The organism is Afipia sp. MLSD5-FHT05B12 (assembly GCF_058793355.1).
The window spans coordinates 172278-229688 of sequence record NZ_JBXAFS010000006.1 but is presented as its reverse complement, the minus strand read 5'-3'; the positions used below and the strand labels follow the sequence as shown (position 1 = coordinate 229688).

At 62.1% G+C, this 57411-nt stretch carries 50 protein-coding genes (2 of these 50 running past the window's edge); 13 read left to right on the top strand and 37 right to left on the bottom strand.

Annotated features, from left to right (window positions below):
• From nagZ to AC1Q6J_RS11270, 4 genes are all read right to left on the bottom strand, one after another.
• Positions 1-200, bottom strand: the start of a protein-coding gene (gene nagZ / locus AC1Q6J_RS11285; RefSeq protein WP_492279407.1) for a beta-N-acetylhexosaminidase. Its footprint begins 829 nt before the window's first position; 200 of the gene's 1029 nt are visible here — the first part of the coding sequence; its start codon is at positions 198-200; the stop codon falls past the left edge of the window.
• A 134-nt stretch (positions 201-334) separates the two neighbouring features.
• Complete coding sequence (locus AC1Q6J_RS11280; RefSeq protein ID WP_492279406.1) at positions 335-1846, bottom strand: SPOR domain-containing protein; 1512 nt, start codon at positions 1844-1846, stop codon at positions 335-337.
• A gap of 157 nt (positions 1847-2003) precedes the next feature.
• The gene (argS, locus tag AC1Q6J_RS11275) at positions 2004-3797 is read right to left on the bottom strand and encodes an arginine--tRNA ligase (RefSeq protein WP_492279405.1); all 1794 of its coding nucleotides are present in this window, start codon (positions 3795-3797) and stop codon (positions 2004-2006) included.
• Positions 3798-3846: 49 nt separating this feature from the next.
• Positions 3847-5055 carry a deoxyguanosinetriphosphate triphosphohydrolase gene (locus AC1Q6J_RS11270; protein WP_492279404.1) on the bottom strand — a complete coding sequence of 403 codons (1209 nt, stop codon included), beginning with the start codon at positions 5053-5055 and terminating at the stop codon, positions 3847-3849.
• A gap of 97 nt (positions 5056-5152) precedes the next feature.
• Here AC1Q6J_RS11270 and erpA point away from each other — a divergent pair, with 97 nt between their 5' ends.
• Entirely contained in the window at positions 5153-5503 is a 351-nt protein-coding gene (gene erpA, locus AC1Q6J_RS11265) for an iron-sulfur cluster insertion protein ErpA (protein ID WP_492279403.1), read from the top strand.
• Between the two features lie 141 nt (positions 5504-5644).
• On the opposite strand, the gene AC1Q6J_RS11260 is transcribed toward erpA, so the two are convergent.
• From AC1Q6J_RS11260 to AC1Q6J_RS11250, 3 genes are read right to left on the bottom strand one after another with little or no spacing between them, the layout of a single operon-like run.
• Positions 5645-6490 (bottom strand): amidohydrolase family protein, encoded by an 846-nt coding sequence (locus AC1Q6J_RS11260; protein ID WP_492279402.1) that lies wholly within the window; start codon positions 6488-6490, stop codon positions 5645-5647.
• 7 nt (positions 6491-6497) lie between these two features.
• Positions 6498-9623, bottom strand: a complete 3126-nt coding sequence (locus tag AC1Q6J_RS11255; RefSeq protein ID WP_492279401.1) for an efflux RND transporter permease subunit — start codon at positions 9621-9623, stop codon at positions 6498-6500.
• 3 nt (positions 9624-9626) lie between these two features.
• Positions 9627-10766, bottom strand: coding sequence for an efflux RND transporter periplasmic adaptor subunit (locus AC1Q6J_RS11250; RefSeq protein WP_492279400.1), 1140 nt, complete (start codon positions 10764-10766; stop codon positions 9627-9629).
• 181 nt (positions 10767-10947) lie between these two features.
• Between AC1Q6J_RS11250 and xth the strand changes: the two genes are divergently transcribed.
• On the top strand, positions 10948-11733 hold the full coding sequence (gene xth / locus AC1Q6J_RS11245; RefSeq protein ID WP_492279399.1) for an exodeoxyribonuclease III: 786 nt from the start codon (positions 10948-10950) through the stop codon (positions 11731-11733).
• 102 nt (positions 11734-11835) lie between these two features.
• On the opposite strand, the gene AC1Q6J_RS11240 is transcribed toward xth, so the two are convergent.
• Positions 11836-12585, bottom strand: a complete 750-nt coding sequence (locus AC1Q6J_RS11240; RefSeq protein WP_492279398.1) for an enoyl-CoA hydratase-related protein — start codon at positions 12583-12585, stop codon at positions 11836-11838.
• Between the two features lie 92 nt (positions 12586-12677).
• Here AC1Q6J_RS11240 and AC1Q6J_RS11235 point away from each other — a divergent pair, with 92 nt between their 5' ends.
• Positions 12678-13535, top strand: a complete 858-nt coding sequence (locus AC1Q6J_RS11235) for a LysR family transcriptional regulator (protein WP_492279397.1) — start codon at positions 12678-12680, stop codon at positions 13533-13535.
• Positions 13536-13577: 42 nt separating this feature from the next.
• Here AC1Q6J_RS11235 and AC1Q6J_RS11230 read toward each other — a convergent pair whose 3' ends face one another.
• From AC1Q6J_RS11230 to AC1Q6J_RS11170, 13 genes are all read right to left on the bottom strand, one after another.
• Positions 13578-14411: a tetratricopeptide repeat protein gene (locus tag AC1Q6J_RS11230; RefSeq protein ID WP_492279396.1), complete on the bottom strand. Its 834-nt coding sequence runs from the start codon at positions 14409-14411 to the stop codon at positions 13578-13580.
• Positions 14398-16122 carry a dihydroxy-acid dehydratase gene (gene ilvD / locus AC1Q6J_RS11225; protein ID WP_492279395.1) on the bottom strand — a complete coding sequence of 575 codons (1725 nt, stop codon included), beginning with the start codon at positions 16120-16122 and terminating at the stop codon, positions 14398-14400. Before ilvD ends, AC1Q6J_RS11230 begins: the two co-directional genes overlap by 14 nt.
• A 263-nt stretch (positions 16123-16385) precedes the next feature.
• Positions 16386-16661 (bottom strand): GlsB/YeaQ/YmgE family stress response membrane protein, encoded by a 276-nt coding sequence (locus tag AC1Q6J_RS11220; protein ID WP_492279394.1) that lies wholly within the window; start codon positions 16659-16661, stop codon positions 16386-16388.
• An 828-nt stretch (positions 16662-17489) separates the two neighbouring features.
• The gene (gene lpdA / locus AC1Q6J_RS11215) at positions 17490-18908 is read right to left on the bottom strand and encodes a dihydrolipoyl dehydrogenase (protein WP_492279393.1); all 1419 of its coding nucleotides are present in this window, start codon (positions 18906-18908) and stop codon (positions 17490-17492) included.
• A gap of 1 nt (position 18909) precedes the next feature.
• A complete protein-coding gene (locus AC1Q6J_RS11210; protein ID WP_492279392.1) occupies positions 18910-19338 on the bottom strand; it encodes a hypothetical protein in 429 nt (142 codons plus the stop codon).
• A 13-nt stretch (positions 19339-19351) separates the two neighbouring features.
• The gene (locus AC1Q6J_RS11205; protein ID WP_492279391.1) at positions 19352-20764 is read right to left on the bottom strand and encodes a pyruvate dehydrogenase complex dihydrolipoamide acetyltransferase; all 1413 of its coding nucleotides are present in this window, start codon (positions 20762-20764) and stop codon (positions 19352-19354) included.
• A gap of 182 nt (positions 20765-20946) precedes the next feature.
• A complete protein-coding gene (locus AC1Q6J_RS11200; protein ID WP_492279390.1) occupies positions 20947-22359 on the bottom strand; it encodes a pyruvate dehydrogenase complex E1 component subunit beta in 1413 nt (470 codons plus the stop codon).
• A gap of 13 nt (positions 22360-22372) precedes the next feature.
• A complete protein-coding gene (pdhA, locus tag AC1Q6J_RS11195) occupies positions 22373-23395 on the bottom strand; it encodes a pyruvate dehydrogenase (acetyl-transferring) E1 component subunit alpha (RefSeq protein WP_492279444.1) in 1023 nt (340 codons plus the stop codon).
• 215 nt (positions 23396-23610) lie between these two features.
• Positions 23611-23928, bottom strand: coding sequence for an FtsB family cell division protein (locus tag AC1Q6J_RS11190; RefSeq protein ID WP_024921855.1), 318 nt, complete (start codon positions 23926-23928; stop codon positions 23611-23613).
• A gap of 66 nt (positions 23929-23994) precedes the next feature.
• The gene (locus tag AC1Q6J_RS11185; protein WP_492279389.1) at positions 23995-24546 is read right to left on the bottom strand and encodes an NADPH-dependent FMN reductase; all 552 of its coding nucleotides are present in this window, start codon (positions 24544-24546) and stop codon (positions 23995-23997) included.
• A gap of 281 nt (positions 24547-24827) precedes the next feature.
• The gene (locus tag AC1Q6J_RS11180) at positions 24828-25952 is read right to left on the bottom strand and encodes a CaiB/BaiF CoA transferase family protein (protein WP_492279388.1); all 1125 of its coding nucleotides are present in this window, start codon (positions 25950-25952) and stop codon (positions 24828-24830) included.
• Positions 25953-26082: 130 nt separating this feature from the next.
• Positions 26083-27366: a phosphopyruvate hydratase gene (gene eno / locus AC1Q6J_RS11175; RefSeq protein WP_492279387.1), complete on the bottom strand. Its 1284-nt coding sequence runs from the start codon at positions 27364-27366 to the stop codon at positions 26083-26085.
• Positions 27367-27456: 90 nt separating this feature from the next.
• Entirely contained in the window at positions 27457-28536 is a 1080-nt protein-coding gene (locus AC1Q6J_RS11170) for an NAD(P)H-dependent flavin oxidoreductase (protein ID WP_492279386.1), read from the bottom strand.
• A gap of 115 nt (positions 28537-28651) precedes the next feature.
• On the opposite strand from AC1Q6J_RS11170, the gene queF reads away from it, so the two are divergent.
• On the top strand, positions 28652-29131 hold the full coding sequence (queF, locus tag AC1Q6J_RS11165; protein ID WP_492279385.1) for a preQ(1) synthase: 480 nt from the start codon (positions 28652-28654) through the stop codon (positions 29129-29131).
• Here queF and AC1Q6J_RS11160 read toward each other — a convergent pair.
• From AC1Q6J_RS11160 to AC1Q6J_RS11145, 4 genes are all read right to left on the bottom strand, one after another.
• On the bottom strand, positions 29128-30303 hold the full coding sequence (locus AC1Q6J_RS11160) for an MFS transporter (RefSeq protein ID WP_492279384.1): 1176 nt from the start codon (positions 30301-30303) through the stop codon (positions 29128-29130). The two genes, queF and AC1Q6J_RS11160, sit on opposite strands and share 4 nt — an antisense overlap.
• A gap of 42 nt (positions 30304-30345) precedes the next feature.
• Positions 30346-31209: a 3-deoxy-8-phosphooctulonate synthase gene (gene kdsA / locus AC1Q6J_RS11155; protein ID WP_492279383.1), complete on the bottom strand. Its 864-nt coding sequence runs from the start codon at positions 31207-31209 to the stop codon at positions 30346-30348.
• Between the two features lie 160 nt (positions 31210-31369).
• Positions 31370-32233: a VOC family protein gene (locus AC1Q6J_RS11150; RefSeq protein WP_492279382.1), complete on the bottom strand. Its 864-nt coding sequence runs from the start codon at positions 32231-32233 to the stop codon at positions 31370-31372.
• A gap of 22 nt (positions 32234-32255) precedes the next feature.
• Positions 32256-32588, bottom strand: a complete 333-nt coding sequence (locus tag AC1Q6J_RS11145) for an NIPSNAP family protein (RefSeq protein ID WP_492279381.1) — start codon at positions 32586-32588, stop codon at positions 32256-32258.
• 137 nt (positions 32589-32725) lie between these two features.
• Between AC1Q6J_RS11145 and AC1Q6J_RS11140 the strand changes: the two genes are divergently transcribed.
• Complete coding sequence (locus AC1Q6J_RS11140) at positions 32726-33070, top strand: PAAR domain-containing protein (protein ID WP_492279380.1); 345 nt, start codon at positions 32726-32728, stop codon at positions 33068-33070.
• 14 nt (positions 33071-33084) lie between these two features.
• Here the strand turns inward: AC1Q6J_RS11140 and AC1Q6J_RS11135 are convergent, their stop codons facing one another.
• The 4 genes from AC1Q6J_RS11135 to tpiA all read right to left on the bottom strand — a co-directional run bounded on the left by AC1Q6J_RS11135 (position 33085) and on the right by tpiA (position 36969).
• Positions 33085-33867: a COG3904 family protein gene (locus AC1Q6J_RS11135; protein WP_492279379.1), complete on the bottom strand. Its 783-nt coding sequence runs from the start codon at positions 33865-33867 to the stop codon at positions 33085-33087.
• 34 nt (positions 33868-33901) lie between these two features.
• The gene (gene pyrG, locus AC1Q6J_RS11130) at positions 33902-35533 is read right to left on the bottom strand and encodes a CTP synthase (protein ID WP_492279378.1); all 1632 of its coding nucleotides are present in this window, start codon (positions 35531-35533) and stop codon (positions 33902-33904) included.
• 180 nt (positions 35534-35713) lie between these two features.
• A complete protein-coding gene (secG, locus tag AC1Q6J_RS11125) occupies positions 35714-36079 on the bottom strand; it encodes a preprotein translocase subunit SecG (protein ID WP_492279377.1) in 366 nt (121 codons plus the stop codon).
• Between the two features lie 134 nt (positions 36080-36213).
• Positions 36214-36969 (bottom strand): triose-phosphate isomerase, encoded by a 756-nt coding sequence (gene tpiA, locus AC1Q6J_RS11120; protein WP_492279376.1) that lies wholly within the window; start codon positions 36967-36969, stop codon positions 36214-36216.
• Positions 36970-37221: 252 nt separating this feature from the next.
• On the opposite strand from tpiA, the gene AC1Q6J_RS11115 reads away from it, so the two are divergent.
• From AC1Q6J_RS11115 to lexA, 6 genes are all read left to right on the top strand, one after another.
• The gene (locus tag AC1Q6J_RS11115; protein WP_492279375.1) at positions 37222-39117 is read left to right on the top strand and encodes a peptidylprolyl isomerase; all 1896 of its coding nucleotides are present in this window, start codon (positions 37222-37224) and stop codon (positions 39115-39117) included.
• A gap of 1 nt (position 39118) precedes the next feature.
• A complete protein-coding gene (gene trpD / locus AC1Q6J_RS11110) occupies positions 39119-40132 on the top strand; it encodes an anthranilate phosphoribosyltransferase (RefSeq protein ID WP_492279374.1) in 1014 nt (337 codons plus the stop codon).
• 13 nt (positions 40133-40145) lie between these two features.
• On the top strand, positions 40146-40997 hold the full coding sequence (trpC, locus tag AC1Q6J_RS11105) for an indole-3-glycerol phosphate synthase TrpC (protein WP_492279373.1): 852 nt from the start codon (positions 40146-40148) through the stop codon (positions 40995-40997).
• 81 nt (positions 40998-41078) lie between these two features.
• Positions 41079-41570, top strand: a complete 492-nt coding sequence (moaC, locus tag AC1Q6J_RS11100) for a cyclic pyranopterin monophosphate synthase MoaC (protein WP_492279372.1) — start codon at positions 41079-41081, stop codon at positions 41568-41570.
• A gap of 10 nt (positions 41571-41580) precedes the next feature.
• On the top strand, positions 41581-42789 hold the full coding sequence (locus tag AC1Q6J_RS11095) for a molybdopterin molybdotransferase MoeA (RefSeq protein ID WP_492279371.1): 1209 nt from the start codon (positions 41581-41583) through the stop codon (positions 42787-42789).
• 200 nt (positions 42790-42989) lie between these two features.
• Positions 42990-43697, top strand: coding sequence for a transcriptional repressor LexA (lexA, locus tag AC1Q6J_RS11090; protein WP_492279370.1), 708 nt, complete (start codon positions 42990-42992; stop codon positions 43695-43697).
• 13 nt (positions 43698-43710) lie between these two features.
• Here lexA and AC1Q6J_RS11085 read toward each other — a convergent pair whose 3' ends face one another.
• Positions 43711-46020 carry a ComEC/Rec2 family competence protein gene (locus tag AC1Q6J_RS11085; protein WP_492279369.1) on the bottom strand — a complete coding sequence of 770 codons (2310 nt, stop codon included), beginning with the start codon at positions 46018-46020 and terminating at the stop codon, positions 43711-43713.
• 89 nt (positions 46021-46109) lie between these two features.
• Positions 46110-47783, bottom strand: a complete 1674-nt coding sequence (locus AC1Q6J_RS11080) for a glutamine--tRNA ligase/YqeY domain fusion protein (RefSeq protein WP_492279368.1) — start codon at positions 47781-47783, stop codon at positions 46110-46112.
• A 371-nt stretch (positions 47784-48154) separates the two neighbouring features.
• Here AC1Q6J_RS11080 and gltX point away from each other — a divergent pair, with 371 nt between their 5' ends.
• Together gltX and gltA are read left to right on the top strand one after the other, a co-directional pair.
• Positions 48155-49585: a glutamate--tRNA ligase gene (gene gltX, locus AC1Q6J_RS11075; RefSeq protein ID WP_492279367.1), complete on the top strand. Its 1431-nt coding sequence runs from the start codon at positions 48155-48157 to the stop codon at positions 49583-49585.
• 162 nt (positions 49586-49747) lie between these two features.
• Positions 49748-51052 (top strand): citrate synthase, encoded by a 1305-nt coding sequence (gene gltA, locus AC1Q6J_RS11070; protein WP_492279366.1) that lies wholly within the window; start codon positions 49748-49750, stop codon positions 51050-51052.
• 71 nt (positions 51053-51123) lie between these two features.
• On the opposite strand, the gene lpxB is transcribed toward gltA, so the two are convergent.
• The 6 genes from lpxB to bamA form a co-directional block, all read right to left on the bottom strand.
• Complete coding sequence (gene lpxB / locus AC1Q6J_RS11065) at positions 51124-52299, bottom strand: lipid-A-disaccharide synthase (protein ID WP_492279365.1); 1176 nt, start codon at positions 52297-52299, stop codon at positions 51124-51126.
• Entirely contained in the window at positions 52296-53150 is an 855-nt protein-coding gene (locus tag AC1Q6J_RS11060) for an LpxI family protein (protein ID WP_492279364.1), read from the bottom strand. Before AC1Q6J_RS11060 ends, lpxB begins: the two co-directional genes overlap by 4 nt.
• Complete coding sequence (gene lpxA, locus AC1Q6J_RS11055; protein WP_492279363.1) at positions 53147-53977, bottom strand: acyl-ACP--UDP-N-acetylglucosamine O-acyltransferase; 831 nt, start codon at positions 53975-53977, stop codon at positions 53147-53149. The genes AC1Q6J_RS11060 and lpxA overlap by 4 nt, the downstream gene beginning before the upstream one ends.
• Before the next feature lie 149 nt (positions 53978-54126).
• On the bottom strand, positions 54127-54585 hold the full coding sequence (gene fabZ, locus AC1Q6J_RS11050; protein ID WP_006020730.1) for a 3-hydroxyacyl-ACP dehydratase FabZ: 459 nt from the start codon (positions 54583-54585) through the stop codon (positions 54127-54129).
• Positions 54585-55670: a UDP-3-O-(3-hydroxymyristoyl)glucosamine N-acyltransferase gene (gene lpxD / locus AC1Q6J_RS11045; protein ID WP_492279362.1), complete on the bottom strand. Its 1086-nt coding sequence runs from the start codon at positions 55668-55670 to the stop codon at positions 54585-54587. Before lpxD ends, fabZ begins: the two co-directional genes overlap by 1 nt.
• A 144-nt stretch (positions 55671-55814) precedes the next feature.
• Positions 55815-57411: the 3' portion of an outer membrane protein assembly factor BamA gene (gene bamA / locus AC1Q6J_RS11040; protein WP_492279361.1), read on the bottom strand. 914 nt of this gene lie beyond the right edge of the window; the window shows 1597 of its 2511 coding nt (coding positions 915-2511); its start codon lies off the right edge, out of view — the gene reads right to left on this strand; its stop codon occupies positions 55815-55817.

Below are 57411 nucleotides of genomic sequence, written 5' to 3'. Positions count from 1 at the left end.
TCCTGGTCGATCAGGACAGGCGCTCCGGGTTGATCAATGGCTGAGCGAATTTCCTCAACTAAGCGAATAACTTGGTCAGGTGTCTCGATATTGCGCTTGAAAAGGATAAAGCCCCACGGGCGCTGGTCGCGCAGAAATGCGCGCTCATCGTCGGTCAGAGCGGTTCCGGATACACCCGTGATGAATGCGCGCGCGGCCATAGACCGGCGATTAGCCCGCGCTTGGCTCCAGGGTCAAGGAAAGCGGGCGAATTCACACGGGATTGTGGACATCATCCACAATCCCAAACGCAATTGGTCTCAATGATTTGGCGCTTTTGCGCAGTCTGGAAGCCTTAGCGCCGCTGCACGACGCACTGCCCGCCGGCGGATTTCAGGTTCCCGCAGAACGTCGTGGCTTCCTCATTGGTTCCGAAGGGCCCGACCATGGCGCGATAGAACGTGCCCTTTCCGGCGATGTCGGCCTTGTGGATCGATGCCGTGCGTGAGCCGAGGATCGAGGCATATTTGCCCTGAAGGGATCTGAACGAGGCCTTCGCATCCGCCTCCGACTTCTGCGACGACACCTGCACATAGGCACCTCCACCCGTGACCGCGGCTGGACTGATCGCAGCAACCTTGGGGCGCTCAGCAGGAGCCGGCTGCGCCTGCGGCGAAAGCGAAACAGGCGCGTTGGCGGCCGGCGCTCCCGTCGAGGCGGTACTCGCCGGTGCGGTGGTCGAAGCCCGCTGCGCAGGAGGTTGCGAACGCGCGGGCGTCGCCGGTGGTGCAGCAGTAGCCGCCGAATCCGGCTGATCCGGCCGAATGCTCAGGGTGCGGATTTTTCGCGGCTCCTCGCCACCCGTCAGCGTACCATTGCCCACACCTGCGCCGGTCGGCCGGGCGTTAGGCGACGCACTGGCGACAGTTGGCGGGTTCGCATTCTGGGTCAGCGGCGGAAACACCACGCGCGGACCAGCCTTGGCATTGACATCAACAGGCTGTTCCTCGCGGGACACCACCCGCTCGGCGCTCTTGTCGCCAACACGATCGGTGATTTTGCCCGAACTATCGCCCGCGCCAGGCGGAATGACCTTGTTCGGCCCGGCGTCAGCCTTAATGACTGGCGGCTCACCACTGCGCGGAGAGCCGACGAAGGTCCTGTAAGCGAAGGCGGCGCCAGTGCCTATGACCGCAAGCAGCAGAACGACGACAACCGTCATCGTGCCGCCGCGCCGCGCCTTCGGAGAGTCCTGCTCGAAGTCTTCGCCGTAGGGCGGCCGGTCGTAGCCATCGTCATATTGGCCACCGTGAGCGCCAAAGTCGCCATCTTGGCCAGGATCGCGATCGGGCCGGCCGTAGAGAACGTCATCGTAACGGTCGCTGGCGGCGGCCTGCTGGCCGCGGCCCTGCCCGGTCAATACCGGATCGTAACCGCTGTGATCGAATTGCGGAGCATGCCTGCCGTAAATATCATCCTGGGTTGAGTACCGCTGTTCGTCAGCATGCGGCGGATCGTAACGATCCTCTGCGCGATAATGTTCTTCGCGATAAGGCTCTTCGCGATAAGCGGGCTCCTGCGGCGCGTGACGCGCGGAAGCCAAATTCTGCACCCAGGACGGCCGAACGGCGGGCACGTCCTCTTCCTCGGCGACGGGCTCATGGGCGGCGTACTGATCGCGCGGATCATGCCGGGCCGGCTGCGCCTGCTGTTCGCGTCCAAAATTCGAGAATGGATCGGCCTGCCCGATCAGTCGCGCCAGCTCGGCCAGCGGGTCGCTCTCGCCTTGCTGCGGGGCAATGCGGGATTGATCCCGGCTGTAGTCGTCGTCCGCCGGAAACGGTCTGTCGCGATATTGGTTCGCCATTGCGATGTTGCATCCCCTTCGGGAAAGCGCCCGCCCGTCGTTCAAACGGAGCGATCGCTGTTCTCACTGCCGCCACCCGTTCCCCGTGGCGGTTAAATCCCCCAACCATTCGCAAGGATGCCCGCTGAAACGGGATGCGAATGTTAAAATCGGACCACTAGCGCATCTCGTTTGGAGCATGGACGCCGAGCACGGCGAGGCCGGAAGCCAGAACCGAGACGACGCCCTGAACCAGGGCAAGTCGCGCGATTGTTACTTCTGCATCATTCTGGATAATGAAGCGTAAATGAGGCATATCGCGCCCCTTGGTCCAAAGCGCGTGAAATTCACTCGCGAGATCATACAGGTAAAACGCGATTCGGTGTGGCTCATGTGCGACCGCCGCCGCTTCCACGATTCGCGGGTACAGCGCGATCTGCCGGATCAGGCTGAGTTCAACCGGATCGCTCAGACGCTCGATGTTCGCGCCGCGCAGGAACGCGACGCGCTCCGCTGCATTCTCCGGCAATGACGGAACCGTTTCACGCGCATTCTTGAAAATCGAATGCCCGCGTGCGTGCCCGTACTGCACGTAGAATACCGCGTTATCTTTCGACTGCTCGATCACCTTGGCGAGATCGAAATCGAGCACCGCGTCGTTCTTGCGAAACAGCATCATGAAGCGGACGGCATCGGAGCCGACCTCATCCACGACTTCACGCAGCGTGACGAAATCGCCGGAGCGCTTCGACATCTTCACCGGCTCGCCGTTGCGCAGCAGCTTGACGAGCTGCACGATCTTCACGTCCAGCGCGGCCTTGTCGGCGGTGACGGCTTTGATCGCCGCCTGCACGCGCTTGATGTAGCCGCCGTGGTCCGCGCCCCACACATCGACCATGTTGAGGAAGCCGCGGTCGAATTTGGTCTTGTGATAGGCGATGTCGGACGCGAAGTAAGTGTACGACCCATCCGATTTCTTCAGCGGACGATCGACGTCGTCGCCGAACGCAGTGGCTCGGAACAATGTCTGTTCGCGATCTTCATAATCCTCGACCGGCGCGCCTTTCGGCGGCGGCAGACGGCCCTCATAGACATCGCCCTTCGCACGCAGCTCAGCGATGGTCGCACCGACGCGGTCGTTGCCATTCTCATTGAGTGAGCGCTCTGAAAAGAACACATCGTGCCGGATGTTGAGCGCGGCAAGATCGCCCTTGATCATCTCCATCATCATGGCGATGGCTTTTGCGCGCACCAGCGGCAACCACTCAGCCTCGGATTGCTTCAGCAGCTTGTTGCCATGCTCCGCCGCAAGAGCCTTCCCGACCGGCACAAGATAGTCGCCTGGATAAAGGCCCTCGGGAATCTCGCCGATGGTTTCGCCGAGCGCTTCGCGATAACGCAGGAACGCGGAGCGCGCGAGGACATCCACCTGCGCGCCGGCATCGTTGATGTAATATTCCTTGGTGACGTCGTAGCCTGCGAATGACAGCAGGCTCGCCAGCGCATCGCCAAACACCGCGCCCCGGCAATGGCCGACATGCATCGGCCCTGTCGGATTGGCGGAGACGTACTCGACGTTGACCTTCTCGCGCGCGCCAACGGCGCGGCGGCCATAGCTCACGCCCTGCTCCAGCACGGATCGCAATGCACCGAACCAGGCGGAGGTCTTCAGGGTCAGATTAATGAAACCGGGTCCGGCCACATCGACACTTTCGACAATCGGATCGGCGCGCAGCTTGTCAGCGATCTTGTCGGCTAACTCGCGCGGCTTCGCCTTGGCGTCTTTGGCCAGCACCATCGCCGCGTTGGTCGCCATGTCGCCATGCGCAGCGTCTTTCGGCGGTTCAACCACGACGCGCGACAGGTCGATGCCCGCGGGGAGCGCCCCCTCGCCGCCGAGTGCCGCGCACACGGCATGCACGCGCGAAAGCACGTCGGCGAACAGATGCGGGGATTGGGCGAGAGAATTCATCTCAAGGATCCTGTGGAGCGCGCGTAAGTCGGCTGTTTCAGGCCGCCGCCTAACGTAAATCCGGGGTCGAGTCAAAAAGCCTCTGATGCTCGATAATGGCGTATCGGTCGGTCATTCCGGCAATGAAATCGCCGATCCGGCGGGACCGGCCGGCCTGATCGTGCGCGCCCTCATCGGGCAGCCATTCGGCGGGCAGATCGCCCGGTTCGGCCTGATAGCGCGCGAACAGATCGCGGACCACGGCCTCAGCGTCCCGCATGACGCTCATCACACGCTCATGGCGATACATCCGGATCTTCAGGAAACTTTTGACGGCCGCCTCCGCCCGTTCGGCATCCGCCGAAAACGCGACGATCACGCCGTTATGATTGCGGACATCCGCGACGCTCTGCGGCTGGACCGCCATGAGCCGCTTGCGCGTCTCCGAAAACACATCCTCGATCAGATAGGAGATCAGTTCGCGCACCAGTTCCGCGCCACGCCGGGTCTCATCGAGAACGGGATAGCGCGCCGTGATCACGGCATTGATGTCCGCGATCAGCGGAATCGCGCCGAGGTCATCGACCGTGAACAGCCCTGCCCGCAGTCCGTCGTCGATGTCATGGGCGTCGTAGGCGATATCGTCGGCGACGGCGGCGACCTCCGCTTCCAGCGAGGCGTAGCTCCACAATTCGAGATCGTGATACGCGACATATTCCGAGATGCCGACCGGCACGCCATGTTCGCGATAACGCCCGACCGGCTCGCCATTGCGGTCGATCAGCGGACCATTGTGCTTGACGATGCCTTCGAGGGATTCCCATGTCAGATTGAGACCGTCGAACTGCGGATAGCGCCGCTCCAGCAGCGTCACCACGCGCAGGCTCTGCGCATTGTGGTCGAACCCGCCATGCGCCCGCAGGCATTCGTCCAAAGCCCGCTCCCCGGCATGGCCGAACGGCGGATGGCCGAGGTCATGGGCCAGCGCCAGTGTCTCCGTCAGGTCCTCGTCGAGGCCGAGCTGCCGCGCCAGCGCGCGGGCGATCTGCGCAACCTCCAGCGTATGGGTCAGGCGGGTGCGGTAATGATCGCCTTCATGGAACACGAAAACCTGGGTTTTGTGCTTCAGGCGGCGGAAGGCGTTGGAATGAATGACCCGGTCGCAATCCCGGCGAAACGCGCTGCGGCGCAGGCTCGGCGGCTCGTTATAGCGCCTGCCCCGGCTCTGACCGGGGTCCGAGCCATAGACCGCAGGAGGGGCAGCCATTCCGACCGACATATGAATTATTCCGCTTTCGGTGTTTGATTCTGGCGCTCAGCGCACTTAACTATGCCACACGGGTATGTTCAAATACCCGTGTTTTCGGAGACTTATTATGACTGCCGTAGCGACCGAAACCGCCGCCAACGTCACGATATCGGAACGGGCCGCGAAGCGAATCGGCGCCATCCTCAAGTCGGAAGGCGACGGTGCGATGCTGCGCATCAGCGTCGAGGGCGGCGGCTGCTCCGGCTTCCAGTACAAATTCGATGTCGAGCGCGCCAAGGCGGACGACGATCTTGTGATCGAACGTGACAATGCCGTGGTGCTGGTGGACCCCTCATCCGTGCCGTTCCTGGCCGGATCGGAAGTAGACTTTGTCGATGACCTGATCGGCGCGTCATTCCGCGTGGTCAATCCGAACGCGACCGCCTCCTGCGGCTGCGGGACAAGTTTCTCGATTTAATTCGCTCACCACGAAATGGGACGTCACCCTGGGGTGCGCGCTCTTGCGCGCCTCGAAGGATAGCTGCATGTGCTGAACTCTCATCCTCCGAGGCTCGCCGAAAACGGCTCGCGCCTCAGGATGACGGGTAGTGCGCGGCTACTATTTCGCGGCGAACAGCCGCCGCGCGTTGCCGTGTGCAATCTGCCTGGCAACCGCTGGCGGCAATTGCTTCAGCCAGCCGCGATACTCAGCCATGATCGCACCGTAGCTCGACCAGCGTTCGCTGATCCAGGTGTCGGATCCGAGCAGAAAGCGATCCGGATACTTCTCGAACATCACCCGCCATTCCGGCGTGAGTTCGCCGCCGACGGTGATGCCACCGCGATAGGACAGTTCGCCCCAAAGCTGCGGATAGGTTGCCAGCATCGCCGCGACACGGCTCGGCGCGAGGCTGAAGCCGGTATGCGCCCAGATAATCTTCGCGCGGCCGTTGTGACGCATCAGAATCTCGACAGCTTCATCGTCGGCGTGGGCATGAAGATAGAGGTCGTTGGCGACCGCGAAGTCCACGGCCTTCTTGACCCACTCGGTGGCCGCGACTTTCCCCGACAGATGAAACTCGCCGATGCCCCGGTAATAACCACGCTTGTACTCGTCCTGCACCAGATCGAAGATCGTCGGGTCGTTGAACCAAGTCTGGATATCAGGGCGGACACGGTAAGGGCGAATGAACGGAACGACCCACAATCCGTCCGCCTTTGCCTCCATCAACGCGTGCGTGCCGGTATTGGGCCGGCTGGTGGCGAGAATGCCGGTGACGCGGTGCTTCTTGAACAGCGCGAGCACTTCGTCGACGCGGTAGAATGGCGTCGGCTCCCAGTTGTAATGTAAGTGCGCGTCGAAAATCTCGATCGGCTCCTCCGCCGCGCGAACCGGCATCACAGCCAGCCATGCGATGACCGCGATTGCAACGCACCATGCTGTCCTTGCCCGTCTCACACTCATCGGGGTTCTACTCGGCCGCCGCAACGCGCGGTGGCTTTACGTCCGGCTCGAGCAACGTCGGATCGAGACGGCGCTTCAGGCGGCGATCGATACGATCGAGATAGATGTAGATCACCGGCGTGATGTAAAGCGTCAGCAACTGGGAGACCAGAAGACCGCCGACGACGGCCACACCCAGCGGCTGACGCAGTTCCGCGCCCGCGCCCGCGCCCAGCGCAATGGGCAGTGTGCCGAAGATCGCCGCGAATGTCGTCATCATGATGGGCCGGAAGCGCAGCAGCGCCGCCTCGCGGATGGCGTGTTCAGCGCTGAGACCGACGGCGCGGCGCTCGATGGCGAAGTCCACCATCATGATGGCGTTCTTCTTCACGATGCCGACCAGCATGACGATGCCGATCATGGCGATCACCGACAGTTCCATTTTGAACAGCATCAGGGTCAGGATCGCGCCGATACCGGCGGACGGCAAGCCCGAGATGATCGTGATCGGATGGATGAAGCTCTCGTAGAGAATTCCAAGGATGACGAAGGCGGCGAACACTGCCGCGAGAATGAGAACGCCCTGCCCGCGCAGCGAATCCTGGAATACCTGCGCGGTGCCCGAGAATCCGGTGGCGATTGTCGCCGGCAGGTTCGAATCCTGTTCGATCTGCGTAATCTTGTCCACCGCGTAGCCGAGAGACGTCCCTGGCTGGAGATTGAACGAAATCGTCACCGCGGGTTGCTGGCCCTGATGATTGATCTGCAACGGCCCGACGGTGGGCACCATTTTCGCGACCGTCTCCAGCGGAATCGTTTGATTGTTCGCTGTCTTGACGTACAGCTTGGACAGATCCGTCGGATCGACCCGGAACTTCGGCTGCGCCTCCAGAATGATCTGGTAGTCGTTCGAGGGCATGTAGATCGTGCCCACCTGCCGCGCACCGTAGGCATTGAACAACTGGTTGCGGATCTGGTCGGCGGTCACGCCATAAACCGCGGCCTTTTCGCGATCGATCTCGACGGTCAACTGCGGGTTCTTGATGTAGAGATCGGTGGTGACGTCCAGCAGCCCCGGCACCTTGGCGATCCGGTCGCGCATCTCCGGCGCGGCGCGGTAGAGCGATTCCGTATCGCCGCTTTGCAGCGTGTACTGATACTGGCTCTTCGACGGACGCCCGCCGATATTGAGGTTCTGGATGCTCTGGAAGAAAGCCTGCAGCCCTGGCACCTGCAACGCCGTTTGTCTGAAGCGCGCAACGACCACCTGAACCGGCGCGCGTTCGTCTTTGTGTTTCAACCCGATGAACAACCGGCCGTAGTTCGTAGTGGCATTGGGACCACCCGAACCGACCGTGCTGTTGACGAACTCCACAGCGGGATCGGATCGCAAGGCATCGGCCAAAACCTTCTGCCGTTCGCTCATGGCAGCAAATGAGGTGTCGGTCGCAGCCTCCGTGATGCCGACGAGAAAGCCGGTGTCTTCCTGCGGGAAGAAGCCCTTCGGAACGATGATGTAAAGCCAGACGGTTGCGCCGAGCGTTGCCAGCGTGACCGCCAGCATCAAGGACTTGTAGGCAAGTACGCGATCAAGCGACCATTCGTAGGCTCGCAACCACGAACTGAACATCGCTTCGAACCACCGCAGTACGAAGTTTGGTTTGTGATGCGGATCATGAGCCTTCAGCACACGGGCGCAGAGCATCGGTGTCAGCGTCAGCGATACGAAGCCTGAGACAATAATAGCGACCGAAATCGTCACGGCGAATTCGCGGAATACGCGGCCGACGATGCCGCCCATCAGCAGGACCGGAATGAAAACCGCGATCAGCGAAAACGTAATCGACAGAATCGTGAAGCCGATCTCGCGCGCGCCTTTCAGGGCGGCCTCGTAAGGCTTCATCCCCTCCTCGATATGGCGCACGATGTTTTCAAGCATGACAATGGCGTCGTCGACAACGAATCCGACCGACAAGGTCAGCGCCAGCAGCGTCATGTTGTTGATGGAATAATCCAGCACATACATCACCGCGCAGGTGCCGAACAACGAGATCGGAACCGCAAGCGCAGGGATGAACGTCGCGGAGGCGGAACGCAGAAACAGGAAGATCACGACGATCACGAGACCGATTGCGATCAGCAGGGTCTCCTCGACGTCGGCCACCGACTCCCGAACCGATACGGAGCGATCGAGCATGACGTCCATCGTCACCGACGGCGGTATCTGCGCACGCAGCGAGGGCAGTTTCGCCCTGACGGCATCGACGACGGCAACGGTGTTGGCATCGGGCTGTTTCTGGATCGCGAGCACAATCGCGCGGCGGCCATTGAACCAGGTCGCGATCTTGTCGTTTTCGACGCTGTCGTAAATCTTCGCGACTTCGTCGAGTTTCACCGGAGAGCCGTTGCGCCATGCCACCACGACCTGCCGGTAATCGATGGCCTTGTTCAGTTGCGACGACGCTTGCAGGGCGATGTCCTGCTTGGGACCGTTGAGTGTACCGACCGGGGTCGAGGAGTTGGCGCGCGAGACGGCCGCCCGAATGTCTTCGAGCGAAAGCCCGCGTGCGGCGGCGACTTCCGGGTCAGCCTGTACGCGGATGGCGAATTTCTGCGCGCCGTAGATCAGCACCTGAGCGACGCCCGGAATCTGCGACAACGTCTGGCCGACGGTGATGTCGCCGTATTCATTGACCGTCGAGAGCGGAAGCGTCTCGGAGTTCATCGACAGGAACAGGATCGGAAACTCGGCCGGATTCACCTTCCGGAACGTCGGCGGAATAATCATTTCGACCGGGAGACGGCGCTGCGCCACCGTCAGCGCGGTCTGCACATCGAGTGCCGCGCCATCAATGCTGCGGTTCAGATCGAACTGAATCGTGATGGTCGTCGTTCCCTGCGACGAGCTTGACGACATCGAGGAAATGCCTGCGACGGTCGAGAGCTGACGCTCGATCGGGCCGGCGACGGAGGCAGCCATCGTGTCCGCGCTGGCGCCAGGCAAGGTCGCCGTGACGGCAATGGTCGGGAAGTCGACCTTGGGCAATGCCGAGACGGGCAACAGCCGGAAGCCAAACACGCCGAACGCGATGATCGACGCCGTCATCAGCGTCGTCATCACCGGCCTGCGGATGCAAAGCTCCGACAGATTCATGGATCAAGCTCCAGCCTTGCGGCTACGCGGCTCGACGGCCGTGCCGTTGGACAACAGCAATTGTCCGTCCACGACGATACTTTCCCCGCCTTCGAGGCCGCTGCCGATCACAGAGGTTCCTTCAAATGTGCGGCTAACCGTAACAGGCTGCACCTGCGCCTTGCCATCCTTGACGACGAACACGAAATTTCCGGTCTGGCTGCGCTGGACGCCGACAGACGGCACCACAACGGCTTCCTCGGTCCGAACAGTCAGCTTCGTGTTGACCAGAATGCCCGGCCACAGAAGCTCGCTCTCGTTGCCCATCTTGCCGCGCACGATCGCCATTCCCGTGGTCGGGTCGACGGTGTTCTCGACCATCGCGATGGTGCCGGTTTCCGATTTCTCGCTGCCGGGAAGCGAAGCCGTGACGGAGGATTGCCCGGTCTTCATCGCGTCGCGCAAATCGCTCAGCACACGCTGCGGAATTGCGAAGGTCACATACACCGGCGCCATCTGATTGATGGTCGCAAGCGGTGACGTATCCGCCGGCCGGACGAAGTTTCCAACCTTGACGGTAGCGGCACTGATCCGGCCGCTGATGGGCGCCGTGATCTTCGTATAACTTTTCTGGACCTTCAGATTATCCAGAATGGCCTGATCGGCCCGAATGATCGCGGTCGCGGTGTCCGCGGCGGTCTTCGCATTGTCGACATTGACCTGCGTGGTTGCGCCCTTGCCGATCAGTTCGTTGAAACGTCTCACATCGCGCTCGGCGGCGACGAGTTGCGATTGGGACCGTGCGAGATTGCCTTCCGCCTGCGCGATCTGCGCATCGATTTGACGCGAGTCCAGCGTGAACAGCAGATCGCCCTCCTTCACGCGCGCGCCGTCCTCGAAATGAACCCCGACGATGGTGGTCTCGACGCGGGATTTCAGCGCAACGCTCGAAATCGGCGTCACCGCACCGATCGCATCCACATCGAGTGGGACCGGCTTCTTCTCAGCCTTGGCGATTTCGACCGACACAGCACGGGGCCGCGGCGGGGCCTGCGCCGTGGTCGCGCCGCTCGTCCACATCGAGCGGATCGCATAGAGCGCGACGGCCGCAATGACGACGCCCGCAATGAGTAAAATACGCCGTTTGGAAATATCTTTAATCATGCCGACTCTCAGGCTCAGGATTCAGGCTGCGCAAACACGCCGAGCAGCCACCGTTTCCCCAACCCCATGGTGCTGGTTTTCCAGCGTTATTTGTATTCGGCTTATCACAGCCGCATCGCTCGTGGTACGGCATGCAGGCGGATTCTTTGGAATAATGGCCACGTAACTAACGGAAATGACCATGCGGATCGCCACCTGGAATGTTAACTCCGTGCGACAGCGGCTCGATCACCTGCTGACTTGGCTCAAGGAACGGTCTCCCGACATCGTCTGCCTGCAAGAGATCAAGTGCGTGGATGAGGCGTTTCCGCGAGAGCCGATCGAAGCGCTCGGCTACCACGTGGTGACCCACGGCCAGAAGACATTCAATGGCGTGGCGCTCCTCTCAAAGTATCGATTCGACGAAACCACACCGCGCCTGGGCGGCGACGCCGATGATCTGCATGCCCGCTTTCTTGAGGGGGTGGTGTCGCATGCAAACGGCTCGCTGCGGATCGCGTGCCTCTATCTGCCCAACGGAAATCCTCCCAATACAGATAAATATCCGTATAAAATCAAATGGATGGATAGGCTTCTTCAATATTCAAAAGAGCAATTGAAAGGCGAGCAACCGCTGGTGCTGGCGGGTGATTTCAATGTCATTCCCGCCAACGGCGACGTCTACAATCCGGCCGCCTGGGCCAATGATGCGCTGTTCCTGCCGGAGACGCGCGAGCGCTTCCGCGCCCTGCTCAACCTCGGTCTGACTGACGCGATACGCGCGGTTTCGGACCAGCCCGGTCAGTATACGTTCTGGGACTATCAGGCCGGCGCATGGCCAAAGAACAACGGCATCCGGATCGACCACCTGCTGCTGTCGCCGCAGGCCAGCGACCTGCTTATCGATGCCGGGATCGATCGCCACGTCAGGGGATGGGAAAAAGCATCAGATCACGTTCCGGTGTGGATCGATCTGGATCTGAATTGAGCAGCGCCGCAGGGCGATGCCCGCGGGTTGGTTCCGAGCAACTGACACATTTAGCGAATGTGGCGTGTGGGGATGCATGCGATTCGCTTGCACCGCGCCCCGTCATGATGGCTTGCCCCGTCCGGCCAGAAAGCTCCGCATACCGTCGTGCAGTTCGCCGGTGGCAAAGCTGAGATGGAATAAGCGACGCTCCAGCCTGATGCCCTCTTCCAATCCTATGGACACGGCCCGATCAACCGCCTCCTTGGCGAAACGCGTGGCGAAAAGTGATCTCGCCGCGATATGCTGGGCGATCTCCGTGCCAACCGCCAAAGCCTGCCCCGGAGTAACCACCCGGCTGATGAGCCCGATCCTCTCGGCTTCAGGTGCCTCGATCAGCCGTCCGGTCAAAACGAGATCCATCGCCTTGGCGCGGCCGACCGCACGGGCGAGCCGTTGCGTGCCTCCGGCACCGGAGAGCGTGCCGAGCATGATCTCCGGATGTCCAAAGCGCGCATTCTCGGCGGCAACGACAATGTCGCACATCTCGATCAATTCGCAGCCACCGCCGAGTGCATAGCCTTCAACAGCGGCAACGACCGGCTTGGCGCAGTTCGCCAGGCGATCGCAGCAGCCGGAGAAATTGTCTGCCAGAGCTTTGGCCAAGGTCATGTCCGTCATCTCTGTGATGTCTGCCCCGGCGCAAAATGGCGGGCCGCCGGTCAGGAGAATAACGCGCACCTCCGGATCGGCCTCCAGATTCTCGAGACTCGTTGCGAGTGCGCGGATCAGAGCGAGCGACAATGCGTTGCGTGCAGTTGGCCTGTTCAGCGCGATTTGCGCAACGCCTTCAGCGGTCGTGATGTCGAGCATCCGGATCGTCTCCACGAAACATGTAACAACACTAGCAGAATCGCGTGATTCAGGTAAAATCGATTGATATTTTTAAATCATAGAGAAAACCTATGAATGTCCAGCAGCTGCGCTATTTCCTGACGATGATGGAAACCGGTTCGGTATCCCGAGCCGCGGCGCTTTCCGCGGTTACGCAGCCGACGCTGTCGGCTTCGCTCAAGCGCCTCGAAGAGCATTTCGGCACGAAGCTGTTTGCCCCTGACGGCAGGGGTCTGAGGCCGCTACCCGCCGCGAGACAATTGGAGACGCATGTTCGCGCTGCGCTGAAAGCCATCTCCGACGCGCGTCATGCAATGACCGCCCCTGCACCGCGCCCTTTGCGGATCGGACTGCTGCCGAGCCTTGCACCGGTGTGGCTCGCGTCGCTGACCAAGGCATGCGACGGTGAGGCGTATATCTACGAAGCCTCTGCCGAGGAGTTGAGTGCGCAGCTTTCAAGCGGGCGTCTCGATCTCGCGCTGACGACGCTGCCGGGCGGTTCAAAACTGCGGCGTCGCGCGATCATGCGTGAGGCGTATCAGCTCTTCGTCGGACCGGCCCACGAATTCGCGGGCCGCCGCCGTGTCTCGGTGGCCGATCTGCGCGGACAACCCTATGTGCTTCGGGAGTGCTGTGAACTGCTCGGCAACGGCAAACGCCTCCTGCATGCTGCCGGCGTTCAGCTCAGGATCGTCGCAAAGGTGCGACAGGAAGCAAGCGCGGCCGCGCTGGTGCGGGCTGGCGTCGGCGTTACTCTCGCCGCGCGGAGCTGGGCCGAGCCGGGCATCGTGGGTGTCGAGGTGAGCGATCTGTCTCTGGAGCGCGACGTTTTCGTTGCGTGGAAAGCGAAGGAAGTCGCCAAGGCCGCTACTGCAATTGCCACGCGACTGGGAGCGCAAGCGCCGCGGACAGGTCCATTGGTGCAGTAATTGGAAAACTACACGCAGTCGAAGAGGACGTTCTCTGTCCGATCAGTCCCGGCGGCCCTGCACCCAGCGCTCGAGCATCTGCAAGGCCATCGCCCGGTCATCTTCGGATGCCTTGGCGAGCGCGGTCTTATAGCTGTCCCTGATCCACGTTTCGTCCGGCGTAGCGCCGTCCTGCGCCAGGGTCAGCCACATCAGGCCGCGCGCCGCCTGACGCTGCAAACGGTCGCCGTTGAACAACATCTGCCCGAGCAGCGCCTGTGCCTGATGCTGCCCCTTGCGCGCTGCCAACCCGAGCCAGCGAATGCCATACTTGGCATCGCGCGGCATGCCGACACCGTCGAGGTACATGCGCGCCAGATTGTACTGGGCTTCGGCATTGCCGAAATACGACGCGGCGTAGGAGAACATTTCCCGCGCCCGCTCCGGATCGGCCTTTACGCGGGAGTTCGGAATTCCGGACACGTAGTAGCGGCCAAGCGCCACAAACGCGTTGGCAACGATCGTCGCCTGCGGCGCCGACGGGCTGTCTTCCGCGTGCGCGTTCGCGATCTTGCTAAAATAATCGTAAGCGCGCAGATCGTCCTGCGCGACGCCGTCGCCCTTGGCGTACATGCGACCGAGTTTCCACTGCGCAATCGGATGCCCGCCTTCGGCGGCATACTGAAGGGCCGTTAGCGAGGCAGCAGGAGCAGCCTGCGGAATATCGGCTGGCGGAACAGGCTTCTTGATGAGACCGATGCCGCCGGGAGCGGCAACCATCGGCAACACGGCTTCCTGCCCGCCCGGCTGCGTGCCCTCAAAGGCAAAGGCCGGACCTGCCGCGAAAAGCGCGACAGCCAGAGCACCAGCAATACCGATGCGCTCAGATGTCCGCATAACACACCTTCTCGGCTGCCCCGCCGGGATGAGTCACCGCGCCCTTGATCGCCGGTCCCACCTGCTGGGCATATTTCCAAAGCACGCCGGAACCGACCGAGGTTTCACGCGGCTTCCACGCCTTCCTGCGTTCGGCCAACTCTGCATCTGTCAGCTTGACGTGGAGTGTGCCGTTGACCGCATCAAGTTCGATGATATCGCCATCCCGGATCAGTCCGATCGGGCCGCCGACGGCAGCCTCCGGTCCGACATGGCCAACGCAGAAACCGCGGGTGGCGCCGGAAAAGCGGCCGTCCGTAATCAGGGCGACCTTGCCGCCCATGCCCTGGCCGGTGAGAGCCGCCGTTGTCTGGAGCATTTCCCGCATGCCGGGGCCGCCCTTGGGGCCCTCGTAGCGGATCACGATGACGTCGCCTTCCTTGTAGGTTTTCCTGTTCACGGATTCGAACGCGTCTTCTTCGCAATCGAAGCAACGCGCGGGCCCTGTGAACTTCAACACCGACATTCCAGCGACTTTCACGATCGCGCCATCCGGCGCGAGATTGCCTTTCATGCCGACAACGCCACCGGTCACGGTGATCGGCTTATCGGCTGAATGCACCACGTCCTGGTGAGGATTCCATTTCACGCTCTTGAGGTTGTCGGCGATTGTCCGTCCGGTGACCGTCATGCAGTCGCCGTGCAAGTAACCGTTGTCCAAGAGCGTCTTCATCAGAAGCGGTATTCCACCAGCCTCGAACATATCTTTGGCGACATAACGACCGCCCGGCTTCAAATCCGCGATATACGGTGTCTTTTTGAAGATTTCGGCAACGTCGAACAGATCGAATTCGATTCCGCATTCGTGCGCCATGGCCGGTAGATGCAGCGCAGCATTAGTCGAGCCGCCCGACGCCGCCACGACTGCCGCCGCGTTTTCCAAGGACTTACGGGTAACGATGTCGCGCGGACGGATGTTCAGCGCGATCAATTCCATGATCTTCTCGCCCGCGGCCATGCAAAAGGCGTCGCGGATTTCGTAAGGTGCCGGTGCGCCAGCCGAATACGGTAAGGCAAGGCCGATCGCTTCGGAGACCGTCGCCATGGTGTTGGCGGTAAACTGGGCGCCGCAGGCACCGGCGGACGGGCATGCCACCCGCTCGATTTCGTCCAGGTCCTCGTCGGACATTTCGCCGACCGAGTGCTTCCCGACCGCCTCGAACATGTCCTGGACGGTGACCTGCTGGCCCCGAAAATTGCCGGGCAGGATCGAGCCGCCGTAGATGAAGATCGACGGCACGTTGAGGCGCAGCATCGCCATCATCATGCCGGGCAAGGATTTGTCGCAACCCGCGAGCCCGATCAGGGCGTCATAAGCATGGCCACGGACGGTCAATTCCACTGAGTCCGCAATGGTTTCGCGCGACGGGAGTGACGACCGCATCCCCTCATGCCCCATGGCGATGCCGTCGGTGACGGTAATGGTGCAGAACTCGCGGGGGGTGCCGTTTGCGGAAGCAACGCCCTTTTTGGCGGCCTGCGCCTGACGCATCAGGGAAATGTTGCAGGGAGCCGCCTCATTCCAGCAGGACGCCACGCCGACGAACGGCTGGTGGATCTGCTCGGTGGTGAGGCCCATGGCATAGAGGTAGGAGCGATGGGGAGCGCGCGCGGGACCTTCCGTGACATAACGGCTTGGAAGTCGCGCCTTGATGTTACTCTTCGCGTCCATCGTGAACCTTGTCCCGCAGCCGCCCCGAGGACCAGAAAACCCCTAAAAATGGGAGGTTCTTCCAATGCCTTCGCGAATGCCGTGGCGTTTAGCCTACGGAATAATGATCTCATGGAGGCGTGTGGCTAAATAGCGGCGCGCGCAAGCGCTTGCTGGTGCGACGGTTAAATGTTCACGAAGTGTTGTAGGCGCGCAACATTCGTTGCGCCGCGGCAACGATACCGCGACGGCCCCCAATCGAAGATTGAGAGCCGCGCGAGCGGTTAGCGCTGACCGCGTATCATGCGCCAGGCAAACAGCAGGATCACCGCGCCAATCGCAGCGGAAATGAGCGTCCGCCAGAAGCCGAACACCGGCACTTCCCCGATTTCCGCGAGCTTTGCGCCCACGAACGATCCCGCGATGCCGACCAGAATGTTGGTGAAAATACCATGGTTGGATGAGGTCACCCGCTCCGCGATCCAGCCGGCGATGGCGCCGATCAGGAGCATGGTGAAGAAACCAACTCCCGGCTGGCTGAAAAATGCCTGTGCGTCCATCGGTACCCCCACCCACGAATTCCACCCGGAATCGTCCGACCGTGCCGGAGCTTAACGCACTTCAGTGACGTTTCGAAAGCCCACGAGGCTGGAAGCCCTCCAGCCTGAGATGTTCAGCTATCTGCGCTGGCCGGTAGTCACAAGCGCCCGTGCATGCACTACTGTTGCCATTGTATCGAAACGCTACCTTCAAGAACTTCGATTGCTTTCAACCAAGCCCCGTGAACAGAGCGGGATGTATGCCAGCCGGCCTTCTGAAAGTACTTTTTCGTACCTGCAATGGAATCCAAATCGACCATCGACCATCCGCGTGCAGAGGCCCGAGTACGTATCGTGTCAACTATTCGAATTCCGGTAACTTTCAGTTTGGGCTTGCGACCGCGAAGCCCAATATGTCGAGCTTTACCGGCGATCTGGCCCCACGACATTCCTGGAAAGGCAGCGATTAGTTCGGGCGTGGTGGCTGAAAGATACAAGCTTCGCAGCCGCCTGACTTCGTTGGCTGTCCAGACATGCCGACGTTTTACAATACCCAGATGACGGACTCGGTTTCTTAACGCGTAATACGTTCGCCGTCGCAAAGCTCTGCGAAGAGCTCCATAGTCTGGATAAAGAGCAGCAACGACTGCATCTTCTTTTGCCGTCCAGAGAAAATGCCCGCGAGGCGTCCTTCCAGCCCGGCGTATCCGACGTCGCGCCGCTTCTGCCATAGCCGCATACCTTGCTGCGTATCGCAAATCCATGCGCAGATACTGCGGAAAAACGGCCAAGACTGTGTGACGGCAAACGCTTGATCTCTAATGGCCCCCACAATCCACAGGATAGCCCTCACATGTTCAGCACACGCCCATAGGCATCGAGCACAGCTTCCTTCATCGTTTCCGAGATCGTCGGATGCGGGAAGATGGTGTGGAAGAGTTCTTCCTCGGTGGTCTCGAGATTCATTGCGACCACGAAGCCCTGAATGAGTTCGGTGACCTCCGAACCGACCATGTGCGCGCCGAGCAACTGGCCGGTCTTCTTGTCGAAGATCACCTTTACCATGCCCTGGTCTTCGCCCTGAGCGATGGCCTTGCCGTTGCCGACGAACGGGAAGCGGCCGACGCGGATGTCCTTGCCCGCCTCTTTCGCCTTCGCCTCGGTCAGGCCGACCGATGCGATTTGTGGATGGCAATAGGTGCAGCCGGGAATAAGTGTCTTGTCCATCGGATGCGGGTGAAGACCTTTGATCGCTTCGACACATATGACGCCTTCATGCTCGGCCTTGTGCGCAAGCATGGGCGGGCCCGCGACATCGCCGATGGCGTATATGCCGGGCACGTTGGTCTTGCCGTAGCCGTCGATGACGATGCAGCCGCGATCGGTCTTCACCCCGAGCTTCTCGAGCCCGAAGCCTTCGATGTTACCGACGACGCCGACTGCCGAGATCACGCGATCCACTTCGAGCGTCACCGGCTTCTTGCCGTCGTCGATGGTGGCGACCACGCTGTCGGCTTTCTTCTCGAGCTTGGTGACCTTGGTGTTGGCGAGAACCTTGATGCCCTGTTTCTCGAACTGCTTGCGCGCGAAGCCCGCGATCTCGGCGTCTTCAACCGGCAGGATCTGCGGCAACACTTCAACCACCGTCACTTCGGTACCCATGGTGCGATAGAACGAGGCGAACTCGATGCCGATGGCGCCGGAGCCGACGACCAGCAGCGACTTCGGCATCTTGTCGGGGTTCATCGCCTCGAAATAGGTCCAGACCAGTTTCTTGTCCGGCTCCAGACCCGGCAGCACGCGCGGACGCGCGCCGGTCGCGACAATGATGTGCTTGGCGGTGTAAGCGCCCTCGCCCAGCGCGCCCTTGGGCGCAGCCGCCTCAGTCTTCTTCACCGTGAACTTGCCGCCACCGTCCAGCGTCGCCTCGCCCCAGATGATCGTGATCTTGTTCTTGTTCATCAGGAATTCGACGCCGCCGTTGAGGCGCTTCACCACGCCGCGCGAGCGCGCGATCACGGCTTTCGGATCGAACGAGACGTTGTCCGCCGACAGCCCGTAATCCTTGGCATGCTTCATGTAGTGATAGATTTCGGCCGAGCGCAGCAGCGCCTTGGTCGGGATGCAGCCCCAGTTGTTGCAGATGCCGCCGAGATACACCTTCTCGACAATGGCCGTCTTGAAGCCAAGCTGCGCGGCGCGGATGGCCGTGACATAACCGCCTGGACCTGAACCAATCACAACAACGTCGAAAGATGTGTCAGCCATTTTAAGTTCTTCTCGATTCGAGCCGTCCTGCAAAACGCCGAAGCATGGCCCATGGGAGGATCAATGTCAGGATGATGGGAACAACAATCTGCAACATTTCCTGAATGTCGGTCTCGCGAAGCTCATGAAACTCGCGAACCGAGATATCGGAATACTTTACGCCCACGACCAGCAACAGGAAGGACACCAGCGGCACCAGTAACGCGATATTCAAGGCGCGCGCGCCGCTCTTCCAGGACACCGCCGCGGTAAAGCAGATCAGCGCAACGACGCTGAAAACCGGCGTAGAGATCAGCCCCGCTATCAATGTCATTGAACAGGCAAGCCCCTCACCCGGGCACGGACGCAGCAGACCGGCGACAACCCCGAACGCGAGAGCCACAGCAAGACCGAACGCGCAGGCGAGTACGATAATCCCAAACCGGCGCATGCGCGCTCCCGGCCTACACCACCATCATGACGGGATTTTCAATCAGCTTCTTGAACGCTGTGATCAGCTCGGCGCCGAGCGCGCCGTCGATGGCACGGTGATCGCAGGACAGCGTCACGCTCATCATGGACGCCGCAACGATCTGGCCGCCCCGCACCACAGCCCTGTCTTCGCTCGTACCAACGGCAAGGATCGACGACTGCGGCGGATTGATCACCGCGGTGAAGTCCTTGATGCCGTACATGCCGAGGTTCGACACCGACGACGTTCCGCCCTGATATTCGTTCGGCTTGAGCTTCTTGGCCTTGGCGCGCGCGGCAAGATCCTTCATCTCGTTGGAGATCGCCGACAGGGTCTTGAGCTCCGCCTGACGGATGATCGGGGTGATCAGGCCGAACGGCAACGCCACTGCGACACCAATGTCGGAATGCTTGTGACGAAGCATCGCCGCTTCGGTCCACGACACGTTTGCTTCTGGAATCTTCTGCAGCGCGATCCCCATCGCCTTGATCACGAAGTCGTTGACCGAGAGCTTGTAGAGCGGCTTGCCATCTGCATTCTTGCCTGCCGCCGCGTTGATCTCCTCACGCGCCGCATTGAGTTTGCCGAGGTCGCAGTCCACCGTCAGGTAGAAAGTCGGCATCGAATTGGTCGCAGCGGTGAGACGCTGCGCGATGGTCCGGCGCATCGAGTCGTGCGGCACGCTCTCGTAACCGCCCTCCTCATACAGCGCGAGGATCTGCTGATCGGACATCGCCGGTGCGCCGACAGCGCCAGTCCCGGCGGCTGGAGCGCCAGCGCTGGCTGCGGGCTTGAGCCCCTTGCCGGATTTGGCTTCGTCAATATCGCGCGCGACCACGCGGCCGTGCGGTCCCGAACCGGTGACGCGGGACAGATCGATCCCGGCTTCCTTGGCTAGACGGCGGGCCAGCGGCGAGGAGAAAATACGCGCGCCGTTGGATTGCGCGGTCCCCCCACCCGGCGCGGCTTTCGCCGCGCCACCCTCCCCACCAAGGGGGGAGGGAGAAACTTGCGGAGCCGGCGCGGACCTTGCTGCTGCTTCAGACTTCACTGCGGAAACGGCTTTGGACGCTGATGCCGCGGCCTCTTTCCCTCCCCCCGCTTGCGATAGGGAGGGTGGCGGCGCAGACGCCTGCCCCGCTCCCGCAGCCTTCACGTCCTCGCCATCGCTCGCAAGCACCGCAATGATATTGTTGACGGGCACGTCCTGCGTGCCTTCCGGCACGAGGATCTTCGCGATGGTGCCCTCGTCGACGGCCTCGACTTCCATCGTCGCCTTGTCGGTCTCGATCTCGGCGATCACGTCGCCGGACTTGACCTTGTCGCCTTCCTTCTTGAGCCACTTGGAAAGGTTGCCCTTCTCCATGGTGGGAGACAGCGCAGGCATCAGAATGTTGATCGGCATGATACGAGTGTCCCGAATCCGAAGTTCGTCTCATTGTGCAGCGCCCTCCGTTACGAACTTCGGATTCGAAGGGACACTCGCAAATCTATTTTGTCCAGTGCGGTTTCGGTTCAGAAGTTCGCTTGAAGAACTCGAGGAAATGATGAAGCGAACTTCTGAACCACCGCACTGGTCCTGCTCTCTCAGCGGTAACTTACAGCCTTGGCGGCGGCGACGACGTCCGCCACCGTCGGCAGCGCGAGCTTTTCGAGATTGGCCGCGTATGGCATCGGCACGTCCTTGCCCGACACGCGTGCGACCGGCGCGTCGAGATAATCGAACGCGTTCTCCATGATGCGCGCTGCGATCTCGGCGCCGACGCCGGACTGTTGCCAGCCTTCTTCGACCACCACAGCGCGCGAAGTCTTCTTCACCGAATTGATAATCGTCTCGGTGTCCATCGGACGCAGCGTGCGCAGATCGATGACCTCCGCCTCGATGCCTTCCTTGGCGAGTTCGTCGGCGGCACCCAGCGCGTAGGTCATGCCGTTCGACCACGCGATCAGCGTGACGTCCTTGCCCGCACGCACGATCCGCGCCTTGCCGATCGGAACGACATAGTCGTCGAGCTTCGGCACGTCGCCGGTGTGGCCGTAGAGAATTTCGTTCTCGAGGAAAATCACCGGATTCGGGTCACGGATCGCGGCCTTGAGCAACCCCTTCGCATCCGCTGCCGAATATGGCGAGACAACCTTGAGGCCCGGAATCTGCGAGTACCACGCCGAGTAATCCTGGCTGTGCTGCGCGGCCACGCGCGCCGCCGCGCCATTCGGACCACGGAACACGATCGAACAGCCCATCTGGCCGCCGGACATGTAGAGCGTCTTCGCTGCGGAGTTGATGATCTGGTCGATCGCCTGCATCGCGAAGTTGAACGTCATGAACTCCACGATGGGCTTCAGCCCGGCCATTGCCGCACCGACGCCGACACCGGCGAAGCCGTGTTCGGTGATCGGCGTGTCGATCACGCGGCGGGCGCCGAACTCCTGCAACAGGCCCTGGGTAATCTTGTAGGCGCCCTGATACTCGGCGACCTCTTCGCCCATCACGAATACGTCGCCGTCGCGGCGCATCTCCTCGGCCATGGCGTCGCGGAGCGCTTCACGCACCGTCATCTTCACCATCTCGGTACCGGGCGGCACTTCGGGGTCCGGCTCGACCGGGGCCACGGGGGCTGCGACGGCAGCCGGAGCGCTGATCTGGGGCTTGCCTTCCCCGACGGGTGAGCGGGACTCTTCAACTTCTTGCTTAACTTCAACGGAGGCTTTGGCCGCAGCGGCTGCCGGGGCCTTGCCCAGATCGGCGGCGCTTTCGCCGTCGCTCAGGATGGTCGCGATCGGTGTGTTGACCGCGACATCGTTGGTGCCTTCGGCGACGAGGATCTTGCCCAGCGTCCCCTCGTCGGTGGCCTCGACTTCCATCGTGGCTTTGTCGGTTTCGATCTCGGCGATGACGTCGCCGGACTTGATGGCTTCACCCTCTTTTTTCAGCCATTTGGAGAGGTTGCCTTTCTCCATGGTGGGCGAAAGCGCGGGCATCAGAACTTGAATCGGCATGGTGACTCCGCACTTATCGGTAGATGTCGGTGTAAAGCTCGGAGGCATCCGGCTCCGGCGCGTGCTGCGCGAAATCAGCCGCCGCATTGACGATCTCGCGCACGTCCGCGTCGACCGCTTTCAGTTCCTGCTCGCTCACCTTGAGATCAAGCAAACGCTGCCTCACCTGCTCGATCGGATCGCTGTCGTGGCGCACCTTGTCCACTTCCTCGCGGGTCCGGTACTTCGCGGGGTCGGACATCGAATGACCACGGTAACGGTACGTCTGCATCTCCAGGATATAAGGCCCGTTGCCCTCACGGCACCACTGCACAGCCTTGTCGCCGGCGGCCTTCACCGCACGGACGTCCATACCATCGACCTGTTCACCCGGAATGTTGAAAGACGCGCCGCGCTTGGAGAAATCGGTCTGCGCCGACGAGCGGGTGACCGACGTGCCCATGGCGTAACGGTTGTTCTCGATGACAAAGATAATGGGAAGCTTCCACAGCTCCGCCATGTTGAAGCTCTCGTAGACCTGACCCTGGTTCGCCGCGCCATCGCCAAAATAGGCAATGCTGACATTTTTGTTGCCGCGATATCGATTGGCGAACGCGAGGCCGGTACCAAGCGGAACCTGTGCGCCGACGATGCCATGACCGCCGTAGAAGTTCTTCTCCTTGCTGAACATATGCATGGAGCCGCCTTTGCCCTTGGAGTAGCCGGCTTCACGTCCCGTCAGCTCAGCCATCACCCCCTTGGGGTCCATGCCGCAGGCCAGCATATGACCGTGATCGCGATAGCTGGTGATGATCTGGTCGCCCTGTTCAAGGGACATCTGCATGCCCACCACGACCGCTTCCTGACCGATATAAAGATGGCAGAAGCCACCGATCGCGCCCATTCCATAGAGTTGCCCCGCCTTCTCCTCGAAGCGCCGGATCAGCATCATCTCGCGAAACGCGCGAAGTTCCTGCTCCTTCGTGAAGGTCAGATTGTTGGGATGGCGGGAGCCGTTGCCGGCATCCTGCGCGGCCGTTTTCTTCGCTGTTGCCATAGCTTGTCCGGATAAGAGAGCAGGTACCAACCTCTGTACCCCAACTCCCATCGCAATGAAAAGCATCGCGTGCGCGAACGCATCACGCATCTATGACGCAATGCAGCGACAGCAATTTTAGAATCGAAAGCGGGCGATTTTTGAAATTTGAAATCTAGCGTGGTGGTTCGCAACGGAGCGCGCCGCAAAATCAGGCGAACTTCGGATTCAGGACACTAGTTCTGGCCGGTCATCCGCACGAGATCGCGCGGATGCACATAGTCGAGCTGGTAACGCGCGCGTTCGTCGAGCATGTCAGGATCGACGCGGTCCGAACGAAGCAGTGAAACGCGCTGTTCTGCCGCAGTTCGTTCGGCTTTGAGCCGCGCCAGCTCGGCAGTCAGCAGCACGATTTCTTGATCGAGTTCCTGGCGCGCATTCAGGCCGTACTTGCCGGTATACGCATTAACGCCAAAATAGGCGATCAACGCCGCCGCGATCGCGTACAGCGCAAGGCCGGTCATGATGGCTTTGAGTCGCGTGCGTGAAACCATACCCGCACGATGCGACAGCCCGGTTAACCTATCGCTAACAACCGGGCTGGCACGTCGCGACGGCGATTATTTCTTGAGCTTGTCGACCCAGGCCGCATAAGCCTCGATGTAGGTCTTCAAGACCTTTTCGAGAGCTTCCTTGATCAGGTTGCCGTTCTCGTCGAAGGCGTCGCCCACCCCGTTCAGATAGATTTCGGGCTGCTGGAGGATCGGGCCGCTGTAACCCGGGAGTATCTGCTTGAGGTTCATAGCCGCGCAGACGCCGCCCAGTGGACCAGGTGAGCTGCTGACGATGCCGATGGGCTTGCCGAGAAATGAACTCTTGCCGGACGGCCGCGAAGCGACGTCGATGGCGTTTTTCAGCACGCCAGGAATTGAGCGATTGTATTCCGGCGTCACGAACAGCACGGCATCGGATGCCTGGATTTTCTCCCGGAACGAAACCCAGTCCGCCGGCGGCGTCGCTTCCAGATCCTGATTGAAAAACGACAGGCCATGAAGCGTCACGATCTCGAGCTTGAGCGACGGCGGCGCGATCTTGGCAAAAGCTTTGGCGATCTTGAGCGAAAACGACTCCTTGCGGAGGCTGCCGACGATAACGGCAACGGTATGGGCCATGAGAACATCCTTTCAACGGCAAGCAAATTCTGTGGGGCGGGCTTAGCCTCGCCCCCAAAAGGATGCAAGTGCATTAACTTCAGATCGCGGGATCGTGTGGTGCGGGTTAGCATAGGATGACTCTAAATCGGTCGCGGTACCGCCGTCATCCTGAGGTGCGAGGGCAACGCCCGAGCCTCGAAGGGCGACGGCGTTTCATGCCCCATCATCCTTCGAGGCTCGCAAAAGCTCGCACCTCAGGATGACGGGACAGACCTCTGCCAATCTCACCTCATCACACTTTACCCCAACACCTCATCATTGTGCTGACCCAGCCGGGGCGCGCCGGAGTGCGGATGCGGGCGCTGGCCGTCGAACGAAATCGGCAAACCGACCACGGGCAACTCGCTGCCCGGCAACGTGCGCATCAGGTCAGACGCCTTGAACTGTTCGGTCTGCTGCAATTCCGCGATGGTGTTGACCGGACTGGACGGCACGCCCACTGCCTCGAAGGCGGCCAGCCACTCGGCCCGCGTCTTTGTCAGCAGCACTGGCTTCAGCAGCCCAATCAGGGTGTCGCGATGGACGAACCTGTCCCTGCCCCGCGCAAACCTTGGATCGGTACACCACTCGGGAAATCCGAGCACGACCGCGAGCTTGTGAAACAGCCGGTCATAACCGGCGGCGATCACCAGCGGATGATCGGCGGTATCGAACACCTGATACGGCACGATCGTCGGCGTCGCCGCGCCGGTTCGTGGCGAAAGTTCCTGCGTAACGTGATACGTCGCCAGCGATGAATCGACCCACGATGCCGCGCTGTCGAGCAGCGAGGTATCGATCACGCAGCCCTTGCCGGTGACATGACGCTGCTGAAGCGCACCCAGGGCGCCGATCACGCACCACTGCGCGGTGGCCTTGTCGTTGATCGCAGGTGCGCAGAATGTCGGCGGGTCTTCATGACGGCCGGTCTGCATCATCACGCCGCCGAACGCCTGAAGCAGCGGATCGAAGCCTGGCGCCTTCGACAGCGGGCCCTTCGGTCCGAACGCCCAGATCGAACAGTAGATCAGGCGCGGATTGATCGCGCACATGTGTTCTGGACCGATGCCGAGATCGCTGACCACGCCCGAGCGGAGATTCTGGATCAGGATGTCCGCATCGCGCACAAGCGTCTTGAGCTTTTCGATATCGGCCGCGTTCTTCATGTCGAGGGTCACCGACCGCTTGTTGCGGTTGGTGACGTGGAACATGATCGAGGCTTCTTCAATGAAGGGAGGCCCCCAGCTGCGCGCATCGTCGCCGCCGTCGGGTTTCTCGATCTTGATGACGTCCGCGCCCATGTCCGCGAGGATCGCCCCGGCAAGCGGACCCGCGAGCGCCTGCCCGATCTCGATGACTTTAATTCCGGCAAGCGGACCATTCATGGGTCGTTCTCCCGCAGCTTGATTTTAGCGGACGCCACTCAAGCGAGTGCGGCCTGCCAAGGCAAGCCGCAAGCGCAATATGAAAACGAAACCCAGCGTTGCGTCGGCACGCCTTCCGGCGCAGCCCGTCTTACGCCAGCGCCTTGAGCGCCGACCTGCCGGCGTAGATGGCCTGATTGCCGAGTTCCTGCTCGATACGCAGCAACTGGTTGTACTTCGCGGTGCGGTCCGCGCGCGCCAGCGATCCGGTCTTGATCTGACCGCAGTTGGTGGCCACCGCGAGATCGGCAATGGTCGAATCTTCCGTCTCGCCGGAGCGATGCGACATCACGGCGGTGTAGGCCGCCTTGTGCGCCATCTCGACCGCGGCGAGCGTCTCGGTGAGCGAGCCGATCTGGTTGACCTTCACCAGAATGGAATTGCCGAGGCCCTTCCTGATGCCGTCCGCGAGGCGCGTGACGTTGGTGACGAACAGGTCGTCACCGACAAGCTGGCACTTCGATCCGATCAGGTCGGTCAGTTCCTTCCAGCCGTCCATGTCGTCTTCGGCCATGCCGTCTTCGATGGAGACGATCGGATAGCGCGACGCAAGGTCGGCGAGATACTTGGCCTGTTCCGAGCGCGAACGGGTTTTCTTCTCGCCTTCATAGACATACGAGCCGTCCTTGAAGAACTCGGTCGCGGCGCAATCCAGCGCCAGCATGACGTTGCCGCCGGCCTTGTATCCGGCCTTGGCAATCGCGGCCATGACGAAATCCAGCGCCGCGTCCGCTGACGGCAGGTTCGGAGCGAAGCCGCCCTCGTCGCCGACATTGGTGTTGTGACCGGCCTTCTTCAATTCGGATTTCAGCGTGTGGAAAATCTCCGCGCCGCAGCGCAAACCTTCCGCGAAGTTCTTAGCCCCGACCGGCATCACCATGATTTCCTGGAAATCGATCGGATTGTCCGCATGCACGCCGCCGTTGACGATGTTCATCATCGGCACCGGAAGGGTACGCGCCGAGGTGCCGCCGACGTAGCGATAGAGCGGCATGCCGAGCGATTCCGCCGCCGCCTTGGCGACAGCCAGCGACACGCCGAGGATGGCGTTGGCGCCCAGCCGGCTCTTGTTCGGCGTGCCATCGAGATCGATCATCGTCTGATCGATCTGGACCTGCTGCTCGGCCTCCATGCCGCCGATCGCATCGAATATCTCCCCGTTGACCGCCTCAACAGCCTTCTGCACGCCCTTGCCCAGATAACGGTCCTTGTCGCCATCGCGCAGTTCGACCGCCTCATGTGCGCCCGTGGATGCGCCCGATGGAACGGCTGCGCGGCCAAGCGAACCGTCTTCCAGCACCACATCGACTTCAACGGTCGGGTTGCCGCGGCTGTCAAGAATTTCGCGGCCGATGATGTCGACGATGGCGGTCATGTGCATCTCTTCCTTCAGGTTAGAATGTGGTGCTTCTACAGCAAGGATTATTGCGGGAAAAGGCCGCGCAGATGGCAATTGCAGCGGAAATTATCGGGAAAACGCAGCCAGCACGGCCGAGGTTTCCCGCACGAGATTCTCCATGAGAGCTTGCGCCGTTCTATCCTTCAGAAGCCGCGCCCCTTGCCCTGCCTGAAGTGACAGAAATTCACCCTTCCCCCGCGCGATGGCAGACTTGCGGAGCGATCCGCTAAACCAGTTCTGGATCGGATAAGGCGGCAAGCTCTTGGCATGAACCGCCATTTCCTCCATGAAACGGTTGCGGATCGCGCGCACCAGGCGCCCACTGAAAACGCGGGTCAGTTGCGTGTTGCTCGCCTCGGGCCGAAACAGCATGTCACGATGGACGGGTGGCGCGCCGGATTCGTCACAGCCAAGAAAGGCCGTACCGATCTGAACCGCCTGCGCGCCGAGCGCCAGCACAGCAGCCATGCCGCGGCCATCGGCGATGGCACCTGCGGCAATGACCGGAATTTTGACGCGATCGGCCACCTGGGGAACGAGCGCCAGTGTTCCCGTCAGCGAGTCTTCCGCCGGCCGGAGGAAGGATGGCCGATGACCGCCGGCTTCAAAGCCGGTCGCAACAATTGCATCGAGTCCCGCCTCTTCAAGAACCTCGGCCTCCTCGACAGTTGTGGCGGTGCCAATCGTGAAAATGTCCCGCTTACGGCACGCTTGCAGAATATCTTTCGAGGGTATCCCGAAGACAAAACTCGCCACATCGGGTTTCGCGTCAAGCAAGGCTTCGACTTGCGCCCCGTAATCCTGAGCGAACCGCGCGGGCGGTTTTGGCGCTTCCATGCCAAGTTCGCGATAATATGGACCGAACCAGTCGGCGATTTGCTCGAATGCATCGGGACTCAGGTTTGGTTCGGTCTCGGTCATCACCCACAAATTAAGCGCGAATGGCTTGCGCGTTTTTGTTCGGATGTCGGCGCAAACTTCCAGGATCTGCGCCGGCGACAGCGCGTTCGCGCCGAATGAGCCGAGGCCACCTGCGTTGGATACCGCCGCCACAAGCTGCGTAGACGAGACACCGCCGCCGAACGGCCCCTGAACAATAGGATAGGCAAGACCCAGCACTTTCGTGATCTGCGTATCTGTCCACATTGTTCAGGTGCCCCATCCGATAAAAGCGCTTCGCCAACTTGGCGGCTACAAAAGTCCGGCCCTTGCCGTGACGTTTACGCCAGGAATGGCTATCGTGGGGCTCATGGAGAAATAAATGTCACGAAAGCCAAGCAAAAAATTTTCACCCCGCGCGCCGTTGCAACTCGGCCAACAGGTCGAAACGCCGGCTTCGCCGGACGCCGCCAACCTCGACCGGGTGCCGAACCCGCATCCGAAGGACAATTATCTGGTTCGCTTCGTGGCGCCCGAGTTCACCTCACTCTGCCCGATCACGGGCCAGCCCGACTTCGCGCATCTGGTGATCGACTATGTGCCGGATCAATGGCTGGTCGAGTCCAAGGCGCTGAAGCTGTATCTGTCGAGCTTCCGCAATCACGGCGCCTTCCATGAAGACTGCACGGTCGGGATCGGCAAGCGGCTGGTGAAGGAGATCAAGCCGCGGTGGCTGCGGATCGGCGGCTACTGGTATCCGCGCGGCGGCATTCCCATCGACGTATTCTGGCAGACCGGCAAATTGCCGAACGGCGTCTGGGTGCCGGATCAGGGCGTCGCGCCGTATCGCGGACGGGGTTAAATGTCGGTGAGGTCCGCCGGCTTCTGATGCAGCAAACGCGCCGCGACGATGCCGAGCACAAGAATCGCCGCCGCGCTGAGGATCAGCGTCGCCTGCTTGCCGGCATGCGCCAGCGTGAAGCCATATACGATCGGTCCCACCGCCTGCCCCATGAAGAAACAGAATGCATGCAGTGACATCGCCGAGGCGCGCGCCTCGGGCGCGAGGTCGCTAGAGAACACCTGCAACGACCCGTGCAGCGAGTAAAACCCCCAACCCATGATGAGGAACGAGATCGCCTGAATCTCCCAGCGCGGACCGAACGCGATAATCACGAACTGCAACGCCACGACCGCCGCGCCGCCGACCATCAGTCCGTTGACGCCAAATCGCGGCAGCAGCTGCGAGACGCTCATGCTGTAGAGCAGCCCGCCCAATGCAAATGCCGCGATGACAACACCGGGGATGGAGGCGCGGGTCTCGCCGAGTTCGAACAGAAAGGCGGCGACGAACGGGAAAAGGCCGAGAACGCAAATTCCTTCGATGAACACCGCGATGAAAACAACGCGCGCGTTCGGATTTTTCAGGATCGTGCGGTAGCCATCCTTGAGCGATTTGAAACTGACGCCGCTTCTCGGACTGGTGACGCCGCCGCGCCGGAAGCCCATGAACACCGCCACCGAGGCGACCACCATGATCGCGCCGAGAACCGCCAGGACACCGCGCCAGCCGAGAAAATCGCCGATCACGCCGGCAGCCGACGCACCCAGCAGATTTCCGGTCATTGCTCCGGCCAGCACGCGGCTCAGCGCGACTTGCCTTTGCGCTGTCGGCACCAGATCGCCGGTCAATCCGAATGCGATGGGAAATGTGCCCCCGGCCGCGATACCGACCAGCACACGCGACACGAACAGCATTTCAAACGAGGTCGCCGCTGCCCCGATAAGATTGGCGACACCCAGCAAGACAAGGCACGCGATCATGAGCCGTGGTTTGCCGAACATGTCGGCGGCCGCACCGAGAACAGGCTGCACAATGGCGAATGTCAGGGCAACGACTGCGGAGAGGCTCGCGGCTGTCGCAACCGTGACGCCGAAATCGCCGGCCACAAGCGGAAGCACCGGCTCCATTGCGCGCGACGAAAGTGCTGACGCGAACGTCGTCGCGGCGATGACATTGAGGATTGGCAGCATCAGGACTTCGTTCGTTCCCTTTACGCCGCGCTGGCCACCGGCCTAGCGCGTTCCGCTCCTACCCGTTTCCTTGGCGAGCGCATCGAAGGCCATCAGGTTCTTCATCAGGGCCTCGAAATCTTTCAGCGGCACCATGTTCGGGCCGTCCGACGGCGCGTTGTCGGGATCCGGATGCGTCTCGATAAACACGCCCGCAACACCGACCGCGACGGCGGCCCGCGCCAGCACCGGCACGAACTCCCGTTCGCCGCCGGATGAAGTCCCCTTGCCGCCCGGCTGCTGCACGGAATGGGTCGCATCGAAGATCACCGGCGCGCCAGTGGTGCGCGCGAGGATCGGCAGCGCCCTCATGTCGGACACAAGAGTGTTGTAACCGAACGATGCGCCGCGTTCGGTCACCATGACATTCGGATTGCCGCCGCCGGTGACCTTGCCGACGACATTGGCCATGTCCCACGGCGCGAGAAACTGACCCTTCTTGACATTAACGACCTTGCCGGTCGCGGCCGCCGCCAGCAGCAGGTCCGTCTGACGGCAGAGGAACGCAGGGATCTGCAACACATCGACCGCCTCGGCGACGCTCGCGCATTGTTCGATTTCATGCACATCCGTCAGCACCGGCAAACCGAGCGTTTCACGAATCTCCGCGAAGATCGGCAGCGCCTTCTCCAGGCCCATGCCACGCGCGCCGGACGCGCTGGTGCGGTTGGCCTTGTCGAACGACGTCTTGTAGACGAGGCCGATCTTGAGGCGCGCAGCGATCTCCTTCAGCGCGGAGGCGACTTCCAGTCCATGTGCGCGGCTTTCGAGTTGGCACGGCCCTGCAATCACCGCGAGCGGCAGCGCGTTGCCGAACTTGACGTTGCCTGCGGAAACCACCGGGGCTGCGGATACGGCCTTTTTCAAGTCATTTGTCCTCGCGTAAAGCGCCACTCTTGCAGCGCAGGCCGGCGAATATCAACCCGCCGGCCGGAGAAAACGTCATTGCGAGCGAAAGGAAGCAATCCGGTCTTCCGGGCAATCGCGTGCTGGATTGTCTTGCCGCAAGCGCTCTCCGTAGTGGCGGCTAAGCCGTCTCGAATATCAGGGTTGCACCAAAAGCTGACTCTGGCGGCACCACCAGCCGGCCGATGTGCCGGTGCGAGGCCACCCCGCCGCTTTTGAGGACACGCTCGGTTGCATCGATGTCCGGCACCGCAAGGCGCAGCCCTTTCAGCGAAGCGCCCTCGCCGTCAAGTTTGGGCAAGATTCCAAACTGGTCGCGGAACGACACCGCCTCCATGATCTCGACATCGCCGCGCGGCGTCTTGGCTGTGATGCCGATCGAACTCGAATGGAGATCGCGCACGCCGGTCAAGGCGCCCAGAAAAACGTGATGGTCGGCCGGATTGTCCGCGACCAGCACCGCGCCAAGCACACCGCTCGCGCCGTTCGGGTGCTGCTGATAGTCCGGCTTCCAGAACGCGGCGGGGTTGTGCTGGCGGCAGGTGAAGAAACCTGTGTGAGGAGATAGTGCATCACGCGCGAAGGCGAGCGAAAAACCAACGGTCGCGGAGCTTCCATCAGGCAGTTTGGCTTCACGCGAGAACGGCAGCGCTTCCGAGACACCAATGCCACTTCGTGCAAAGTCGGCAACGTCGGCCTCGCTGTCCGTGCTTTCGAGTACCAGCATCGAAAAGCCCTCGCCGCGCGCGATCGCCGCGCGATTGGGAGCACCGAAATGCAGCGACAGGCCGTCGTCTCCAAGCTTCTCGGGTTCGGCGACGGTCAGAATCTCGATGAAGAAGCCGGGGAACTGCACAACGTGATTATGCGTTCCCCACGGATGTCTGTTACGCGCGCCGACCTTGAATCCGGCACAGCGATAGAAATCCGCCGCGGCATCGAGATCGCGAGCGGCATGGACGATGTGATCGAGACCGCGGGACATGACCGATGCGCGAATGCGCCCCTTACTTCACTGCGGAAAAAGCCGTCGGCGTCAGGAACTGGCTGGTGATGTTCTCAACGATCTGGCCGTTCTTTTCGGTTTCGGCCCGCGTGGAGAGCCAGACCGGATCAGTCGCGAACGCGGTCCATTTCGTATCGCGATCAGCCATCGAGTCCCATTGGAGGAAGTAGGTCAGTTCCTGGCTGGACTGGCCGATGACCGTGGTGAAAAAGCCGGCCTGCCGGATGCCATGCTTTTCCCAGATCTTCAGCGTGTGGTTCTCGAAGCGCTTCAGCAAATCCGGGAGCCGTCCCGGAACACAGCGATAGACGCGCATTTCATAGATTTTGGTCATTGCCCCTCTTGTTGTTTGAACCGCCGCGCGAGCCGCGCCGACTGTAATTATGCAGGCTCTTCCGATCCGGCATATAGTGGCCTCGGCATGCCGTTATCAAGCGCTTCCCGGCCATGGGACCAATGCGGGAATTATTCATGCAAAAGACTTTGCTTGGCCTGATGCTGGCCATCGTGGCGTCCGGCTTGGTGACATCCGGTTTAGCGCACGCGCAGTCACCCGGAACGCCCGGCGTGGTCACAGGCGGCGCCAGCGGCGTGACCTTCAACGGCAAGCCCGCCGCACGTCAGGGCGACACCACCAGCGACAGCGGCGTGATCGTTGAAGGTTCTCCGAACGTCTTCATCAACGGCAAGCCAGCGGCTGTGATGAGCAGCAAGACCGGCTGCGGCGGTGTGGTCGTTGGCGGCGCAGGCAGCATCATCATCAACGGAAAGTCAGCGGTCCGCACCGGCGATCAGACATCAGGATGTCCGAAGTAGAAATCCGGCAGCAGCTAGCTTCCGGCGTAACGCGCCGTCACCAGCTTGAGATCGAAAGTCTCTTTCTCGGTGAGCCAGCGGATGTCCTTGCTCGCCGTCATCGCCTGCATGATGGACGGCGAAACGCCCATCCGCGTCATGTAGTCGAGGATGATGCCGGTGGTCTTCTGGGTGTCCGCGACGAGATCACGATCCAAATCGCCACCTTTCGGCACCTCCGTGCTGAACTGGTGGACGCCGTAAACGGAGCGCGGCATCGCCTCACGAATTTTACCGCCGGCATACACAATCACGCATGCGCTGGCGCAATAGGACGGCTGCGCGCGACCTTGCGCATCCACTTTTCCTACGACAGTCGTCAGTCCTCGCGACCGGATGATTTCGCCCATGATGAACGCCTGATCGAGCCTGCCGCCCGGCGACGACAGAAATACGGTATCGCCCGCGGTGAGCCTGGCTCCGTCGAGTTTTTCTCGGAACCAGCTCGCGGCGGCGGCTCCGATTTTCCCCTCGATGGCCAGCGCGTTGCGGCCATCCGCTCGCACCAGTGATGAGGTCATGCTGGGAGAGAAATACAGGTCTTTCCAATAAGCCCACGCCGACGGCGACGAGAGGTCCTGATAAGCCTGAACGCCGTACAGGGCGAACAGCACAACCGCGAGCAAAATGGAGAACAACGGGCCCCGGTTCCGCGAACGCGGCCTGCCAGGCTGTTGTGGAGCAACCGGAGGTTCTCCCCACGGTCGCGCCGGGCTTTCGGTTGGTCGCCCCGGTTCGCGGTCGTTGCTGGAGTTCATCGCCAATCCAATGTCGGCGTTTCTACCGGGTCGCTTAAACCAGCCGGCTCTGAACCATCGCCGCCTGCACGAACGACGCGAACAGCGGATGCGGTTCGAACGGGCGCGATTTCAGTTCGGGGTGGTACTGCACCCCGATGAACCACGGATGATCCTCGTACTCGACGATCTCCGGAAGCACGCCGTCCGGCGACATGCCCGAGAAGCGCAGGCCGTGCTGTTCGAGGCGATCCTTGTAGGCGGTGTTGACCTCGTAACGGTGACGATGCCGCTCTGAAATTTCAAGCGCACCACCGTAGACTTCCGAGACGCGGCTGCCTTTCTTAAGCGCGGCAGGATAAGCGCCGAGCCGCATGGTGCCCCCGAGATCGCCAGCTTTGCTCCGCTTTTCGAGTTCATTGCCGCGCAGCCACTCGGTCATCAGGCCGACCAGCGGTTCTTTCGTCGGACCGAACTCGGTGGAGTTGGCATCCTCGATGCCGACGAGATTACGCGCGGCCTCGATTACCGCCATCTGCATGCCGAAGCAAATGCCGAAATACGGCACGTCGCGCTCGCGGGCGAACCGCGCCGCCTTGATCTTGCCCTCAGCACCACGCTGGCCGAATCCGCCCGGCACCAGAATGCCGTTGACGTGTTCGAGGAACGGCGCGGGATCTTCGTTCTCGAAGACCTCACTTTCGATCCAGTCGAGATTGACCTTCACCTTGTTGGCGATGCCGCCGTGCGACAACGCCTCTATTAGCGATTTGTAGGCGTCCTTCATGCCGGTGTACTTGCCGACAATAGCAATCGTCACCTGGCCTTCGGGATTGCGGACCCGCTCGTTGATGACGTGCCAGCTTTCCAGCTTGGGCGGCTTGATATCGACGATGCCGAACGCGGCCAGCACTTCGTCGTCGAGACCGGCGGCGTGATAGGCCTCGGGCACCGCGTAAATGTTGTCGACGTCGCGCGCCTCGATCACGGCGGATTCGCGGACGTTGCAGAACAGCGCCAGCTTGCGGCGCTCTTCCTTCGGAATCTCCCGATCGGTCCGGCACAGCAGAATGTCGGGCTGGATGCCGATGGAGCGCAGTTCCTTGACCGAGTGCTGGGTCGGCTTGGTCTTCAGCTCGCCGGCACTTGGGATGTACGGCAAAAGCGTCAGGTGAATGTAGATGACCTCGCCGCGCGGCAGGTCGTTCTTGACCTGACGGATCGCCTCGAAGAACGGCAAGCCCTCAATGTCGCCAACCGTGCCACCGACTTCGCAGAGTACGAAGTCATAGCCCTCATTGCCGCCGAGGATGAACTCCTTGATGGCGTTGGTGACGTGCGGAATCACCTGCACGGTTGCGCCGAGATAATCGCCTCGGCGTTCCTTGTTCAGGATGTCCTGATAGATGCGCCCGGTGGTGATGTTGTCCTGCTTGGTGGCGGGACGGCCGGTGAAGCGCTCGTAGTGCCCGAGATCGAGATCGGTCTCGGCGCCGTCATCGGTCACGAACACTTCGCCGTGCTGATACGGCGACATCGTTCCGGGGTCGAGATTGAGATAGGGATCGAGCTTGCGAAGGCGGACCTTGTAGCCTCGCGATTGCAGCACCGCGCCGAGCGCCGCTGAAGCCAGACCCTTGCCGAGCGAGGAAACCACGCCGCCGGTGATGAAAATATACCGCGTCATGGGACTCTACCTTTAACTCCGCCGGTGTGATTCGCAAAACTAAACCCACGCGCACGCCGATAAATCGCGACGCTGTGGGTGACTTCGATATGTGAGTTCAGTCAGGGACTTGGAAGGCAACGCTAAGACTTGCAGGCAGGCGGCTTACGCATGGCTGCAAGTCGTGTCGCGACAACAACACTACTTCGACTGCGGTGCCTGCGGAGCGGACGGCGCTTCAGGCTTCTTGAGAGAATCCAGCAAACCACCCGCAGGTGCGGCCGGAGCGCCAGGCTGCGAGATCGGCGCCGGGCTGGTGTTGAGGATCGATGCAGGCTTGCGGTCATAGCTCGCGAGCCAGGACAGAAACAAGCTGGTGACGAAGAAGCCTGCCGCCAGAATGGCCGTCGTGCGGGTCAGCAAATTGGTCGTGCCGCGGCTGGACATGAAACCGCCGCCACCGCCTCCGCCGACACCGAGGCCGCCGCCTTCCGAGCGCTGCAACAGCACGACGCCGATCAGCGACGCGACGATCATGAGATGGATGACGATAATGACAGTCTGCATCGTTACCTTCCGTCACAAGCCTCGAACGCCGGAAACCGGCCCTAACGATGCTTGCGGGGGTTGAAGTTGCGCGGTCTGTACACGATTGCAGGGGTCATTGTCACCCCCGACAGACCGCTTCTCGACCATGGGATTTAGGGGCACGCAGCCGCAATCGCAAGGAAATCAGCGGCTTTCAGGCTGGCTCCTCCGACCAGCGCCCCGTCGACATTGGCAACAGCCATCAATTCGGCGGCGTTCGACGGCTTTACGGAACCCCCGTAGAGAATCCGGACGGACTCGCCCTCGCCCTTGAACCTGTCTTTCAGTTTGGTCCGGATAAACCCATGGACTTCCTCGACATCTTTGGTTGTCGGGGTCCGGCCGGTTCCAATGGCCCACACCGGCTCATAGGCGACCACCAGATTGGCCGCGGTAGCCCCGTCCGGCAGCGATCCGGCAAGCTGACGTCCGACCACATCGAGCGCCTGTCCGGCATCGCGCTCGGCCTGCGTTTCGCCGACGCAGACGATGGCGACAACGCCCGCCCGCCGGGCCGCCTCCGCCTTCCGGCGGACCAGCGCATCGCTCTCGTGATGATCGGTGCGGCGTTCGGAATGGCCCACGATGATCGCGGTTGCTCCGGCATCCGCCAGCATCTCGGCTGAAATATCGCCGGTATGAGCGCCGGATGGCGCGGGATGACAATCCTGTGCGCCAATTGCGACTTTCGATCCGATTACCGCCGCCGCCGACGTAAACAGCAGTGTCGCGGGAGGACAGATCAGAAGATCGGCCTTGCGCCACACATCCCCGGCACCCTGCGCGATGGCCCCAAGCTCGTTCATCGAGGCTTTAAGGCCGTTCATCTTCCAATTCCCGGCGATCAGAGGGCGGCGCGTGTCGGTCATCGTTGATCTCACCCGGTGGTTGGTTTGTAATTGGCCGATCTGCGCTACCAGAGGGCTTCCACAGAAGCCAGTTCCATTGCCCGGTTTCCACATCGCGGGCGGCGCAAGCCGTTAACCGCGCCGAAGCGTCGCCGTCACCATGGTTGCTAGGGAACCGGCACCCCTTTATATGTTGGCGAAACAACGCGGTAATGCCTCTGCGGCGGGCCGCCCCCATCCCCTGAACATCAAGTTGGACCCATGCTCCGAGGAATGCGCAAAGCCTCATCGAATTGGCTCGGCAAGACGGTGATGTCCGTCCTGTTCGGCGTGCTGATCATCAGTTTCGGTGTCTGGGGTATCGCCGACATCTTCAAGGGATTCGGGCAATCGAGTCTCGCCAAGATAGGCAGCACCGAGATCACCACCGAACAGTTCCGGAATCTGTTCACCGACAAGGTTCAGCAGATCGGACGCCGGTTCGGCCGGCCGCTGACCATGGAGCAGGCGCGCAACTTCGGCCTCGACCGCCAGGTGCTTCAGGAGGTCATCTCCGACGCCGCGCTGGACGAGACCGCGCGCCGCATGGGCCTCGGCCAGTCGGACGCCGATATCGTGCGCGCCATCTCAACCGATCCGACCTTCAAGGGGCTCGACGGCAAATTCGATCATGAGCGGTTCGTGCAGACGATCCGCCAGGCCGGCTACACCGAGCAGCGGTTCATTGCCGAGCAGCGCCGCGTGGCGATGCGCCGCCAGCTCACGGGCACGATCGTTGCGGGCCTGGAGCCGCCGAAGACCCAGGTCGAGGCGCTGGTCCGTTTCCAGAACGAGCAGCGCTCCGCCAGCTACGTCAAACTGGCCGCCGCTCAGGCGGGTGCCATCGCTCCGCCCTCATCCGAAGCGCTGGCGACGTATTTCGACGAACGCAAGCAACTGTTCAGGGCGCCGGAGTACCGCAAGATCGCGGTACTCACCTTGACGCCGGACGAACTCGCCAAGTGGATCACTGTCTCCGACGACGACGCGAAGAAGGTCTTCGAACAGCGCCGCGAGCGGTATGCGACGCCTGAGAAGCGTCAGGTGTTCCAGATTCCGTTCCCGAACGCCGACGAAGCCAAGGCGGCAAGCGAGCGCATCAAAGCCGGAACCTCATTCGAGGATATCGCCAAGGAGCGCAAGCTGACCACGGCCGACACCGACCTCGGCAATGTGGCGAAGGCATCGATCGGTGATTCCGCCATCGCGGACGCCGCATTTGCTCTCGCGCCGGACACCGTAAGCCAGCCGGTCAAGGGCGCCCTCATCACGGCGCTGCTGAAAGTCACGAAAGTCGAGCCCGGCACCAATCCGAGCTATGAGAGCGTCGCACCGGCGATCAAGCGCGAGATCGCGCTGGAGCGTGCGCGGGCCCAGATGCAGGACCTGCACAACAAGATCGAGGACGAGCGCGGCGGCGGATCGAATATCGCCGAGGCCGCCCAGAAGCTCGGGCTCAAGGCGACCACGATCGAAGCCATCGATCGTTCGGGCCGCGGACCGGACGGCAAGCCGGTGGCCGGTTTGCCGCAAGGCGTCGATATCGTCGCGCCCGCGTTTGCCAGCAATATCGGCGTCGAGAACGAGCCGGTGCAGTACAACGGCGGCGAACTGTGGTTTGACGTCCTCGGCGTGACGCCGTCGCGCGACCGGACGCTGGACGAAGTGAAGGATCAGGTCGAAGCGCGCTGGCGCGACGAACAGATCTCGACCCGCCTGCGCGCCAAGGCCACCGAGATTGTCGGAAAGCTGGAAAAGGGCGCAACGCTCGAGGCAGAGGCGTCCGCTGCGGGGCTCAAGGTTGAGACGGCGAAGCTGTTCAAGCGTGACACTGACGCCAAGGTTATTCCCGAGCGGCTGGTGACTGCTGCCTTCCGCACGCCGAAGGACGGCATCGGCCAGACCGAAGGCGGCGGCGGCAGCGAGTGGATCGTGTTCAAGGTCACCGACATTGTCGTGCCGCCGGTCGATCTTGCATCCGAGGATGTGAAGAAACTGACCGACAGCCTCCGCCGCGCGGAGATGGAAGAGCAGCTCACCGCCTATATCGCAAAGCTCGAAACCGATATCGGCGTCACGATCAACCAGAATGCGTTTGCCGTGGCCACCGGCGCGGCCTCGGCTCAGTGACATGGACGACCTGAAAGCCATTATCGGAAAGGTCGCCACCGGCGCGGCCCTGTCGCGTGACGAGGCGGCGGCGGCGTTCGACCGCATGATGTCCGGCGAAGCGACACCCTCGCAGATGGGTGCCCTGCTGATGGGCCTGCGCGTGCGCGGCGAAACCGTCGACGAAATCACCGGCGCGGTTTCGGCGATGCGCGCCAAGATGCTGACTGTGAAAGCGCCCGCCGATGCGGTCGACATTGTCGGCACCGGCGGTGACGGATCGGGATCGGTCAATGTCTCGACCTGCGCGTCGTTCATTCTCGCCGGCGCGGGCGTCCCGGTCGCGAAGCACGGCAACCGCGCGCTGTCGTCGAAATCGGGCGCTGCCGACGCGCTGGCGGCGCTCGGCGTCAACATCAACATCAGCCCTGAGCAGGTGGGCCGCTGCATCGCCGAGGCCGGTATCGGTTTCATGTTCGCGCCGACGCATCATCCCGCGATGAAGAACGTCGGCCCCACCCGCGTTGAGCTCGCCACCCGCACGATCTTCAACCTGCTCGGACCGCTGTCCAATCCAGCCGGCGTCAAGCGGCAGATGGTCGGCGTGTTCTCGAAGCATTGGGTCGAGCCGCTGGCGCAGGTGCTGAAGAATCTCGGCGCGGAATCGGTATGGGTCGTACACGGCTCCGACGGCCTCGATGAGATCACCCTCACCGGCCCGACCTTCGTCGCAGCGCTGGAGAAGGGCAACATCCGCACGTTCGAAGTCACGCCCGAAGACGGCGGACTGCCGCGCGCCACAAGCGCGGACCTGAAGGGCGGCGATGCGCAGGCCAACGCCAAGGCGCTCCGCGACGTGCTGGAAGGCAAGCAGAACGCCTACCGCAACGTCGCGCTGCTGAACGCGGCGGCTGCACTCGTGGTTGCCGGCAAGGCCAAGGATCTCAAGGAAGGCGTTGCGCTCGGCACCAAGGCGCTGGACACTGGTGCAGCGGCGGACAGGCTCAAGCGCCTTATCGCCGTTTCCAATGCTTGAGGAGCAACTCCCCTTGTCGGACATCCTCGATAAAATCGAAACCTACAAGCGCGAGGAAATCGCCGCGGCCAAGCGCGCGCTTCCATTCGCCGAGGTCGAGGCACGCGCCAAGGCTGCGCCCGCGCCGCGCGGTTTCGTCAACGCCATCCGTGCAAAGATCGCGCGCGGCGAGTATGCGCTGATTGCGGAGATCAAGAAGGCCTCGCCATCGAAGGGGCTCATTCGCGCCGACTTCGATCCTCCGGCGCTGGCAAAGGCTTATGAAGCAGGCGGCGCAGCGTGTCTCTCGGTGCTGACCGATACACCATCGTTCCAGGGCTCGCTCGCATTCATGGTCACCGCGCGCACCGCGGTTTCGCTGCCGGTGCTGCGCAAGGACTTCATGTACGACACCTACCAGGTGGCTGAAGCGCGCGCGCATGGCGCTGACTGTATCCTCATCATCATGGCCGCGCTCGATGACGCGGCGGCCAAAGACATCGAAGATGCCGCCTTCGCGCACGGCATGGACGTGCTGCTGGAGGTTCACAATCGCGAAGAACTGGACCGCGCCTTGAAGCTTCGCTCAAAGCTGCTCGGCGTGAACAACCGCAATCTGCGCACCTTCGAGACGACGCTGGCTACCAGCGAAGAACTCGCACCGCTGATCCCGAAGGATCGCATCATCGTCGGCGAAAGCGGCATCTTCACACCGGACGATCTGGCGCGCCTCGCCAAGGTCGGCTTCTCCACATTCCTCGTCGGCGAAAGCCTGATGCGGCAGGCCGATGTGACGGCCGCAACCCGCGCGCTGCTCGCGCGCGGCGATAAATCCCTGGATGTCGTCCCGGCGCAGGCCGGGACCCATAACCACCGTGCCCTGTGACAATGGCTGATCGCCGCTCCAGACATTCAACCGATGACTCAGGGGATATGGGTCCCCGCTTTCGCGGGGACGACATCTGAAATGGCGAAGCGGACAAAGCAACTCACCCATATCGACGCCAGGGGCGAAGCGCGCATGGTGGACGTTTCCGCCAAGCCGGACACCGAGCGTGTGGCGGTGGCCGAAGGCCGCGTCATCATGACCCGCAAGACGCTTGATCTGATCGTCAAGGGCAATGCCGCCAAGGGCGATGTGCTCGGCACCGCGCGCGTGGCCGGCATCATGGCGGCGAAACGCACCTCCGATCTCATTCCGCTCTGTCATCCGCTGGCGCTCGCGAAAGTCACGCTCGACATCACGCCCGATACCAAACTGCCTGGCTGCCGCGTGCGCGCAACCGTGAAGGTCAAAGGACCGACCGGCGTCGAGATGGAAGCGCTCACCGCCGTGTCGGTGGCGTGCCTGACCATCTACGACATGGTGAAGGCCGTGGAGCGCGGCATCCAGATCGAAGCCATTCGCCTGGTCGAGAAAAAAGGCGGAAAGTCCGGTCATTATCTGGCCGATTACTGAGGAGCGTCCGATGGCGCTGATGCCCGTCGCCGAGGCCTATGCCGCCGTCCTCAAGGACGCCGGCGCCCTTCCCGAGGAAACGGTCGAACTCAACGACGCCTTTCATCGCACGCTGTCCCGCGACGTCGCGGCGCTCCGCACCCAGCCGCCCGTCGCGCTGTCGGCGATGGATGGATACGCGGTCCGCGCAGCGGATGCCGCGCCGGGGGCACGGCTGAAGGTGATCGGCGAAGTCGCCGCCGGCCGGCCCTTCAATCAAACCATCGGCGCCGGACAAGCCGCGCGCATCTTCACCGGCGGTGTCATTCCCGGCGGTGTGGATGCCGTCGTCATTCAGGAAGACACCACACGCGACGGCGACATTGTGATCGTCAACGAGACCATCACGACGGGAAGAAACATCCGCCCCGCCGGCATCGATTTCCGCGAAGGCGACGTGCTGTTACCGCGCGGCACCCTGCTCAATGACCGCGCGCTGGCGCTGGCGGCCGCCATGAACCATCCACGATTGCCGGTGCATCGCCGTCCGAAAATCGCAATCCTCGCCACCGGCGACGAACTGGTTCCTCCGGGCACGACGCCCGGCCCCGGACAGATCGTCCACAGCAACGTCTTCGCACTGGCGGCGCTGGCGCGCAGCGAAGGCGCCGATGTGGCTGAACTCGGCATCGCGCGCGACACGCTCGAAGACACCTCCGGCGGGATTCGGCGCGCCCGCGATCTCGGCGCGGATGTCCTCATCACCACTGGCGGCGCGTCGGTCGGCGACCACGATCTGGTTCAGGCCGCGCTGAAAGCCGAGGGCTTCGACATGGCCTTCTGGAAGATTGCGCTCCGTCCCGGCAAGCCGATGATGAACGGGCGGCTGGGGGCGATGCGTGTACTCGGTCTGCCGGGAAATCCGGTGTCGTCTTACGTCTGCGCCTTCCTGTTTCTGGTACCGCTGATCCGTTCCCTCTCGGGGCGAACGATGGTCGACCATCCGCTCGAACATGCCCTGCTTGGGCGCGAACTGCCCGCCAACGACAAGCGGCAGGACTACCTGCGGGCGCGGCTCGCACCCGGCGGCGACGGCATGCCCGTCGCCACCTCGGTGGGCGCCCAGGACAGTTCGCTGGTTGCGAATCTCGCCGCGGCCAACGCGCTGATCGTCCGGCCGCCGCATGCCCCAGCCGCTCCTGCCGGCTCGCCCTGCACGATCCTCCGGCTGCCAAACTGACAATCGCGTTTCCAATCGCCGTTCGTTGACGTGAAATTAAGGGGTTGCGGAACACATATGGAACAGATAGTGTTCGTTCATGATTTGTTTCGAGTGACTCGCAACTCCTGAGTGTCCCCTTCCATTCTTTCGCAGTGGGGATCCAGAGAGGCGCGGCTTCGGCTCAAACTCGAGCTTCTAGGGATCGGGGACCTATTCAGATGCTGACACGCAAACAGTACGAGCTTCTGCGCTTCATCAACGAGCGGCTCAAGGAAGCTGGTGTTCCACCCTCCTTCGACGAAATGAAGGATGCGCTGGACCTGCGGTCGAAATCCGGCATCCACCGGCTCATCACCGCGCTTGAAGAGCGCGGCTTCATCCGCAGGCTCGCCAATCGCGCCCGCGCGATCGAGGTCATCAAACTTCCCGAACTCGGCGTCAATCCAGGCGGCGCCCGCCGCGGCTTCACTCCGAGCGTCATCGAAGGCAACCTCGGAAAGGTCCGCACGAACACTTCCGGCGGTCCCGACGAAGATGCCAGCTTCCCGGTCTCCGTGCCGGTCATGGGCCGGATCGCGGCAGGTACGCCGATCGAAGCGTTGCAGACCCGCAGCCACACCATCAACGTGCCGCCCGACATGCTCGGGTCCGGCGAACATTACGCCCTTGAGGTGCGTGGCGACTCCATGGTGGAAGCCGGCATTCTCGACGGCGACACCGTGCTGATCCAGCGCAACGAGACCGCCGACACCGGCGACATCGTGGTCGCGCTGATCGACGAGGAAGAAGCCACCTTGAAGCGCTTCCGGCGACGCGGCGCGTCCATCGCGCTGGAGCCTGCCAACGCGGCCTACGAGGTTCGTATCCTGCCGCCCAACCGTGTGCGGATTCAGGGCAAGCTGATCGGGCTTGTTCGCAAATACTGAGTTCGTCTCAAAATCAATCATCCGGCCGGAGATCGCTTTCCGCCGGTGTGGCATCAACGGGCTGCGCCGGACGGTTTGGCCGGCCAGCGGGTGCTTCAAGCTCATTCTCCACATTCGCCGGCGACCACGGACGATCCACGCCGCGCGGACGGTTGGCTGTGATCGCGTGACCCTCGGTGGTTTTGCGTAAGGCAAGCGTCCCTCGCCTGCCAAGCATCTCCTGATCCAGCACCATGGCCGCGCAGTCAGCCGGCGGCTGCCGCAGCGTCACGATGACGGCAGCCCGCGCGCAGTCGTCCATGAATCCTTCCGGTTTCAGGGTCAGCGCAACGGTCGATCCATCCGCAGCCTGCACCACGCATCCGGATGCGTCGCACGAGACGCCATCGGTCAGCGACGCGTCGGTTGCCTTGCGCATGTCAGCGTCGGCTGAGAGCCATTCGCGCGACAGGAACACATCCTTTCCGGTGCGCATCAGACGCAGCTTGCCGTCCTTCCCTCGCACGGCGACGGTGTGACCGTCTCCTGCCACAAGGATATCCGGCTGCGGCGTGGTCAGCGCCCAGATCGTTGCGAATGCAATGAGCCCTGCTCCCGCCCATCGCAATGGCGTCCGCAACAAACCGAGCGCAATGATGCCCGCGCTCATCAAAGCCAATGGGCCGGTGCCGAAGGCTGCGATCTGGCCGATGGCGCCGGGCAGCGCCGCGACCCACTGCGACACCGCAACCATCCAGCCGATGCCGACATCCATCAGCCGCCAGAACACGCCGTCGAAGCCAAACGGCATAGCGAGCAGTCCGAGAAGTCCAGCCGGCATCACCAGCACCGAGACCACCGGCATCGCCGCGAGATTGGCCAGCACGCCATAAGGCGTCACGCGATGAAAATGAAACGCCGCATACGGCATGGTCGCGAATCCGGCCACCAGCGACGCCAGCGCCAGCATGATGATCTCACGCCCACCCCACAGCGCCGCGCGCGCCACCCGCGAGTTGTCGGGCGAGGCGAACAGGTTCGGCATGCCTATCTGGATCAGCGTCACGAGACCCAGCGTCGCAGCGAACGACATCTGGAAACTCGGGTGGACCAATGCTTCCGGTGCGATCAGCAGCACGATCATCGCCGCGACCGCGAGTGTGCGAAACGTAATCGCGCGCCGGTCGACCATCACCGCGATCAGCACCACTGCCGTCATGAAGAACGAGCGCTGCGTGGCGACCTCCGCGCCCGACAGCAACAGATAGAACGCCGCGGCGAGCAGCGCCGCGACCGCCGACCATTTCTTGATCGGAAACGTCACGGTGAGCGCGGGAAACAGCGCAAGCAGCGCGCGCACCGCGAAAAACACCACGCCTGCCACCACCGCCATGTGATAGCCGGAGATCGACAGCACGTGGCCAAGCCCGGAAATGAACATCGCATCGTTGACCGGCGCGGAAATCGCGTCGCGCCGCCCCGTCAGCAGCGCCGTCGCAATGGCGCGGTTGTCTCCGCTGACTACGCTGCGAATCCGCGCGTCGATGGCATCGCGCATGCCCTGCATCGTGGCGGCATAACGCAGATACGTGCCGCCACCGCGCGGAGCCTCGACGGTCTTGATCGCCCCCATCGCGAATCCTGACGCCCCGATGCCCTGAAAGTACATGTCGCGTCCGAAGTCGTAGCTTCCCGGACGCAGCGGCGAGAGCGGCGGCAACAGCCGCGCCTTCAGTTCGACGAAGCTGCCGACCGCAGGCGCGGTCCCCTTTTTAACCGACAGCCGCACACGCTCGAGCTTGATCCCGCCACGCGGAGACTCCATCTCCTCGACCCGCAGTACGAAGCGGTCAGTGCGTTCGCGCTCGTCACGGGTCTCGACGAAACCCTTCATCGTCACCGAGAACATCGGGCGCGCCAGCACGCCATGGGCGACACGCGCGGTCTTCAGCGTGGCTGCCGCGAATCCTGCCGCCAGCGCGGCCAGCATCACCATCAAGGGAAAGACGCGGCTGCGCCGCGCGACGAATGCCGCGGCACAGAGCGCAAATGCCGTCGCAGCGGTAACCGATGCGACAGGCTCGCGGTCTGCCGCGAAATAGATCGCAATCCCCGCGCCGAACGCGACCGGCACCCATGGCAGCAACCGGCCCGGTCCGGCTTCCGCGGCGACCCAGTTCCGGAGCTTCCCGGTCAGAAACGCCGCTAGACCGTCGGTGATATCTGGGATCCCGGCGCGCACGGCGCTGCGCGGCGGCCAAGCAACAGCTCGGCCGATGGCACGCCCCGCCCGGCCTTGGGATCTCTCTTGGGATCGCTCCCGGTCCTCGCCCCCGCCCGCCATCGCGCCGCTCCGGCATCGCTTCGGTGATGCTAGCGGAAGCGATCAGGCTGAACAGCGGAACGGATACGGAATATGCAAGACTCTTGCTATCAGCCCCCGGCCGAGACCTTGGCCCAGGTATCGCGCAATCCGACGGTGCGGTTGAAGACCAGTTTGCCCGGCGCCGAGTCCTTGTCACGGCAGAAGTATCCCTGCCGCTCGAACTGCATCGCGCCATCGAAGTTGTCGCTCGCCAGCGCGGGCTCCAGCATCCCGGTGACGGTTTCGAGCGACTGCGGATTGATCTGCGCGGCGAAGTTCGCAGCCTCCGGCTGCGGTGTCGTGAACAGCAGATTGTAAAGCCGCACTTCCGCCGGCACCGCTTCCGCCGCGCTCACCCAGTGGATCGTCGCCTTCACCTTGCGTCCATCAGGCGCGTTGCCGCCTTTGGTTGCCGGATCGTAGGTGCAGCGCAGTTCAACGACCTCCCCCGCCGCGTTCTTGATGACATCGCGGCAGGTGATGAAATAGCCGTAGCGCAGCCGCACTTCGCGGCCCGGCGCCATGCGGAAGAACTTCTTCGGCGGCTCCTCCATGAAATCGTCGCGTTCGATGTAGAGTTCGCGGCCGAACGGAATCTGCCGTGTTCCCTGCGACGGGTCATCGGGATGGTTGACGGCTTCGAGCGCCTCACTCTGCCCTTCGGGATAGTTCTCGATCACCACCTTGAGCGGATTGAGTACGGCCATGCGCCGCGGCGCGGTCTTGTTCAGCACCTCGCGCACCACGAAATCGAACATGCCGAGATCGACGGTGCTGTTGGATTTGGCAACGCCTATGCGTTTGACGAATTCGCGCAGTGCTTCCGCCGGAATGCCGCGCCGCTGCAAACCCGCAAGTGTCGGCATGCGCGGGTCGTCCCAGCCGGACACGTGACCGCCGCGCACAAGCTCGGTGAGCACGCGCTTGGACAGCAGCGTGTAGGTCACGTTGAGCCGGGCAAACTCATACTGATGCGGACGCGACGGCACCGGCAGGTTTTCAAGACACCAATCGTAGAGCGGACGGTGATCCTCGAATTCCAGCGTGCAGATCGAATGCGTGATGTGCTCGATCGCGTCGGACTGGCCGTGCGCGAAATCGTAGCTCGGATAGATGCTCCACGCGTCGCCCGTGCGCGGATGATGCGCGTGCAGAATGCGATACAGCACCGGATCGCGCAGATTGATGTTGCCCGATGTCATATCGATTTTCGCACGCAGCACGCGCGCGCCGTTCGGGAATTCACCCGCGCGCATGCGGGTGAACAGGTCGAGATTTTCCTCCACCGGGCGGTCGCGGAACGGGCTGTTCTGTCCGGGCTCGGTCAGGGTTCCGCGAGTCAGCCGGATCTCCTCCTGCGTCTGGTCGTCGACATAGGCCTTGCCGGCGCGGATCAGATGCTGCGCCCAGGCATAGAGCTGCTCGAAATAGTCCGATGCAAAATGAAGATGCTCGCCCCAGTCGAAGCCGAGCCAGCGCACATCGCGTTCAATCGCGTTGATATATTCCTGTTCTTCCTTGGTCGGATTGGTGTCGTCGAACCGCAGATGGCAGCGCCCGCCGAACTCCTCGGCGATGCCGAAGTTCAGGCAGATCGATTTGGCATGGCCAAGATGCAGGTACCCGTTGGGCTCTGGCGGAAAGCGGGTCACCACGCCTTTCTCCCGCCCCGAAGCCAGGTCCTCGGCAACAATATCGCGGATGAAGTCGCGGCCCGCGGCCGAAGGCGATTCGTCAGTCATTGGTACCCTTTCAAGCCAGTGTGGCGGTTCGCAAGTCCGCATCATTTCGCAGCACGTCCTTTGCGGACTTGCGAACAGAAGCCACCCTGGAATCATAAATTCCAATGTCCTTTTGAATCCGACGTTCGCTACGGAAGATGCCGCGAAATGAGGCGAACTTCGGATTCAGGACATTGGCCCTATGTGCCAAATCCGGGAGGCCGCGCCAAGGGCTGCCCGGCGCCCGCCGGACCGGGGTTTTACGCTGGCGAGGCCCGCGTCCGGGCACCGGGAAGCGTCTTAATTCCCTGTAATTCGTGCTGAGACAGTGTGCATTTGTTGTGATAAACGCCCGCCGATAACCGCTCCAGAGATCGATCGAACCGCCTGAAATGACTGAAACTGTCGTTACCCGCTTTGCGCCGTCCCCGACCGGCTTCCTCCATATCGGCGGCGCGCGCACCGCGCTGTTCAACTGGCTGTATGCGCGCAAGCGCGGCGGCAAGATGCTGCTGAGGATTGAGGATACCGACCGCGAGCGTTCAACCGACGCCGCCATCGAGGCCATCCTCGACGGGCTGAAATGGCTCGGTATCGAATGGGATGACGAAACGGTCTATCAGTTCACCCGCGCCGCGCGGCATCGTGAAGTCGCCGAGCAGTTGCTCGCCGAAGGCAAGGCCTACCGGTGCTACGCGACGGCTGACGAACTGACGCAGATGCGCGAGGCCGCCAAGGCCGAGGGCCGCGCGATCCGTTACGACGGCCGCTGGCGTGACCGCGATCCCTCCGAGGCGCCAGCCGGCGCCAAGCCTGTCATCCGGCTCCGTGCGCCTCAGACCGGCGAAACAGTGATCGAGGATCAGGTTCAGGGCCGCGTGGTCTGGCAGAACGAGAATCTCGACGACCTCGTGCTGCTGCGCTCGGATGGTAACCCGACCTACATGCTCGCCGTGGTCGTGGACGATCACGACATGGGCGTGACCCATGTCATTCGCGGCGACGACCATCTGATCAACGCGGCGCGGCAGAAGCATATCTATGACGCGCTCGGCTGGACCGTTCCGGTGATGGCTCACATTCCACTGATCCACGGTCCCGACGGCTCGAAACTTTCCAAACGGCATGGCGCGCTAGGCGTCGATGCTTATCGCGCCAAGGGGTATCTGCCGGAGGCGCTGCGGAACTATCTGGTGCGGCTCGGCTGGAGCCACGGCGATCAGGAAATCTTCTCGACCGAGGAGATGATCCGGGAATTCGACTTGCCGGCCATCGGACGCTCCGCTGCGCGGTTCGATTTTGCTAAGCTCGAAAATCTCAACGGCCATTACATTCGCAACGCCGACGACAAGGCGCTGCTGGCGAGCTTCGAGGACGTGCTCCAGTTCAGTTCCGAGGGCGCGGCCATCCAGGCCAAGCTGAACGACACGACCCGCGCCCAATTGCTGGCCGCCATGCCCGGCCTGAAAGAGCGCGCCAAGACCCTCCTCGAGCTGGTCGAGAGTTCCAATTTTATCTTTGCCGACCGCCCGCTCCAGATGGAGCCCAAGGCCGTAGCCGTACTCACGCCCGAGACGCGAAAACTGATCGGGGAACTTCGCTCTGCCCTGGAAGCCGTCAATCCCTGGACCGCCGAGACCGCCGAGACCGCCATGCGAACCTTTGCCGAAGCAAAGAACCTCAAACTCGGGGCGATCGCACAGCCGTTACGTGTCGCCTTGACCGGGCGGACCACCTCCCCCGGGATTTTCGACGTTTTGGCCGTGCTCGGGCGGCAAACCTGCCTGGAACGCCTGCAGGATCAGGCTTCCGGCCCCCGGTAGCCGAGCGCAACGCTGCCCAAACTTTGGGTGCAGCCTACCTATCTTGCAGCGCACACAGCAATAAGCTACCCATTCGGGCCACACTTCTGGAATAAAGCGCTTATGTCCCCATATGGCCGTAAGCGTCACTCGCCCTGAGCAACACCTACCGGGGACTTCACGATGGATGCAAAGACCAACACCAAAAAAGCAACGCTGACGGTCGAAGGGAAGACCGTCGATTTCCCGGTTTTGTCCGGCACTGTCGGACCTGATGTCATCGACATCAGCAAGCTCTACGCCCAGACCGGGATGTTCACGTATGACCCGGGCTTCACATCAACGGGCAGCTGTGAATCCAAAATCACCTACATCGATGGCGACGAAGGTATCTTGCTGTACCGCGGCTATCCGATCGAACAGCTCGCCGAGAAGGGCGATTTCCTCGAAACCTGCTACCTGCTGCTGTACGGCGAACTGCCGACCAAGGCCCAGAAGGAAGATTTCGACAACCGCGTGACCAATCATACGATGGTGCATGAGCAGGTCGCTCGCTTCTTCCAGGGCTTCCGCCGCGACGCTCACCCGATGGCCGTCATGGTGGCCTCGGTCGGCGCACTCGCCGCATTCTATCACGACTCGACCGATATCAACGATCCGCACCAGCGGATGGTCGCGTCGATACGGATGATCGCAAAGATCCCGACGCTGGCTGCGATGGCCTTCAAGTACAACATCGGTCAGCCCTTCGTGTATCCGAAGAACTCGCTCGATTTCGCTTCGAATTTCCTGCGCATGTGCTTCGCGGTGCCGTGCGAGGATTACAAGGTAAATCCAGTGATGGCGGAAGCGCTGGACAAGATCTTCATCCTTCACGCCGACCACGAGCAGAACGCATCGACATCCACGGTGCGCATCGCCGGCTCGTCGGGCGCCAATCCGTTCGCCTGCATCGCCGCCGGCATCGCCTGCCTGTGGGGACCTGCCCATGGTGGCGCCAACGAAGCAGCATTGCAAATGCTGGCCGAGATCGGCACCGTCGACAAGATTCCCGAGTTCATCGCCAAGGTGAAGGACAAGAACAGCACCGTCCGCCTGATGGGCTTCGGCCACCGCGTCTACAAGAATTACGATCCGCGCGCGAAGATCATGCAGCAGATGTGTCACAAGGTGCTGGCGGAAACCGGCCACCAGAACGACCCGCTGCTCCACGTCGCCATGGAACTCGAGAAGATCGCGCTGAGCGACGAATACTTCATCCAGCGCAAGCTTTATCCGAACGTCGATTTCTATTCAGGCATTACCCTGAAGGCGATGGGCTTCCCGACCTCGATGTTCACCGTGCTGTTCGCGGTCGCACGCACGGTCGGCTGGATCAGCCAGTGGAGCGAGATGATCCAGGATCCGCAGCAGAAGATCGGCCGTCCGCGCCAGCTCTATTCCGGCGCGACGTCCCGCGATTATGTCGGGATCGACAAGCGCAAGTAAGCGCGGCGTTATTCTCAGCAAAAAGGCCGGTGCATCGCACCGGCCTTTTTCGTTGCAGCGATCGCGAGATATCAGCGCAGCATCGCGATGACGTTGTCCGCCGCGAGTTCGCTGGGCCGCTTGCCGCCCGTGAACATGATCTCTTCCAGCCGGGCGAACGCATCCAGTTGCCGTTGCCGCGCCGGAGTGTCTTCAAGAACATCCCGCAAAGCAGGCGCAAGATTCTCCGCCGTGAAATCCTGTTGCAGGAATTCCGGAATCACATTCTCGCCGAGAATAAGATTCGCCAGAATGATCGACGAGGTCTGGATCACGCGCCGCGCGATGAAGGCCTCGATTTCGGTAACCCGATAGGCCGTCACCATGGGCACACCGGACAGCGCCAGTTCGAGCGTCACGGTCCCCGACTTCGCCAGCGCTGCGCGCGCGCTTCTGAATGCAGCCTTCTTCTCGCTGTCGCTGACGACGATCCGTGGTTGCACTGGCCAATCCGCAGCAGCGGCGCGGACGCTCTCCAGCAACCCAGGCACCGTCGGCAGCACCGGCTCGAACGCGATGCCCTGCGCGCGCAACAGGCGCAGCGTGTCGCCGAAGATCGCCATGTTACGTTTGATCTCGCTGCGGCGGCTTCCGGGCAGCACCAGAAGCAGCGGCGGCGCGGCTGACCGGCGCGCCAGTTCCCCCGTATCCGGCCGCAACGTATCGAGTTCATCCAGCAAAGGGTGGCCGACATAGATACACGGCGGACCACCCAGCTTGCGATGGACTTCAGGCTCGAATGGCAGAACGGCCAGAAGCCGGTCGACATAGGCACGCATCTTCCGCGCACGTCCCGGCCGCCAGACCCAAACCGTCGGCGACACGTAATCGACAATCGGGATCGATGGATCGCGGGCCCGGACACGCCGGGCGACGCGATGGGTGAAATCCGGGCTGTCGATGATAACCAGAACGTCAGGCCGCTGCTTCAGTATCTCGTTCGCCGTCTCGCGAATACGCCGCAGGATCATGGGAAGGCGCTTCGGAATCGCCGCAAGACCGATGATCGACAACTCATCGGTGGGAAACAACGATGGCACGCCCTGCTCGGCCATGTGGCGGCCGCCCACCCCGACGATCTTCGCCGCCGGTCCAAGCCGTGCGCGCAAAGCCTTGATCAGGCCCGAGCCGAGCCGGTCGCCTGATTCCTCAGCCGCGATCAGGAAAACCGTCGGGGACCTGCGCGCATCACTCTCGCCCGCGCTCACAGCGGCAATCCCGTGATGAAGAGTCCGGCCTGATCGGCCTTCGCGGTCATCACATCTGCCTCGGCGACAAGCGTGTGCCCGGCGACAATACCAATGCCAGCCAACCCGGCGGCAATCGCACCCTCAATGGTCCTGGGACCAAGTGTCGGAAGATCGAAACGTAAATCCTGTTGCGCCTTGGGCGTTTTGACCAGCACGCCGCGGCCCGGCCTTGCCCGGATTCTTTTCTCGGCGCGTAGTCGCATCACCCGTGCCAGAAGTCCGTCGGTGCCCTCGATGTCTTCCACAGCAACAACATGGCCGTCGATCACGACCACGCCCTGGCCGACGTCGAAGGGGCTGATCGCCCGCATCAGTTCACGCCCCTTGGCGATGTCCGCGATGGCCTCGGCATCGGGTGTGCGGCGTGTGAGGCTGCCTTCCGGCATCAGCAGCTCGGGCGCAACATCCTTGATGCCGACGACACGAATTCCATGGCGCTCGAAGATGCGGCTGACACCCGTCAGCAGATGATCGTCACCGCCGCGCAGCGCCGCCGCTATCGCCGGGATGGCCCGCAGCGTGCCCCAGTCGAGACGGATCTCGGACAGCGCGGGCCTGACCAGGCCGCCGATGAAGACGATGTCGCGGCATCCCTCGGAGCGCATCAGCCGCGTCAGCCGGCCGACCTGACCGAGCGCGACCCAGTGATGGGGATATTGCGCGACACGCTCGGGGTCGCAAAAGCCGCGGATTGCGAACAGGAACGGTGCGATCCCCCGCGCCCGCAGCAACTCCGCGACCGAAAACGGCAGCACTCCGCTTCCCGCAACGATGCCAACTGTCGAAGACAATGCGGGAGCTGTCATCATCGCTGTTCGAGGTGAGCGCGCTCGGAGGGTTTGTTCGGGTTATTGTGCGCCATGCAGAGCGGGCGCTTGTCCCCTTCATCGATAAAGGTCAAAATTTCCGAGATAGCAGGATCGGCATTTCCCATCGGCCGTAACGCCTCAAGCCGCTCCGCGAAGATGCCGCCGCCATGAAACAGCTGCTGGTAGAAGTCGCGCACCACCTTCAGGCGCGAGTGTGTGAAGCCACGGCGGCGCATGCCGACGACATTCATGCCTTCAAGATGCGCGAACTGGCCGCTCGCAAGTCCGTATGGAATGACATCGTGCCTCAATCCGGAAACGCCGCCGATCATGGCCTGATGTCCGATCCGGACAAATTGATGGGCTGCCGACAGGCCGCCGAAATAAACGAAATCGCCGATCTCGCAATGGCCGCCCAGGGTCGCGCTGTTGGCAAAGATCACATTGTCGCCGACAATGCAGTCGTGGCCGATATGCGAATACGCCATGAAGAAGCCGCGCTTGCCGACGCGCGTCTTGCCGCCACCTTTGACCGTGCCGACATTCATGGTCACGCTTTCGCGGATGATACAGCCCTCGCCGATATCGAGCGTTGTCGGCTCATCGCGGTAGCCCAGATCCTGCGGCGCCCCGCCGAGCGATGCGAACGGAAACACCGTGCAGCCGGCGCCAAGAGTCGTGTGGCCGCCGATGTTGACATGAGCATGCAGCTTGCAGTCCGGGCCGATCGTCACGTTCGATCCCACGATGCAGTAAGGCCCGATCGAGACGCCGTCGCCGATCACGGCTCCGTCCTCAATTCGCGCCGTTGGATCGATCTTGCTCATCAGCCCCCTCTTGTCTGCAACCCTTTCGCTCAGCCGAAAACCGGACCGCGCAGACGATACGACACTTTTATAACGAACCCGATCCGCCATCCCGGATGAAAGATGGCGCGATCGTGGTCATGAATTGTTACGCATGATGACAAGGCACGTCAGTCGGCCAGCATCGCACCGACGTCGGCCTGCGCGACGATCTCACCGTTGACCTTGGCGTCGCCGTGAAACCACCACATGTCCCGCCGCCGCGTGACCAGCTTCATATGATAGTGGATGATGTCGCCGGGGCCCGTCGGCTTGCGAAACTTGCACTTGTCGATAGTCAGGAAATACACCGCCGTCGGCCGGTTCGTCTCCGTCGACAGCATGCCGATCACGCCAGCGGTCTGCGCCATGCCTTCGATCATCAGTACGCCCGGAAAAATCGGACGGTTCGGGAAATGTCCCTGAAATACCGGTTCGTTGACCGACACGTTCTTGATGCCGATGCCGCTGAAGTCCTTGCGGATGTCGATCACCCGGTCGATCAGCAGCATGGGATAGCGGTGCGGCAGCGTCTTCAGGATCTGCCCGATGTCCACGGCCTCGATGGTGATTGGTGCCTGCTCGTCCATTATGTCTGTTCCCCGTCGCCCGAACCGGACGGCTTCGATTTCAACTTCGCGGTGCCTTCCCGGCCGAGACGCTCCACCTCGAACAGTTCGCGGAAGAACTGCTTGATCGGCTTGGCCGGTGACCCGCCCCAGCGCGCGCCAGGCGGCACTTCGCCGACGACGCTGCTTCGTGCCGCGATCTGCGCGCCGTCGCCGATGGTGGCGTGATCGCTCACGCCGATGCGCGCGGCAAGGACCACGCCGTCACCCAGCGTCGAGCTGCCGGCGATCCCGCTCTGGCTGACCACGACACAGTTGCGGCCGATGACGACGTTGTGGCCGATCTGGACGAGGTTGTCGATCTTGCTGCCCTCGCCGATAACGGTGTCATTGAGCGCGCCCCGGTCGATGGTGCAGCCCGCGCCGATCTCGACCCCGTGCTGGATGATGACCCGCCCGGCCTGCGGCACCTTCAGATGTCCCTTCGCACCCATCAGGTATCCGAATCCATCCTGGCCGATCCGGCAGCCGGGATGGATGATGACCTCGTTCCCGATCAGCGCACACAGAACCGACGCGTTCGCGCCGATATTGCAATCCCGGCCGATCCGGACACCCGCCCCGATCACCGCGCCTGACCCGATCACGGTCCCCGACCCGATTTCGACGTCCGGTCCGATCACCGCCAGCGGATCGACGATGACATCGTCCTCGAGATACGCCGATGGATGCACCACGGCGCCCGCCGCGACCCCGCTGTTGTCGAACCACGACGTGGGCCGCAACGTACCGGGATAGAGGGCGCGCATGGCCGCGACAAAGGCCTTATAGGGCTCCGCGACGCGCAGAACCGCGACATGCGGGGGAACGCGGCCCTCCAGCCGCTCGTTTACCAGACAGGCGCCAGCGTGCGTCTGCTCAAGCTGAGCGGTGTATTTCTTGTTTTCGCAGAACGTCAGATGACCGGGCCCCGCCCGATCCAGTGACGCCACTCCCGCAATGACCCTCCCGGCACGCGATTCATCGGCCAGCTGGGCTCCGGTCAACGCGGCAAGGTCTGCCAGCGTCACTGGTGAAGGACGTTTAAAGAATGTCCTCTGCGTCATTCGATCCGCCGCGGTCAGGGAAATGCACTTTCCCGCGACTCGAACTCCGGACCGCAGAAGGAAAATGCCTGCAACAAAACAGTCGAGCGGGTCCCAACCGGATGGCTGGAACCCGCTATTTCGAAGTGCGAGCTCGTTAAGAGCTCAGAATGACGTGCCGCCACCGAACCGGAATTCCTGAGTCCGGTCGTTTGCACCCTTGGTCAGCGGGATCGCATAATCGAAGCGCAGCGGTCCGAAAGGCGACTGCCAGATCAGACCGACACCGACCGAGGTACGGATCAAGCCGTTGTCGCCGCCGACGGTCAGGCACTGATTTTGCGCGTTCTGCAGAGCAGAGCCGTTACACGAGCCCACAAGGGAGGTCGCTCCCTGATAGTCGAACAGCGAGCCGGCGTCAGCATAGACCGCACCCTTCAGACCGATTTCCTTGGGCAGGAACCAGAACGGCATTTGCAATTCAGCCGAAGCGCCCCAGTACTTGGTGCCACCAAGAGCGTCGTTGTACGTGCCGACCGTGATATCGCGCGGACCGATGCCGACCGGCGCGAAGCCGCGGACGAGATTCGGACCCATCTGGAAGTGATCGAGCATGCGGATGCCCTTGCCGGTGTCGGTCAAAACACCGCCCTGCAAGCGCAGCACACCAACAATGTCAGACACGATCGGCGTGTAAAGCTTCACGTCGCCAACCGTCTTCAGGTAGCTCACATCGCCGCCAACGCCCGCAAAGTCCTGATTCAGCGTCGCAAGGATACCGCTGGTAGGCTCCTTGTTGTTGTCGAGCGTGTTGTAGGCCAGCGTGTAACCCAGCGCCGAAGTTACGACGGCCCCCTTGGCAAGTCCCTGCTTCACAGCGACCGAAGCTTCGCCGTCTGCAAAACAGTTGTTGGTAGCGGAGAAGTCGGCGCCCCCGCTGGGATTGGTTACCGATCCACCAGCGTTAAGGTACGCAGGCGTCGGATAATATGCCGCGCCGGGGAAGTTATTACAGTTCGTCAGATACGCCGGCAGCGTGATTTCCTGCCGCGAGATCGAATAGCGCAGTTGCAGATTCAAATCTTCGCGCAGCTGGAAGCCGAGGCGCGGGCTGAAGCCGATCGATTTCGAATCATAAGACACGTAGTTCGAAGCGAGCTGCTTGCGCTGATAGAAGTCGAGGCCCAGCGCGACTCGGTAGCCCAGCAGATAAGGTTCGACGAACGACAGCTGATAGCCCTGCGTGCGCTGGCCGTATTGCACGGACGCCTTCGCATACAGGCCGCGGCCCAGCAGGTTGCGCTCCGAGACGCTGACCTCGCCGAGGAAGCCGTCCGCGGTCGAATAGCCGCCGGACACCGAGAAGTCGCCGGTCGATTTCTCTTCGAGATCGACGTTCAGCACCACGCGGTCGGATGACGAGCCTGGCTCGGAGTTGACCTTGACGGTCTTGAAGTAGTCGAGATTCTTGAGGCGGCGCTCGGCGCGATCGACCAGCGCACGGTTGTATGCGTCGCCTTCCGAAATATCGAATTCGCGGCGGATAACGTAGTCGCGAGTTCGCGTGTTGCCGCGGACATTGATTCGCTCGATGTAGACGCGCGGGCCTTCGTCGATCGCGAACACGATCGACACGGTATGCGCCTCGAAATTGCGGTCGCCGCGCGGCTTCACCGACGCGAAAGCGTAGCCGCGACGCGACGCTTCGATCGTCATTTCCTCAACTGACTTTTCAACGGCTTCGGCGTTGTAGACCGAGCCG

What these genes read in the sequence shown, in the direction of transcription:
- argS (WP_492279405.1), bottom strand. Translation starts at nt 3,797, where the DNA reads ATGAATTCTCTCGCCCAATCCCCGCATCTGTTCGCCGACGTGCTTTCG.
- lexA (WP_492279370.1), top strand. Translation starts at nt 42,990, where the DNA reads ATGCTGACACGCAAACAGTACGAGCTTCTGCGCTTCATCAACGAGCGG.
- tpiA (WP_492279376.1), bottom strand. Translation starts at nt 36,969, where the DNA reads ATGACCGACACGCGCCGCCCTCTGATCGCCGGGAATTGGAAGATGAAC.
- gltA (WP_492279366.1), top strand. Translation starts at nt 49,748, where the DNA reads ATGGATGCAAAGACCAACACCAAAAAAGCAACGCTGACGGTCGAAGGG.
- AC1Q6J_RS11205 (WP_492279391.1), bottom strand. Translation starts at nt 20,764, where the DNA reads ATGCCGATCAACATTCTGATGCCTGCGCTGTCTCCCACCATGGAGAAG.
- AC1Q6J_RS11230 (WP_492279396.1), bottom strand. Translation starts at nt 14,411, where the DNA reads ATGCGGACATCTGAGCGCATCGGTATTGCTGGTGCTCTGGCTGTCGCG.
- AC1Q6J_RS11250 (WP_492279400.1), bottom strand. Translation starts at nt 10,766, where the DNA reads ATGATTAAAGATATTTCCAAACGGCGTATTTTACTCATTGCGGGCGTC.
- AC1Q6J_RS11060 (WP_492279364.1), bottom strand. Translation starts at nt 53,150, where the DNA reads ATGATGACAGCTCCCGCATTGTCTTCGACAGTTGGCATCGTTGCGGGA.
- erpA (WP_492279403.1), top strand. Translation starts at nt 5,153, where the DNA reads ATGACTGCCGTAGCGACCGAAACCGCCGCCAACGTCACGATATCGGAA.
- AC1Q6J_RS11095 (WP_492279371.1), top strand. Translation starts at nt 41,581, where the DNA reads ATGGCGCTGATGCCCGTCGCCGAGGCCTATGCCGCCGTCCTCAAGGAC.
- moaC (WP_492279372.1), top strand. Translation starts at nt 41,079, where the DNA reads ATGGCGAAGCGGACAAAGCAACTCACCCATATCGACGCCAGGGGCGAA.
- AC1Q6J_RS11255 (WP_492279401.1), bottom strand. Translation starts at nt 9,623, where the DNA reads ATGAATCTGTCGGAGCTTTGCATCCGCAGGCCGGTGATGACGACGCTG.
- AC1Q6J_RS11270 (WP_492279404.1), bottom strand. Translation starts at nt 5,055, where the DNA reads ATGTCGGTCGGAATGGCTGCCCCTCCTGCGGTCTATGGCTCGGACCCC.
- AC1Q6J_RS11235 (WP_492279397.1), top strand. Translation starts at nt 12,678, where the DNA reads ATGAATGTCCAGCAGCTGCGCTATTTCCTGACGATGATGGAAACCGGT.
- AC1Q6J_RS11210 (WP_492279392.1), bottom strand. Translation starts at nt 19,338, where the DNA reads ATGCGCCGGTTTGGGATTATCGTACTCGCCTGCGCGTTCGGTCTTGCT.
- AC1Q6J_RS11160 (WP_492279384.1), bottom strand. Translation starts at nt 30,303, where the DNA reads ATGCTGCCAATCCTCAATGTCATCGCCGCGACGACGTTCGCGTCAGCA.
- AC1Q6J_RS11260 (WP_492279402.1), bottom strand. Translation starts at nt 6,490, where the DNA reads ATGAGTGTGAGACGGGCAAGGACAGCATGGTGCGTTGCAATCGCGGTC.
- ilvD (WP_492279395.1), bottom strand. Translation starts at nt 16,122, where the DNA reads ATGGACGCGAAGAGTAACATCAAGGCGCGACTTCCAAGCCGTTATGTC.
- lpxA (WP_492279363.1), bottom strand. Translation starts at nt 53,977, where the DNA reads ATGAGCAAGATCGATCCAACGGCGCGAATTGAGGACGGAGCCGTGATC.
- AC1Q6J_RS11145 (WP_492279381.1), bottom strand. Translation starts at nt 32,588, where the DNA reads ATGACCAAAATCTATGAAATGCGCGTCTATCGCTGTGTTCCGGGACGG.
- AC1Q6J_RS11170 (WP_492279386.1), bottom strand. Translation starts at nt 28,536, where the DNA reads ATGTGGACAGATACGCAGATCACGAAAGTGCTGGGTCTTGCCTATCCT.
- AC1Q6J_RS11190 (WP_024921855.1), bottom strand. Translation starts at nt 23,928, where the DNA reads ATGGTTTCACGCACGCGACTCAAAGCCATCATGACCGGCCTTGCGCTG.
- pdhA (WP_492279444.1), bottom strand. Translation starts at nt 23,395, where the DNA reads ATGGCAACAGCGAAGAAAACGGCCGCGCAGGATGCCGGCAACGGCTCC.
- AC1Q6J_RS11135 (WP_492279379.1), bottom strand. Translation starts at nt 33,867, where the DNA reads ATGAACTCCAGCAACGACCGCGAACCGGGGCGACCAACCGAAAGCCCG.
- xth (WP_492279399.1), top strand. Translation starts at nt 10,948, where the DNA reads ATGCGGATCGCCACCTGGAATGTTAACTCCGTGCGACAGCGGCTCGAT.
- secG (WP_492279377.1), bottom strand. Translation starts at nt 36,079, where the DNA reads ATGCAGACTGTCATTATCGTCATCCATCTCATGATCGTCGCGTCGCTG.
- AC1Q6J_RS11240 (WP_492279398.1), bottom strand. Translation starts at nt 12,585, where the DNA reads ATGCTCGACATCACGACCGCTGAAGGCGTTGCGCAAATCGCGCTGAAC.
- AC1Q6J_RS11150 (WP_492279382.1), bottom strand. Translation starts at nt 32,233, where the DNA reads ATGTCCCGCGGTCTCGATCACATCGTCCATGCCGCTCGCGATCTCGAT.
- lpxD (WP_492279362.1), bottom strand. Translation starts at nt 55,670, where the DNA reads ATGACGCAGAGGACATTCTTTAAACGTCCTTCACCAGTGACGCTGGCA.
- AC1Q6J_RS11115 (WP_492279375.1), top strand. Translation starts at nt 37,222, where the DNA reads ATGCGCAAAGCCTCATCGAATTGGCTCGGCAAGACGGTGATGTCCGTC.
- pyrG (WP_492279378.1), bottom strand. Translation starts at nt 35,533, where the DNA reads ATGACGCGGTATATTTTCATCACCGGCGGCGTGGTTTCCTCGCTCGGC.
- eno (WP_492279387.1), bottom strand. Translation starts at nt 27,366, where the DNA reads ATGACCGCCATCGTCGACATCATCGGCCGCGAAATTCTTGACAGCCGC.
- gltX (WP_492279367.1), top strand. Translation starts at nt 48,155, where the DNA reads ATGACTGAAACTGTCGTTACCCGCTTTGCGCCGTCCCCGACCGGCTTC.
- AC1Q6J_RS11080 (WP_492279368.1), bottom strand. Translation starts at nt 47,783, where the DNA reads ATGACTGACGAATCGCCTTCGGCCGCGGGCCGCGACTTCATCCGCGAT.
- trpD (WP_492279374.1), top strand. Translation starts at nt 39,119, where the DNA reads ATGGACGACCTGAAAGCCATTATCGGAAAGGTCGCCACCGGCGCGGCC.
- AC1Q6J_RS11185 (WP_492279389.1), bottom strand. Translation starts at nt 24,546, where the DNA reads ATGGCCCATACCGTTGCCGTTATCGTCGGCAGCCTCCGCAAGGAGTCG.
- AC1Q6J_RS11280 (WP_492279406.1), bottom strand. Translation starts at nt 1,846, where the DNA reads ATGGCGAACCAATATCGCGACAGACCGTTTCCGGCGGACGACGACTAC.
- AC1Q6J_RS11140 (WP_492279380.1), top strand. Translation starts at nt 32,726, where the DNA reads ATGCAAAAGACTTTGCTTGGCCTGATGCTGGCCATCGTGGCGTCCGGC.
- AC1Q6J_RS11220 (WP_492279394.1), bottom strand. Translation starts at nt 16,661, where the DNA reads ATGGACGCACAGGCATTTTTCAGCCAGCCGGGAGTTGGTTTCTTCACC.
- AC1Q6J_RS11085 (WP_492279369.1), bottom strand. Translation starts at nt 46,020, where the DNA reads ATGGCGGGCGGGGGCGAGGACCGGGAGCGATCCCAAGAGAGATCCCAA.
- AC1Q6J_RS11180 (WP_492279388.1), bottom strand. Translation starts at nt 25,952, where the DNA reads ATGAATGGTCCGCTTGCCGGAATTAAAGTCATCGAGATCGGGCAGGCG.
- queF (WP_492279385.1), top strand. Translation starts at nt 28,652, where the DNA reads ATGTCACGAAAGCCAAGCAAAAAATTTTCACCCCGCGCGCCGTTGCAA.
- lpdA (WP_492279393.1), bottom strand. Translation starts at nt 18,908, where the DNA reads ATGGCTGACACATCTTTCGACGTTGTTGTGATTGGTTCAGGTCCAGGC.
- fabZ (WP_006020730.1), bottom strand. Translation starts at nt 54,585, where the DNA reads ATGGACGAGCAGGCACCAATCACCATCGAGGCCGTGGACATCGGGCAG.
- AC1Q6J_RS11200 (WP_492279390.1), bottom strand. Translation starts at nt 22,359, where the DNA reads ATGCCGATTCAAGTTCTGATGCCCGCGCTTTCGCCCACCATGGAGAAA.